This is a genomic window from Chloroflexus sp. (genome assembly GCF_056331925.1).
This window is the reverse complement of record NZ_JBWGQH010000011.1, coordinates 53,789-111,459: the sequence shown is the minus strand read 5'-3', so window position 1 is coordinate 111,459 and position 57,671 is coordinate 53,789. Positions and strand designations below refer to the sequence as shown.

The window sequence follows — 57,671 nt, the reverse complement described above, 5'->3', positions numbered from 1 at the left end:
TTATGTCTGCTTCAAAACCAACGTTTACCATTGACTTGGCACTCTTGGGTCTGTTTCGTCAAGGGTCATTACACCCCTACGAACTTTTTCAGCAGTTGCAGCAGCCTGACAGCCTTGGGAGTGTTTGGCGCCTGAAGCAGAGTCACCTTTACGCTCTGCTCGACCGGCTCGAAGCGAGGGGGTATCTTACCCATCGTCTCGAACTCCAGGGTCATCGCCCGCCGCGAAAAGTCCTCTCGCTAACTCCTGCCGGTGAAGCAGCGTTTGCTGAATGGGTAGTGACGCCGGTGTCACACGGGCGTGACATTCGGCTGGAGTTTCTGACCAAACTCTATTTCGCGCGCCGTGAGGGTTTGGCTGTGGCCGATCAATTACTCGAACGGCAAATCGTGTGTTGTCGGCGTTGGCTTAATGATCATACTCACCGATTAGAAGCCCTACCTGAGCAATCATTTGAACGACTGGTGCAGGAGTATCGTATCGGTCAAATCCGAGCGACGCTTGTATGGTTAGAGGAATGTCGTGAGACACTTGCCGTAGTTGGAGGTGATCGATGATTCGACGAATGCTGCTCATCGTGCTATTGGCGTTAACGGCTTGTAGCACATCGCAAGCGACCGGATCTACTCCCACCGAAGCGGTGGAGCTAACGGTGGCTGCTGCCGCCGATCTTACCCCGGCTTTCAAAGAGATCGGTCCGTTGTTTACCGAGCGCACCGGCATAAAAGTTATCTTTAACTTTGGCTCAACCGGACAGTTGGCGCAGCAAATTGAACGTGGAGCGCCGTTCGATGTCTTTTTCGCAGCGAATAAATCGTTTATCGAAGACCTGGCAGCGAAAGGAGCTATCGAGCCTGATACAACAACCGTGTATGCGCAAGGGCGGATCACTATTTGGACGCGCGCCGATCAACCGTTGCGGCCACAGCAGCTTAGCGATTTGCTTGACCCGGCGTATAAACGAATTGCGATTGCCAATCCTGAACATGCGCCGTATGGTCAAGCGGCACGTGAGGCACTGGAGCGAGTCGGTGTATGGGATCAACTGAAGGATCGGCTGGTATTCGGTGAAAATATTGCGCAAACCTTGACCATTGCTGATACCGGTAATGTTGAGGTAGCGATTGTTGCCCTTTCGCTAAGTGTACAGAGTTCTGGGAGGTGGGTGCTGATTCCGGCTGAACTACACCCTGATAATCCGTTGATCCAGATGGCAGCGGTGGTAAAGGGCACGAAACACGTAGATGTAGCCCGCCAATTTATGGAGTTTGTAAATAGTTCAGACGGACACGAGATTATGAAAAAGTACGGGTTTGTTTTGCCCGGTGAGATCGTGGAACTTACGAAGTGAGAGACCATGAACTGGCCGGCCTTTTGGTTGTCGTTGCAAGTTACGGCAATTGCAACCTTCTTTATCTGGTTGATCGGCTTGCCGATTGCACTGCTCTTGGCACGTACCAAATTTGTGGGGCAAACGATTTTGGAGACGTTGTTGTTACTACCGTTGGTTCTACCGCCAAGTGTGGTTGGCTATTATTTGTTACTCGTGTTAGGTAGGGGTAGCCCAATTGTAGAATGGTTTCAGATCCGACTTCTTTTTACATGGCCGGCAGCCGTTATTGCGTCGGTCGTCGTCGGCTTACCGCTGATGATCCAGAGTAGTCGAGCAGCGCTGGCAAGTATCGATCCACGCCTCGAACAGGCGGCACGAACCTTGGGCGCGAGTGAGTGGCGTATTCTGTGGCGCATTACCTTGCCATTGGCCCGGCGTGGGATTGTAGCCGGTGTTGTGTTAGGTGGAGCGCGGGCTTTAGGTGAATTTGGGGCAACCCTCATGGTGACGGGGAATATTCCCGGTCGAACTCAGACATTACCGATAGCGATCTACGATGCCGTGCAGGCCCAGCGCTATCAAGATGCGCATCTGATGGTGTTGGTCATGACGGTCATTGCATTTCTCGGTTTGTGGTTGGTGCGTTGGTTGGAAGACAACTCGGCACGACCGGCGACCGGTGTTGCTACAGTACAGGAGGAGATGGATGCAACCGCAATTGCACGTTGACATCCGGCGTCAACTAGAACATCTGAACCTGGATATGCAATTGCAGGTTGGGGCTGAGATTTTGGTGTTGTTTGGGCCTTCCGGGGCCGGTAAGACACAGACACTCCAGGCGATTGCTGGCCTGATAACACCCGATGAAGGGTTGATCAAACTCAACGAGACAATCCTGTTTCGTCGTCGGCCCGGTGAGCGGATGATTAACATCCCACCACGTCACCGACGGATTGGTTATGTCTTTCAGCAGTACGCTCTCTTCCCCCATATGACGGCATTGGAAAATGTGGCATTTCCGCTTGGTCGTAGCTCCTCTGCCCGTCAGCATGCACGCGCGCTGCTTGAAAAGATGCATTTGGCGCATGTCGCTCATCGTAAGCCGCACGAACTGTCGGGGGGGCAACAACAGCGGGTGGCAATTGCCCGCGCATTGGCGACCAACTCACCGGTGATCCTGTTCGATGAGTCGTTTTCGGCGCTCGACCAGCCGGTGCGTGATCGGTTACACGCCGATTTGCGCGCCTTGCAAGCCGAACGTGGTTTGATCGTGATCTACGTTACCCATAATCTCAACGATGCCTTTGCTGTCGGTCATCGTGTGGCGATTGTCACCGAGGGGCATGTCGAGCAGGTGGGGCCATTGACAGAGGTGTATCGCTATCCGGCAAGTGTACAGGTGGCACGGATTCTAGGCATCAGGAACCTGATTCATGCACAGGTGATTGGGAAAGAGTTGGATCGGGTCTGGCTCGATTGGCAGGGATGGCGCGTCGAAGCAAGTGGTCCGGCACAACGGGTCGCAGTCGATCAGATGGTGTACGCCTTTATCAATCCTGTCGAGATACGGTTGGTTTATCCTGATCGACCGTTACATCGCTTTACCGGTTGCAATCTGTTGCCGGCGCGCATTGTCGGCCAGCGTGCCGATCAGTATTTGCATAACCTGATCGTTGCGGTCGGGTCATCTACGCTTGAGGTGGCTCATCCATACACGGCATATGCCGGTCTTGATGCGAATGTCGGGAGTGAAGTACAGATTAGTTTTCGTCCCGAAAGTGTTGTCATCATTCCAGAGCGTCGTGCGGTTCAGCCATCCGCGTCTGAGACGGTCGGATCGGCGACTGTTGCTCACCGGTTATGATTTACGATTTGAGTCGTCCAATTCGCTCCGGTATGCCGGTTTATCCAGGTGATCCGCCGGTGCAGGTAAAGCACCTGTCGTTCCCACCATGGCAGATCAGTGAGTTGCACATGGGGAGTCATAGTGGAACCCACCTTGATGCGCCACGTCATCGGTTTGCCACCGGTGTGGGGATCGATGACATCACACCGGATCGGTTGATCGGCCCGGGGATCGTGATCGATGCCCGTGGGTATCCAGCTTATGCTGAGCTAGGGCTATCAGTGCTGGCGGGGTATGAGCTACGACCTGGCATGGCAGTGCTTTTTCGTACCGGCTGGGAGGTGTATTGGGGGAGTGACGATTATGCCCATCACCCCTATATTGGTGCTGCACTTGCCGAAGCGCTGGCCCAACAGGGGGTACGGCTTGTCGGGATTGATGCGTTCAGCGTCGATTCAACGATTGCCGGCGGTGACGCGGCCCATACGGTGTTGTTGGGCAACAATATTCTGATCGTTGAAAATCTTTGTCATCTCGCCAACCTGGAACGCGGAGTTGTATATACAGTTGCGTGCTTTCCCCTCTTGATCGTCGGTGGTGATGGTGCGCCAGCTCGGGTGCTAGCCTGGCGCGCTAACGATATTGATCCATCTTAAATAATCTGTTTGATGCGTATGTATGATACGCGGGTGAAAGCCACGGCTGATTGAATACTTAAAAACTTGTTTACGGCGCGTTCTTCTCAACCGACTATCTCAACAGGTTTCTCACCCTCAGGTTATCCTCCAGACGAGTTTTCCAACCACAATCCACCTGCCGATTGACTGTTCACTATGTTATGATGACCCTGTAATTGGGCTAGCGCTAGCATTCTGCTACGCCCAACACATTCTTTGCGCGATATATGCAAACGGTGATTGAAGAAGAACGCCAACGTTTTGACCGCCAACGTCGCCACACCTATCTGATTGCCGGGCTGCTCGGTAGTTTGATGGTCGCAATCGATATTGTCAAGCTGATCAACGATCCCGTCCTACCGTTGGCAGAAACCATCATCTATGTGACAAATGATGTTTTGCTGATTATTATTTCGCTAAGTGTGTGTTGGATGGTGATCACACGACAAGGATCGCTAGCCGCCATCGAGCGTTTCATGTTTATCGTTTTCGCCGCCGAAGCACTGCTCTTTAACGGAATTATACCGCCGCTCCTCGGTCAAACGTTGCCACTGCTTTGGGAGCAGACGGTGAATGATGATATTTGGTTTCTCTTAATGATCTGCACACTTGGGTTTCACTTTTTCCAACATCGTACCAGTGTCATTCTTGTCAGTAGTTTGTACGGCCTTGCACTTGCCATCGTTGGCGGGCAAATACTCGTTGCCGTCCTGCAAGGGAGCGACGTGACGATGGGGTTGCACGCACTACAAGTGTACGGCATGGGTGGCATCTTCTTGTGTTTCATCTACATTGTCAGTCGCTACCGATCAATCTCGCAGCGCTTGCAGATCGAGTATCAACTGATGCAGGAATGGGCCTTTGTCGATATGCTCACCGGGCTGTTTAATCGCCGTCACTGTGAACAACTGTTACAGTCCAACATTGAGCATAGCCGGCGTTATCACCAACCTTTGACGATCTGTTTGTGGGATATTGACCATTTCAAACAGGTCAACGATACATACGGTCACGGGGTAGGTGATCAGGTTTTGCGCCAAATTGCCTGTCTTGCTCAATCGTCTATTCGCTCGACCGATCTGGTTGGGCGTTGGGGGGGCGAAGAGTTTTGTTTAATCTTGCCAAATACACGTCTATCTGAAGCCGAAGTATTGGTTGATCGCTTACGTCATCTGATCAAGACGCAGGTGTGCATTGGGGAACAACCGGTAACGGCTAGTTTTGGTCTCGTCGAATACGATACAACCGATAATCTCACTAGCTTGATAAGACGGGCTGACGAAGCATTGTATGCAGCTAAGGCAGCCGGGCGGGATCGGGTTGTTGTGATGGTGTAGGATGCACAGTTACGCTCCTTGGTAATAAAAAACCGTTATAATACGCACTGTCCAAACCACGCACGAGGTTGTGTATGAGTATTGAGCAGATTGTTGCCGGCTGTGTCGTACAAATCGAGAGTATCCACACGGCACGTGAACGTACAATTGCCGCGACGCGTGTCTTAGTTCGACAGAGTGCCAATAGTATTCGTGCCGCCCACCGTGGGGATTTTGTGACGGCACGTCATCTATTGGCATTGGCGGCCGAAGTAGTAGCGGAAATCAACGACGCCACGGCCGGTGCTCCTGAGGTACGCTACGCCGGTTATACGCAAGATGCGCTGAAGGAGTATGCCGAAGCGCATTTGGTAATCGCCTTCTTGGCCGGCGAAGAGCCACCAACCGGTGAGATGATCGGCGTAGAACCGGCGGCCTATCTCAACGGTTTGGCTGAAGCAGCAAGTGAGCTTCGTCGGGCGATTCTCGATGGGCTGCGTCATGGCGAGATCGAGCGCAGCGAAGGCTTGCTCACCATTATGGACGATGTGTATAGTTCACTCCTAACGGTGGATTACCCTGAAGCGATTACCGGTGGTCTCCGTCGTTCAACCGATGCACTACGAACTGTGCTCGAACGAACACGTGGTGATGTCACGGCGGCGATTCGGCAAGAACAGTTAACTGCTGCTATGAGGGCATTGGAAGCGCGATTGAACGATAAGCTCGGTGCAGCGTAGGGTCGGTGCATTGCCGTCGCCCCTACGCTTCCGGTTTGCTCATCGGTACCTTGATCACGACGGTTGTCCCCGGTCCTTCGCCAAAACTCAGCGTTGCTCCGATTTGGCGGCAGAGTCCATGAACCAACTGCATACCGAGGCTTCCACCACCGGCATTGATCTGTGGCGGCATCCCAATGCCGTTATCGGCGACTTCCACATGTAAGACGGCATTTTCTTGGCGCACACGGAGGCTGATCGTCCCTTGGGCAGTGCCGGTTGGGAAGGCGTGTTTGACACTATTTGAGACTAGTTCAGTTACGATCAACCCAAGCGCGATTGCCTGATCGATATTGATACTAATCCCGTTAATCACCTCGCTGACCAACCGGATCGGGCTACCGCGCATACTAAGCGAGCGCCAAACACTGGTGGCAATATTTTGCAAATATTCGCCGATATCGATGTGTGCCAGGCTTTCGGAGCGATACAACTGTTCGTGGACGAGCGCTAGTGCACGGATACGATTTTGACTATCGTGAACTGCGGCGCTTACCCGTTCATCGCTAATATTTTCGGCTTGCAACCGCAAGAGGCTCGAAACGATCTGTAAATTGTTTTTGACCCGATGATGGACTTCGCGCAGCAGCAGTTCTTTTTCGGCTAACGCAGCGCGCAGTTGGGCTGCGACTGCTTGCGGGCCGGAGAGATCGGTCACTACGGCACACATATGCGCTTCTGTCTCATCTTTGAGGGCACGCAACGAAATCTGGGCCGGTCGTTGTGAACCATCAACAGCTTGGAGGGTAATCGGCCCTTTACTCGAACCGGCAGCCCCCGCCGACAATAATTCAGCGCAGAGCAATTGGTCGGACGGGGCGACAAGGTCGAGCAGTGAGCGGCCGGTCAGTTGATCTTGGGGTAGACCGACCATTTCGGCAAATTTACTGTTACAGTAGAGAATGGCACCATCGGCGAGCAGCGTCAATGCGCCTTCGTTCATCGTTTCGACCAAGACCCGGTAGGGATGTTCAGCCCCGCGGAGGGTGTAGATGAGAGGGCCACGCGGCCCATCGATGACAATTGCGTCGGCTGCTCCCGTCTGCAAGGCGCGTACCAATTCTTCAAGCTCGGCCAAACGTGCCTGCATGCGCGCTATTTCGGCTGGGCTCAACGTTGCCTCGTCTCCCATACTGACTTCCCTATCTGCACAGTGTTATTATCACCAATCGGTAACCATCGTGGTCTCGGTGCGAGCCGGCACATCATTAATCTTCATCGGTCAGAATATTCAGTGCTGCTGCCACCCGTGGCCAATCTGACGAACGTAATTCACCGATAAACGCAGTTGGTGGGCCGGGTTCAACAATCAGGAGAGTTGGTGTCGCAATGATATGATCGTCGCGTGCCCGGTCTGGTTGTTGATAGACATCAATTACTTCCAGCCGATAACGACCGGGCAAGTATCGTTCGCACAACCGCCGCACGGTTGCGATTGCGCGCGTGGAACGGCTCGTCGCACCCGCAACGTACAGACGTAAGAGTGGTACAACCGGCTGATTGGTGATGTCCATCGGCTCAACTCCCTATATGTTGCCAGGGCGTCAGATCGAGACCAACCAGCACCCGTTCAGTATTCGACAGATCGCCGATAATTTTGCGCATCGGCGGTGGCAATTTGCGGACTAACGTAGGGATCGCGAGAATATTATCACCGATTGCCCGTTCGGGTTCGTGATGGAGATCGATGATGTGCATACGGTAGCGACCCGCCAGATACTGATCGCAGATGCGCCGTAAATTGGCGATGGCAAGCAAACTTTTTGGCGTTTGTCCGGCAATATATAGCCAGAGGTCGTACTCCGGTAATTCCTCATTCATTGCTGCTCTCGTTGCGCGCGTTGCGGTATCGAGTAGTCGCTAATTGGCTCTGTTCTTGGGCTTGCATACGAGCAGTCGCGATAGCCGTATCGCTCTTCATTTCCTCATCGAGGGCTGCAAGTTCGATGTGTAGTGCTTCGATCTGGAGGGCAAGGAGGCGGCGTTGCTGCTCGTACCGTTGTTGACGCCGCAGTGCTTCATGGTGGTAGAGTTCTTGTTCATAGCGGAGACGCGCTTGTTCGGCGATGCGTGCGGCGCCGACCAGTACAGTATCTCCAGAGGTAAGAATCTCAACGAGTTTGAGCCCCTGCCGATCCATCACCAACTCACGTATCTGATTGGAATGGCGCATGCCGCGCGATTTGAGCACGAGCAGACTGCAATTACGTTCGCCGTTAGCTTCGTGATGGCGTAAAACGATCCACGTATCAACGATTGACGAGATATTGACTTCGCTTTGGGTAGGATCGGCTCCAGTGGTAGTAAGGCTTGTGGCAAGTGTCGTAACTCCCAGCGATTTTAGCCCGTCGAACAGGCGGAGAAGCATCGCGGTAATGTCGACCGGCCGGCTAATCGTGTGAAAGCCCGTGATCGGGTCGATGACAACCACACGAGCACCAGATTGCTCGACGGTGGAAAGGATTGTGATCAAGTGCGTTTCAATACCGGTCAGGGTCGGGCGACTACTCACGATCTGAAGCAAACCTCGTTCATACCATTGTTGCAGATCAACGCCGATGGAGCGCATGTTCCGCATAATCTGCTCGGCCGATTCTTCAAACCCAAAGAGGATGGCCGGCTCACCTCGAGCACAGGCAGCGTTGAGAAACAGGGCGCCAAGACTGGTTTTTCCCGAACCGGTCGGACCACTGATCAAAATCGTTGATCCACGATAATAGCCACCACCCTCCAACAGACGGTCGAGATCGGGAAAGCCGCTCGAAATGTACTCGGTCGACGCAGGATAATCGAGGGTGCATGAGGTGATCGGCAGCATGGTGATGCCATGCGGCCCAATCGTGAAAGGGTATTCATTCACGCCGTGCGCTGAACCGCGATACTTCACGATACGTGCGTAGCGGGTAAGTATGTGTTCGGTGATGCGGTAATCGAGAAGAATGACACAATCGGCGACAAACTCCTCAATGCCGTATCGACTCGGGTTGGTATCGGTGCGTTCGGCAGTAATCAGCGCAGTTAAACCACGTTGACGTAACCAACGAAACAGACGTTGCAATTCACTCCGTAGCAATGATTCATTTCTGAAGGCGCTAAATAGAGCTTCGATCGTATCGAGGGCGATACGCTTTGCGCCAATGCGGTCGATCAACAGTCCAAGCCGAATAAATAACCCCTCGAGATCATATTCACCGACTTCAGCCCATTCACTCTGGTCGAGCGGAATTTGCTCGATCAGGAGTGTACCGCGTTGTTCTAAATCGGTGACATTGAAGCCGAAACTGGCAAAATTGGTGCGGAGATCGTTCGGGCTTTCTTCAAACGAAATAAACAAGCCGGGTTCGTTGTACTGAGCTGCACCGTGGACGAGCGTCTCAAATGCAAAGAGGGTTTTGCCACAGCCGGGACCTCCACAAATCAGGGTTGGTCGACCACGGGGTAACCCCCCGTCGGTGATCTCATCGAAACCACGAATTCCGGTTGGCGCTTTGAGTACATGTGCTACGGTCATAAGCAGTTCCACCAGTTCGTATTGTTATCATGCGCCAACGATACACAACTGACGATTCCCGGGTATTATCGTTACGACGACATCGATTGGGAGGCCGATTCGAGTCTATCGGCCAGGGCATCAAAGCCCAAACTCGCCACTTCGGCCAGTGCTACTGCCAACTGATAACCACTACCGTTGCTCGGATCGGGATGGTACAAACTGAGGAGACCTATCACCTCATTGTGTTGGTGAATGGGTAAACACATGCGTTCACCAAGCAGGCCCTTCGGCAAAAAATGACAAGCATGGGTATCGCCGGCCAAGCTCAACGACCAAAACCGTTCACCCCAGCAGGTACAGCGCGGTACAGGGTGATGGACGAGAGGTTCCCCCCAATGTCCAACCGCATCCACGAGATCGGCATTAGGGTTGTAGATCAAGAGTGTACCGCGATAATTGGGTAACAACTGCGTACCGGCGGTGATAATCGCAGCGTAGAGTTCCTGGCGTGAGCGTACTTCGCGTAGGGTATGGGCCAGTGTACCAAAGGTAATAATATTTTGTTCACGCTGCTCGAGGAGCGACTGGACGTGTTGCAAACGCCGTTTTGACTCGTGTAGTTGGTTAATGGCGCGTTGTCGCTCGCTAACATCACGAAAAATAATAACGACCCCTTCATTTGTCCCGTCATCACCGGTAATTGGCGCTACGGTGTGTTCGACCAGTAAGCGCTCGCCATTGCGCGTCAAAAGGGTGGCCGGCGCCGGTAGCCCATTGACTGTATCGGTGTGGACAGTGGCACTATCGGCAGGAAGACCGGTGTTGGTGGCAACTAACGTATAGACGCGCACCAATGGCCAGCCAATCGCCTCTTCGGGGGTAACACCCAGCAAACGAGCGGCCACCGGATTGATGAACGTAATCCGACTTTGCGGATCGGTCACGATGACGCCATCGCCGATACTGGTCAACGTCGTCCGCAGATGACGTTCGCTCGCTTGCAATCGTCGTTCGAGACGATGTTTGTAAGCTGCGACTGCGATAGCAACTTCCAGCTCCCGCTCGTCGAACGGTTTCAGCAAGTACGCCCACGGCTCGGCGAGCAGTGCTTCGCGTACCGTTTGGTCATCGGCGTGGGCTGTGAGGAAGATGACCGGCACCCCCCAGCGGTTATAGATCTGGCGGGCCGCTTCAATGCCATCCATTGGCCCACTGAGTCGGATATCCATCAACACCAGATCAGGTGGTTGACGGCTTACAGCAGCTAAAGCGGCCTCGCCATTCGTCACCACATCGGTAACCGAATGCCCGATTCGCCGTAGAGTGTGACTGAGATCTTGCGCAATGATCAATTCATCTTCGACGATCAATACCCGCATGTGTTTTCTCGTGATGAAGTAATAAATGTACCTTTCTTTCCCATGCTAGTATACCGCGTTACCGATGACTTTGATAAGAAAAGATATGTTGCCAAATGTAGGTGATAATTACTAGAATAGTTAATGCAACAACTTGTGAGAGACGAACATTTCCCGGTAGCAACCAACCGGTAGCGGCAAATCCCTCACCGATCAGGGTACCGGCGGCGAGGGTAGCACAGACGATCAGAAAGCGGGCACCGGCCGGTTGGCGCCGATGATAGCGTCGTCGCCAGATAATCAACGCGCCGAGGGCCGTTATCGCTGCGTAGAGTTGGGTCGGATGGCGGTATTCACCCCACAGATTGATCGCCCATGGCAGCGTTGTCGGGAGACCGTAACCATCACCACTGGCCCATTGGGCGAGGGCATAGGTAAACATCGCGATCGCAAGACCTGGGGCAAGTGCATCAAGGGTTGACCAGAACGGCCAATGTTGCCGCCAGAGGAGCCAGCCACCGACGACCAGCGCCGTGGCGACTCCGGTGGGGAGCGAGAATGCTTGGAGATCCCGTGACAGGAAGGCCCACGGATCGGCGAGATAGCTCGTCCACGAGCCGGCGGCATACCCAAGACGTGCGCCGACTACACCGGCGAGCAAAGAGATAAACATTATCTGTTCGAGTCGGTTGCCATCCAGTTCGTGCCCATGTGCGGCTCGCCCAACCGCCTGGATCATAAACCATCCACCGAGTACCATGATCAAACCAGGCGTATAAAGGGCAACAGGTCCAATTTGCAATACAGGCAACATAGCGGTTTCCCTATTCGGCGAGGAGTGGTTCGATCACGCTGCGTAAGTGTGCTTCACTCAACGGCCCACCAAAGAACACGTGACGAATAACGCCGGCTCGGTCAATAATAAACGTTGTTGGCAACATACGAATACCGTACCGTTCGGTGGTTGTACCGTCACGGTCGAAGACGATCGGAAAACTCAGCCCTAGCTCGCGTTGCATCGCCATAACCGCCGTTTCGCTATCTTGCATGGTCTGATTGACGGCGAGCACGATCAAGCCGCGATCCTGTTCTGCCTGATAGAGACGTTCAAGCGTTGGCATTTCCGCACGGCATGGCCCGCACCAACTGGCCCAGAAATTGACAACCACAACACGGCCTCGTAGTTCGGCCAAGACAATGGTTTGATCGTTAGCCTGTGGTAACGCAATAGTCGGGGCAATAAAACCGGGGCGAGGGCTGATGGTTGGTGGTTGGATATCCGGCGGGCGACTGATGATAATCCAACTGATACCGGCTATGATCAATGTGACGAGAAACCAATCACGCTTTGGGGGAGAGTGCATAACATTCTCTATTGTATTGGTACTGAGCACAATAGTATATCCCGCAACTTGACCCAAGATCTTGCTGCAAATCTCATAACATATGGTATCATATAATGAGTCTGTGACCGGCACAGTATGTAACTCTTGTCGGTATAATCAAGTCACGCACACGTGTAGGCGTACTGCTGCCACCAACTGCGTTGCAGCGCCGCCTAGCAGGCGCACTGTGAGCACAGCTTCCCGCTCTCGTCATGTTGGTTGAGTTTGGAGGTCGGATCTGTCATCGTCCGGCAAGGTGTACCGTTTTCTAGAGCCGCAAGCCGCGATGGCAGTGAGGGGCGCGATCAAGGTTGCGAAGGATTCTGGAATAAAGTATGGAAACGCTCGAACTATCGCTGATAACACCACGAGTTACCCTCCTTGCTGCGGCTGAAAATTATGGCCGTTTTGCCATTGCACCGCTCCAGCGTGGTCATGGCACCTCGTTGGGGAATGCGCTGCGCCGTGTGTTGCTCTCATCGATTCCCGGTGCAGCCGTGACCAGGATTAAAATTACCGGAGTTATTCATGAATTTACGGCAATCCCCGGCGTTGTTGAAGATGGCACGCAGTTGGTGCTAAATGTCAAAGGCATTCGCTTACGTTCGTACAGTGATCGGGCAGTTGCATTGCAACTGGTTAAGCAAGGTCCCGGTCCGGTTTTTGCCGGCGATATTGATGCTCCCAGTACGGTTGAGATTGTTAATCCGCAACATTACCTCTGTACTATCGATGACGAACACACGACACTCGAAATGCAACTGACCGTCGAACGCGGACGTGGGGTCCAGTTGGCCGATACGGTGAGCGGAATGCCAATCGGCGAGATCGCTGTTGATGCGCTCTTTAGCCCTATTCCGCGGGTGAACTTTTTGGTCGAGGAGATAGGTGGTGATCCACTCACCGGGTATGATCGCTTGATCATTGAGATTTGGACGGATGGAACGATTAAGCCCGGTGATGCGCTGAGCCATGCTGCCCAGATTCTGGCTCAATATTTTGGCCGGATCGTCAGTTTGAACCAGCCAGAAGAACCAGAACAGCAACCTACGCTACCACCACCGATCCCCGAGGAGATTGCCAACCGCACAATTGACGAGCTTGGCCTGAGTACGCGCACCTACAATAGTTTGCGCCGAGCAGATATTCAAACGATTGGCCAGTTGCTGCGTCTTGATGATCGTGGTTTGATGAGTATTCGTAATTTGGGGGCCAAGGGAATTGAAGAGATACACCAGCGTCTGGCAGCACTTGGGTATCGTTCTGGTGAAACGACGTCCGGCCATTTACCTGATACCACCAATCAGAATGTGCCGTCAACTCATGATTCCCACCCAGAGGAGAAGTGACATACGCAATGGATGACAAACTTATGACTTCAGGAATCGCCGAAACCGCCGAGAAGGTTCGTCGTCGGCGTCGCCGGGTGAATGGTGAGGCGAGCGAATCTACGACCAATGAAACAGTGGCGGTGACCACTCTAACCACAACCACAACGGTAGTTGAAGAACCGGTGACGATGCAAGGTTCTGGTATCCTCGAAATTGTTCCTGATGGTCACGGTTTTCTCCGCAATCCTCGCCTGACACCTAGCACCGATGATGTCTACGTGGCACAGTCGCAAATTCGTCGTTTTAACCTGCGTACCGGCGATATGATCGAAGGACGGGTGCGTCCGCCGAAAGAGGTCGAGCGCTACCCGTCGCTGCTTTATGTCGAGCGGGTGAATGGCTTACCGGCGGAAGCTGCACAAAAACGGCCACTCTTCGAGCATTTGACACCGATCCATCCCAATGTGCAAATTGTGCTCTCGACCGAGCCGAATATTTTGCCTACCCGGATTGTTGATGTCATCGCGCCGATTGGGCGTGGACAGCGCGGGTTGATTGTTGCACCTCCCAAGGCCGGGAAGACGATGCTGCTGAAGGCCATTGCCAACGGTATTACGACCAATGCACCCGATATTCAGTTGATCGTGCTGCTGATCGGTGAGCGACCCGAAGAAGTGACCGATATGCGGCGGTCGGTGCAGGGCGAAGTGGTGGCCGCTACCTTTGATGAACCGGTTGAGCAGCATATTAAGGTAGCTGAATTGGTACTGGAAAAGGCAAAACGACAAGTTGAGCACGGTCGTCACGTGGTGATCTTGATGGACTCACTGACCCGCTTGACCCGTGCCTACAATATCGCGATGCCGCCTAGTGGACGAACTCTTTCCGGTGGTGTCGATCCCGCCGCCCTCTATCCGCCAAAACGCTTCTTCGGCTCGGCACGCAATATTGAAGATGGTGGTTCCCTCACCATTATTGCGACCTGTCTGGTCGATACCGGTTCGCGGATGGATGATGTGATCTACGAAGAGTTCAAAGGCACCGGTAACATGGAACTGCATCTCGACCGTAAACTGGCCGAGAAGCGCATCTTCCCCGCCGTTGATATTCAGCGCTCGGGTACGCGCCGTGAGGATCTGTTGCTCGATCCGGTGACGCTGCGCCAGAGCTGGATGTTGCGACGGATGGTCAGCATGGTTGGTGAGAATGAAGGTGCTGAGCTGATGCTGACCCGAATGGCGAAGACGAAGAGCAACGCTGAGTTTTTGGCTTCGCTCGGTAAGGTAGGTTCGTGAACCGTTTGCCCTTAACGCAATGTCTTTCATATTATGATGAGCGGCATTATTATCGCTGGTGGCCGTAGTCGTCGCTTTGGTACCGATAAGCGGCGGTTACGGTTGTGGGGCGAACAGGGTCCATGCGTGCTTGAACGAGCTGTGGCACTTTTGCAACCTCTTTGTAGCGAGGTACTTGTTGTGCTGAATGATGCGCATGCATGGCCCGATCTGCCGGCGCGGTTAGTAGCCGATGAACAACCGGGTAGCGGTGCTTTGGGGGGGGTGATCAGCGGTCTCCAAGCGATGCAGACACCGACGGCGTTGGTCATCGCCGCCGATATGCCTGTCATTGTACCGACGTTGCTGGCTGCGTTGGCGCAGTGGCCGTTCGTTGGTGATGCCCTGATCCCCTCTTCCTATCCGCATCCCGGTCAACTACAACCGCTACTGGCTGTGTATCGGCATAGTGCGCTCGCCCCATTGCGTCGAGTGTTTGCCGCCGGTGAGCGGCGTTTACAAGTCGCCGTGACGGCATTGCATTGGGTCGATCCCGGCCCTGAGTTGTGGCAAATGTATGATCCTACGGGCCGTTCATTACTCAATCTCAATACGCCGGACGATTTGAAACTCGTGCAGGCATATCTTGGCACGACCAACATTTAAATGATTTGTTAACTACTAGTCATTGTGTACACAGGTCGTATTTATGTATCGGCTCTATACTACTCACCAAGTGAGTCGCTTTACCGATGACGACCGAGTGTACCAATGCAGCACCGTTCTCCCTTCAACGAACCCATTGAGTCGTCAGCTCCTGCGTCGTTAGGGTTGGAACATCTGCGACAACAATTGCTGATAGCATATGATGGCGCATGTGCAATTAGTGGTTGTCAAGTTGATGCTGTCTTGCGTCCAGTTTTGATCGATCCCAATGGGCCGGCTGAGCCGTATAATGCGTTGTTGTTGCGGGCCGATCTCCAGCAGCTTTTTCAATCCGGTCTTCTGACCATCGATGCCATGACCCTCGAAGTGCTTGTGGCGCCGGGATTGCAGAATAGTGAATACAGAGCACTGGCAGGTAAACGTCTCCGTCAGCCGAAACGGTTGCCCCTTCGACCAAGCCGACATATGTTGGCTGCTCATCATCGCCTTTTTCAACTTGAGCGACCGTCTCTTGACTCTTGTACGGCGCGACCGCCTTCTGTACAGCGATTATTGGCCGTGCAGAGTTGGGTGAAAACGCTGGCATTTAGTCCCGATCAGCAGACCTTAGCGACCGGTTCTCTGGATGGGAAACTACGGCTTTGGCGGTGGGCTGATGGTCAATTGCAGCGCGTGCTGAGCAGTAGGATTGATGAAATCAATGCAGTGGCTTTTAGTCCTGATGGTCAACGGATTGCGGCTGCGGGTCGTCAGGATGGAGTACAGGTCTGGCGAGTAGCCGATGGAGAACCGCTCCTGTATCTCGGTAACGACCAACACCACGGAGCACTTTTTAGTGTAGCTTTTCAGCCCAATGGTGATCTGATCGCGGCTACCGGCTGGGCACCGGTTATCTGGCTGTGGAATGCGACTGATGGCAGCGTAAGAGGGGGCTTATCCGGTCACGAAGGTTTCATCTATAGTTTGGCATTCCACCCGCGCGGCGACTTGCTCTTGTCGGGAGGACAAGATCGGGTCGTTCGACTCTGGAGTTCGCCCAATCGGTCATTGATTCGGGACATGCAAGGTCACGATGACGAAATTCTCAGCGTTGCATTTAGCGCTGATGGCGAGTTAGCCGCAAGTGCAAGTGCTGATGGGGTGATTATTATCTGGCAGGTCGCTGATTGGCAACCGGTGCAGATGTTGCCTTCCTATGCTGGAGCGTGTTCGAGTCTTGCGTTTAGTCCTGATAATCGGTATTTGGCGAGTGCTCATGATGGTCGGACTGTGCTCATGTGGCAGGTAAGTAATGGAGAGCTGCGTTGGGAACTGCGAGGTCATGGCGAACGTGTGACGTGTGTGGCATTTGCACCGTGCGGCAATGTTCTGGCGAGTGGGAGTTTTGATGCGGTAGTGCGAATCTGGGCGTATACGTAATGGTGAGCGATTACCATAATGCAGTACGCGCATTTTATCGTCAGACCGATTGGATGTTTCGTGTATTGGGGATGCTGCGCGGTTCGCAGGCAATGCACGCCGGGCTATGGCAACAGGCACGTAGCCACCGCGCAGCGTTGCAGGCCATTGATGAGACGTTGCTCGCTGCGGCTCAACTGCGACCAGGTGAATGCCTTCTTGATGCCGGATGTGGCGCCGGAGCAAGTGCTAACCGGATCGCCGAACACCACGATGGGCCGGTGATCGGCCTTACGATAGTTCCAGAACAGGCAAAACGCGCGCGACGTGGTGGGTGTGCCAAGTTTATCTGTGCCGATTACGCTGCTATACCACTCCCTTCTGCCTCGTGTGATGTGGTCTGGATGCTGGAAAGTATCTGTCATGCCCCCGATAAACCGGCCTTGTTGGCCGAAGTTGCTCGGGTGCTGCGCCCCGGTGGTCGTTTGGTAATCGCGGACCGGTTTGCCGCCCGGCCCGATCTGCCTCCGGTCGAACGTGCGGCGCTACGGGGTTGGTTACGGTCATGGGCAATGCCCGATCTCGTTACGGTTGATGAGCTGATGACTCTGGCCAACGTTGCCGGGCTGCGTGTGCAGCGCTGTGATGATTTGACCATCAGCGCCGGCCCCTCTCTTCGCTTCCTCGGCCATTTTGCCCGGTTAACGCTACCGGCAGCGCTGGTACTCCATATGCTTCGGTTGCAATCCGATCTCCAGATTGCGGCGATGCGCGGCTGTATCACCCAAACGCAAACCCTCAATGCCGGACTCTGGCGTTACTATCTGCTCCTATTCACGCGATCCGAAAGCCGTATCTCCTAAGAGTATACTTTATCAAGCAGCGGTGAACGATACTCGCGGAGTGGCTTATGGAAGCTAACGGCGGAACTCAACAAACCGAGCAGTTTCGTACTCTACAAATGACGGTCTTGATGACACCTGATATGGCGAACTTCGCCGGTAATGTTCACGGTGGCCATATTTTGAAACTGCTCGATCAAGTTGCTTATGCTTGTGCCTCGCGTTATTCGGGGCGTTATGTTGTCACCGTCTCGGTCGACCAAGTCATCTTCCGGGCCCGTATTCACGTGGGCGAATTGGTGACGTTTCTGGCATCGATCAACTATACCGGTACGACCTCGATGGAGGTTGGTATTCGAGTAGTGGCCGAAAATATTACGGCGCGCACGCAGCGGCATGTCATGACCTGCTATTTTACGATGGTTGCTGTGGATGAAGAGTTTCGTCCGTGCCCTGTACCACCGGTGCGGATCGAGACAGCCGAGCAGCGTCGGCGGTGGATGGCAGCGCGTTTGCGCCGCGAATTACGCCGTGAGATCGAGCAGCGGAGTCTTGAGATTCGTCAGCATCCCGAAGATTTTTTGAACGAGCTGGATAGTGAGCCGCATTAGCACGGTGCTTTTTCATTTGCTCGCTTGTCATTAACATTGACGAGCGCGCTATCGCTTCGTATACTATGAATCATGATGCGCATACTCATTATTGAAGATGAAACTGAAATTGCTTCTTACCTACGGCGTGGTCTAAGCCTTGAAGGCTATCACGTTGATGTAGCGTTCGATGGGTTGCAAGGGTTGGAGATGGCCTCGACCGGCAATTACGATCTCGTCGTACTTGACTTAATGTTGCCGGTGATCGATGGCTTCGAGGTAGCGCGCCGTATCCGCGCCGCGTCAAATGTCCCGATCATTATGCTGACGGCTCGGGATGCTGTGCGTGATCGGGTGGCCGGCCTTGAAGCAGGTGCTGATGATTATCTGGTAAAACCGTTTGCGTTTGAAGAGTTATTGGCCCGCATCCGTGCCCAACTGCGCCGTCAACAGACGTATCAGCACCAAGAGGTGCTTCGGTTTGCGAATTTGACGCTTGATACCCGTTCACGTGAGTTGCGCGTGGGAGACCGTCGTGTTGAGCTAACGGCCAAAGAATACGACCTGCTTGAACTCTTTATGCGTCACCCCAATCAGGTGTTGACCCGTGATGTTATTTACGATCGGGTATGGAATTACGATTTTGGGGGAGAGAGCAATATCATTGAAGTGTATGTGCGCTATCTGCGCCAGAAGCTAGAAGCGAATGGCGAACCTCGTCTTATCCACACGGTGCGTAGTGTAGGCTATATTTTGCGGGAGGATGCGTAGGAAACTGTGTACGCAAAAGACGCAGAGGGTTGAACGCAAGGACGCAGAGCACGCAAAGACGCAAAAACGCATGGTCAGGGGCACGGTAGTGCGCCCCGCTTCCGATCGCCCATTCCCTTCGTTCGTGAAAGGTGACATCGCCCGTCCATCTTTCGTAGTAGTTTATCGTCCGATAGCTGCGATCAACTCCTGTACCGCACTCACGACCGGCAAACTTCCCTCCACCACCGCCTGTTCAATGGTAGGCAACCGCTCGCGTACCACCGGATGGGCAAAAAAGAGACTCCGTAATTGCTCATCGATTAGGTGATAGAGCCAGTCACGCGCCTGTTCACGGCGACGAGCGGCGAATGTACCGTTTGCCGTCATTTCGGTGCGAAAACGCTCAATCTCTTGCCAAATCGCGGCAATACCTTCACCGGTCACCGCCGAACAGGTACGTACCGGCGGTTTCCAACCCGGTGTGGCCGGAGTGAGGTAGCGAAGAGCGTGACGGTATTCGGCTTGTGCTGCTATTGCACGCGGTTTGTTGTCGCCATCGGCTTTGGTGACGACAAGCGCGTCGGCTAACTCGATCACACCCTTCTTGATCCCCTGTAACTCATCGCCGGCGCCGGCCAGCATTAACAGCAGGAAGAAATCAACCATGCCACGCACCGCCGTCTCGCTCTGACCGACACCGACCGTCTCGACCAGCACAATGTCGAAGCCGGCGGCTTCACAGAGGAGCAGCGTTTCACGTGTTTTACGGGCCACCCCTCCCAAACTCCCTCCCGATGGCGAGGGCCGGATGTAGGCGTTGGGATGGCGCGCGAGACGCTCCATGCGCGTTTTGTCGCCGAGAATACTTCCCCGCGAGATACTGCTCGATGGATCAATAGCTAATACTGCAACCCGGTGTCCTTGATCGCAGAGCATTGTGCCGAGTGCCTCGATGAACGTGCTCTTGCCAACACCGGGCACGCCGGTGATGCCCACCCGTAGGGAGCCACCGGTATAGGGCAGGAGATGGCGTAACACCTCTTGCGCTTGGGTAATGTGAGCGGGAGCATTGCTCTCGATGAGCGTGATGGTGCGAGCCAGGATCGCACGATCGCCATTACGCACACCATTGACATAATCTTCCACAGACAACTGGCGGCGACGTGGGCCGGTTGGCGGGGTAGCAGATGCCGGTGCGTTCCCGGGCAGGCCGTCGTGGCGGCTGGCGATCCCCGCTAGCACTGACAAGGCAAATGGCATCTCTTCGGCAGTTGGCTGGTTGTTGGTCATACGTATCTCAGTTTTCACCCCCGGCCTACTTCCCGTAGCAAGGGGAGTGGACTTCATGATTGATGTCGTAGTGCTACGACGCCGGTGCAGCTATGCTATCGCCGTGCAGTCGCTGTTGCAATTCGCGCAGCAACTTTTCGGCAGCCACCGGTAAAATGGTACCGGGGCCGAAAATCAGGGCTGCACCATGCGCACGTAGAAACTCATAGTCTTGTGGTGGAATAATCCCACCGATGACCACAATAATATCCTCGCGGCCTAGTTTACGCAACTCTTCCACGACTTGCGGCAAGAGAGTCTTGTGACCGCCGGCCAGTGAGCTGATCCCCACCACATGGACATCGTTTTCCACAGCTTGCCGCGCCACCTCTTCGGGGGTCTGGAAGAGTGAACCAATGTCAACATCGAAGCCAAGGTCGGCGAATGCCGTCGCTACGACTTTCGCACCCCGGTCATGTCCGTCCTGTCCAACCTTCGCGACGAGGATGCGTGGTCGCCGGCCTTCGATTGCGGCGAATGCATCGGCTAAGGCGCGCACGTGCTGGATCTGCTCACTGTCGTTATATTCACTACTATATACACCGGAGATCGAGCGAATTTCGGCTTTGAAGCGGCCAAACACCTTTTCCATTGCCATTGAAATCTCGCCGAGGGTGGCCCGCGCGCGTGCCGCTTCGATGGCCGCTTCCAGCAGGTTACCTTCGCCGGTAGCGGCGACACGGGTCAGCTCGTTAAGGGCTGCTTGTACGCGCGTCTCATCGCGCTCAGCCCGCAACTTCTGTAACCGCTCGATCTGCTTTTGGCGAACTGCTGTGTTATCGACTTCGAGAATCTCTATCGGCTCTTCGTATTCGAGACGATACTTATTGACGCCGACAATCGTCTCGCGGCCCGAATCGATATGTGCTTGCCGGCGTGCGGCTGCCTCTTCGATGCGCAGTTTGGGGAGGCCGGCCTCTATCGCTTTAGCCATACCACCCAGTTCTTCCACTTCTTGGATATGTGCCCATGCTCGACGGGCAAGTGCGTCAGTCAACCACTCAAGATAGTACGAGCCGCCCCACGGATCGACGATCTTGCAGATACCGGTCTCTTCTTGGAGGTACAACTGGGTATTGCGGGCAATCCGGGCCGAGAAGTCGGTTGGCAGGGCAATCGCCTCATCGAGCGAATTGGTATGCAATGACTGGGTATGACCAAGCGCGGCAGCCATTGCCTCGATGCATGTGCGGGCGACATTGTTGAACGGGTCTTGTTCGGTCAAGCTCCAGCCCGAGGTCTGGCAGTGGGTACGCAACGCCAGCGAGCGTGGGTCTTGCGGGTTGAATTGCTTGATAATCTTGGCCCAAAGGATGCGGGCGGCGCGCATCTTAGCGATCTCCATAAAGTAGTTCATCCCGATCGCCCAGAAGAATGAAAGGCGCGGGGCGAACGAATCGATATTCAGCCCGGCCTTTAGCCCGGCCCGCACGTACTCCAACCCATCGGCCAGCGTATAGCCTAGCTCAAGATCGGCGCTTGCACCGGCTTCTTGCATGTGGTAGCCCGAAATACTAATACTGTTGAACTTAGGCATGTGCTTGGCCGTGTACGCGAAGATGTCGGCAATGATGCGCATTGACGGCTCAGGCGGGTAGATATAAGTGTTGCGCACCATGTACTCTTTCAAGATGTCGTTCTGGATGGTGCCGGTAAGCTGTTCAGGGCGTACCCCCTGCTCTTCGGCAGCGACGATGTAGAAGGCCATAATTGGAATGACCGCCCCGTTCATCGTCATCGAGACCGACATCTGATCGAGCGGTATCCCATCGAACAGAATTTTCATGTCGAGTACCGAGTCGATGGCAACACCGGCCTTGCCAACATCGCCCACCACCCGTGGATGGTCAGAGTCGTAGCCGCGGTGGGTCGCTAGATCGAAAGCCACCGATAGTCCCTTTTGTCCGGCAGCAAGATTACGTCGGTAGAAGGCATTACTGGCTTCCGCTGTGGAAAAACCGGCATACTGGCGAATCGTCCATGGTTGGGTCACATACATTGTTGGATAGGGGCCACGCAGGTAAGGTGGGATACCGGCAGTAAAGCCGAGGTGTTCGAGTCCGGCCACATCGGCGGCTGTGTAAAGAGGGCGCACATCGATCTGTTCCATCGTGCGCCATACGAGTTCGTGCAATGGCTTACCGGCAGCCTGCTCGGCACGAGTTTGCCACTCGGCCGGTGCGGGGGTAGGCCATTCATCGCGGTATGGCAGCGTCGTGAAGTCAGGGTTTTTCACTCGGCTACTCCTTTCAAACGTTGCAGCCGGGCCAGTGTTTCATAACAGTTGGCGCGCAGATGAATAAACTCATCGATCCCGGCAGCGCGGTACATATCGATAAAATCAGTCGGATATCCGGCTAATACGATCGTTGTCTCAGGTCGTTGCGATTTGATAGCGTGGGTCAAGGCCGGAACAATATCAGGGTACGTTTCATCGGTCGAACAGATAGTCACGATCTCGGCATTGGCAGCGAGGGCTGCTGCGGCCGCTTCCTCAACAGTTGCGAAGCCATCGTTACCGATCACGGCGAATCCACCGGCAGCAAAGAAGTTGGTAGCGAAATCGGCACGTGCTTTGTGTTGGCTAATCGGCCCCATATTGGCGAGGAAAACACTTGGTCGGCGACCGGTGCGGGCAGAGTACGCATCGGCTGTAGCCCGCAGCGCCTCGAACTGTTCAGCGGCGCGGTGGGCAGGCAACGGTGTTACCTGTGGTGCAGCGCTATCGGCAGCGACCAACGCGCAGCTCATTTCGCCAAGTGTGGCACCGGCACGGGTAGCCGCCAGGGCCGCAGTCATCGTGCGTTGCTGGGCGAGTTCGATCAAGGCTGACTGGCAGACATCTTCAGCGCGTGTTTCGCGAGCATGGCGCAGATCAACAGCACGGGCGGCGTGCAATTGCACGTGATCGATCTGGCGTACCTCGGGGAGCTTCTCGTTCAGATTGGGGTACATATTGACGCCCACGATGACCTCGCGGCGATGAGCAATGGCATCGAAGCGCTCAGCACGAGTGGCGGCAATTGCTGCTTGCAGCATCCCAGCTTGCAAGGCCGCCGCCATACCACCTTGCCGCTCAATCGCTTGGAAGAACTCCCATGCCTTCGCAGCTATCTCGTCGGTCAGTTTTTCGACGGCCCACGACCCGCCGGGTGGATCGATAAGGCGGAAGAAGTTACACTCCTCTTGCAAAATCACATGCAGGTTGCGGGCAATCCGGCGCGAGAACTCGTCGGGTAAGCCCCACGCTTCATCAAAATGGCTGATATGAATACTCTGCGCGCCACCCATGACTGCTGCCATCGCCTCACCAGTTGCGCGCAGCATATTGTTGTAGACATCGTAGCGTGTCTTCGTCCATGCCGAGGTGCGGACGTGGAGATGCATACGTTGGGCGGTATCATCACCGTCGAATGCCGACACAATGCGTGTCCACAACATACGGGCAGCGCGGAGCCGGGCCACTTCGAGAAAGAATTGCGACCCGACCGAACAGGTAAACTGGATCCTGGGGGCAACTTCGTTCACACTCAGGCCGCGCTCTTGCATTGCGCGGAGATAGGCTACACCGGTTGCCAGCGCGCAGCCCAGTTCTTGAGCGGCGTGCGCACCACTGTTGTGGTAGACATGAGAAGAAACAAGGATAGTTCGCACGTGTGGGGCATATGCTATAGCCCATCTCGTCCATTCGGCCAGTAAATCGTAGCAGCGATCCAATGAACCCGGCAGCGAGCCATCGGCAGCCAACGCCCCTAAAGGATCGGCGCCTAGCCAGCCGTGTAGTTGGGAAGGATTGAGACCCTGCTCCTCGGCGGCAATCAGCAAGAGGGTTGCCACTGGCATGGCTTGTGCGCCGGTGTTGATCGCAAGCGACAACCGGCTGAGATCGAGATCGGTTAGCAAGCGGCGGGCATCGTCAAGCGTTGCCAACGACACGCCCCCCATCCCGACTTGTGTTGGTGCGGCTGAATCGGGGTCGATCCCAAGGCGGGTCGCTTGATCAAGCGGCAGATTCAGCGCCGTCAGTCCACGCGGCAGATCGGCTTGGAGCGCTTGACGAACTTCAGTTGTAGTTGGGTAAGGCAGTTCTTGCGCTACCTGCCAGCGTTCGACTAACGGCCCGAGAATGCGAGTATCTCGTACAAAAGGGGCAAAACCGGGCAATGAGTTGATATGCGGTAGATCGGCAATATCACCGGCATTATAAATCGGTTGCAGCAGAATCTGCTCGTAGGTCTTCGTAATCAAACGCTTCTCGAAAGGCGCACCTTTCAGCGTCTTCTCCGCTGCTGATCGCCACTCCTCATACGTCGCGGGAGCGAACATGTCGAACAGTGGAGTGCGCTGTACCGTCTCCTGCGTCTCTGGAGCCATAGCATACTCCTTACCGGCATTCTCACCTGCTATTGGTTAGTGTACCGGCAACGTGAGAAAAACTCAGTTGGTTAGCCTCATTTTATAGAGTATCTTATAACTGCGGTGTGTTAATATTGTATCTTAGGTGAATGAGTTACAGTACGGTAACCAAGACTATGTGGGTTATGCGCTGGAATGGCAATAGGACTGCGTGATACCGATGGGCGATGCTGGATATGGATTTATGGAGGGGCGCGGCACGCCGCGCCCCTCCAAGTTCGGGCTACAACTTCTTGACAAGCAAGCCAACGCCGCGTATAGTTCGATGACGATAGCAACCACGATCGGCAAGATAGCAACGATCGGTTTTTTATTCAGGAAGAGATACATGGGTGAAAAAGTTGTGATTGTTGAGTCGCCGGCCAAAGCACGGACGATTCAGAAATATCTAGGTAAAGGCTATAAAGTGACCTCAAGTATGGGTCACGTGCGCGATTTACCGAAAAATGGGCTGGCGATCGATATCGAGCACGATTTTGCTCCTTCTTATGAAATTGTGAAGCCCAAGGTAGTGAGTGAGCTGAACCAAGCTGTGCGCAATGCTGACGCGATCTATTTGGCAACTGACCCTGACCGTGAGGGTGAGGCGATTGCGTGGCATATTACCCAGGCGGTGAAGACGCCGAAAAAGACGCCGATATATCGCGTCGTTTTTCAAGAGATTACGCGCAATGCCGTGCAGCAGGCGTTACAGCAGCCACGTCAGATCAACCAAAATCTGGTTGACGCGCAACAGGCACGGCGCGTGCTCGACCGTTTAGTTGGTTACCAGCTTAGTCCATTGTTGTGGGATAAGGTCAAGCGCGGGCTGAGTGCCGGGCGGGTGCAATCGGTGGCGGTGCGGCTGATCGTCGAGCGCGAGCGTGAAATTGAGAACTTTAAGCCGCAAGAGTATTGGACAATCGAGGTTGATCTGCTGAAAGAGCCCGGCATCGCGCCGCGTGATCTGTTTCGAGCGACGCTCATCGAGCGCGACGGTAAGAAGCTTGAGAAATTCTCGATTGAACGCCGTGAGCAAGCTGAGACGATTGTCGCCGATCTACAAGGTGCGGCGTATACCGTCCTCAAAGTAACCCGTCGCGATAAGCGGCGATCACCACCACCACCGTTTACCACCAGCACCTTACAACAAGAGGCCGCCCGTAAGTTGGGCTTCAGCGCAAAGAAGACGATGACGCTGGCTCAGCGTCTCTACGAAGGTGTGGATGTTGGCGGCGAAGAGGGCACAGTTGGTCTGATTACCTATATGCGTACTGACAGTGTGCAGGTGGCGGCAGAAGCCCAAGCTGAGGCGCGTGAGGTGATCGATCGGCGGTTTGGGCGTGAGTATCTGCCCGACCAGCCGCCGGTCTACAAGACCAAGGCGAAAGGCGCGCAAGAGGCCCATGAGGCAATCCGGCCTACTAGCAGTGCCCGTACTCCTGAGCAGTTGAGCGAACGGCTAGAGCGCGATCTGTGGCGGCTCTACGATCTGATTTGGAAGCGATTTATCGCTTCACAGATGGCTCCGGCCATTTTCGACAGCACCACCGTTGATATTGCTGCTCAACCGAGTGTGGCTGGTGCGCCACCCTACTTATTCCGTGCTACCGGCTCGGTGCTCAAGTTCCCCGGCTTCCTTGCCGTTTACAACGTGAGCCTTGATGAGGGCGAGGAAGACGAAGACAGTGAGCGTCGCTTGCCGCCACTGGTCGAGGGCGAAAACCTCCAGTTAGTCGAGCTGTTGCCGGTGCAGCACTTCACCGAACCGCCGCCGCGCTACACCGAGGCCAGTCTGGTGAAAGAACTCGAACGTCTTGGGATTGGGCGTCCGAGTACCTACGCAACGATTCTTTCGACCATCCAGGAACGCGAGTACGTCGAGATGGTCGATAAGAAACTGATTCCGACAACGCTTGGCCGGATTGTGACCGACTTGTTGGTTGAGCATTTCGGCAACATCGTCGATTACGACTTTACGTCGTCGCTTGAACAGCAGCTTGACGATATTGCCGAAGGCTCGAAGCAGTGGGTGCCGGTACTGCGCGAGTTCTATGGCCCCTTCCGCTCGACGCTCGAGACGGCGCAACACCAGATGCGCAATGTCAAGCGCGAAGAGATTACCACCGATCTCGATTGCCCGAAGTGCGGCAAAGGGAAGCTGGTGATCAAGTTTGGCCGCAACGGCGAGTTTCTGGCCTGTTCGCGCTACAACCGGGAAGGCGAGGGTGATTCGTGCGATTTCACCAGCGATTTTCACCGTGACGAAAATGGCAATATTGTGCTCGATCAGGCCAGTGCGCCGGAGACGAGCGATGTCTTGTGCAATGTCTGCGGACGGCCAATGGTGATCAAGAAGAGCCGTTTCGGCCCCTTCCTCGGCTGTTCGGGGTATCCTGAATGTACCAATACCCGCCGGATTGGCCGCGATGGCAAACCGGTTCCACTTCCCGAACCAACTGGCGTTACCTGCCCGAAGTGCGGTGAAGGGGAGTTACTACGTCGACGTGGTAAATTTGGTCGCCCGTTCTACGGCTGCTCGCGCTACCCAAAATGCGACTACATTACAAACTCGCTTGATGAAGCCCAAGCCGGTGTGGTCGTTGAAGTGAAACCGGCTCCTCCCGCCGCCGAGAAATCGGCTGCACCGACCCGAAAATCGAGCGGCAAGACCCGCAAATCGGCGTAAGTCTACGTGATACGCAAGCTCAGAGGCGTACCATCGTGCGCCTCTGGTTGTATGATGGTAATGGGGAGAAAGCGTACACTTATCCTTCAGGCGGTTGCGAATACCCCATCTTGATCCAGCCCTTCTTAATCGCGACGATCACCGCCATCGTGCGGTCATTGACTTGGAGTTTCGACAAAATAGAGGTAATGTGATTCTTAACGGTCTGCCCGCTAATACTCAATTCATTCGCAATTTCTTTATTCGAGAGACCGCGGGCGATACAGTCAAGAATCTCAATCTCACGTGACGTGAGGGGCGCGAAGAGACTCGCGCTATCTTCCTCTTCGGTTGCAGCGAGTTCGCGGAATTGGTGTAAGACCCGGGCTGCCACGTTAGGACGGGCCAGCACTGCATCGTTGATTAAGTAGCGTCCGCGTGCAACCTCACGGATCATCTGCACTAATTCATCAGGACTAATGTCTTTTGATGTAAAAGCGGCTGCCCCCACCTTAATGGCTTGGAACAACTGATCGTCGTCTTCATAGACACTGAGCACGATAATCCCCGTCCGGGGTTCGCGACGCTTGATTACCCGTGCCACTTCCAACCCATTTAAGCCGGGTAGATTGATGTCGACGAGCACGACGTCGGGCATGAGGCGTTCGGTGAGCTTTATTGCTTCTTGACCGTTTTCGGCTTCGCCCACCACTTCTACATCAGGGGCACTCTCCAAACTCCAGCGAATCCCCTGCCGAAAGAGCGGATGGTCATCGATCACCAGGACTTTTATCATTAGCGGCGCTGTCACGCTAATCTCCCTTACCTTCGTCTTCCCTATGTTGTTGCTGCATATAAACCGCTTATTTCTTTAAACGGTCTTTTTTGCAGCAGTTTGCAGTTTGTTTCACCCCAATTGCGACAAGCACTGCATCACCTGTGAACGATGGGTTATCCCGCCGGCAATGGCATTGTCACGAGGACCTCGGTGCTGGCGCCGCGTCGGGTGGTGACTGTCAGCTCGGCCCCGATCAACTCAGCTCGTTCGCGCATACTGGTTAGTCCCCAGCTTTCGCGCCCGGCGCGCCGCACGACTTCGCGCAGATCAAATCCCGGTCCTTCATCCCGGATCGCGAGATACAACCGCCCTCCACGTCTTGCCAGGGTAATATGAACCGGTGCGCCGCGGGCATGTTTGCGTGTGTTCTGCAATGCCTCTTGTACGATACGGTAGAGCACAATTTCGGTCTCAGCAGGTAGGCGAGGGATGTGATCGGCTTCAAAGACGACCGGGTTACTCACCGTGTCACGGTAACGGCGAATATAGTCATGGAGGGCCGGTACAAGGCCCTGTTCTTCGAGCTTGCCCGGACGGAGGTCGGCGATGAAGCTGCGCACGTCGCGCAAGCCTTCACGCACGCTATCACCCAACTGGCTCAAGATCGAGCCGAGGCGCTCGAAGTTCTGCTCTTTGAGTAAGTTTTGACAGACTTCAACACCCATCAGCGCATTGGCCAGCACTTGTGCCGGTCCATCATGCACTTCACGCGCCAACCGAATCCGTTCTTCCTCACGGCCTTTGATCACCTGCGCGCGGAGGGCTTGGACCCAAGGATCGGCGGCGATGCCTTCAGCGTTGTGCGTAAGTGTGGTGCTGCTCATCTCGATCTGACGGATGAGCTGATCGAGCTGACGTAATGAGCGACGCAGTTCGGTTTCTGCCTCAACGGCCGCGGCATGTTCGGCACGTAACTGCTTCACGCGGGCAGCCGCCGTGACGGTTGAGAGACCGTGTTCACGAGCAAATTGTTCTTGAATAACAGCTTCGTCAAGTTGGTGTGATAACTGACGCACACGTTGAGAAATGCCCTCTTGTTGGCGCAGAGCGGCTTGATAGAGTTCTCGTAATCCGGCAAGTTGGGTGGCAACAATGGCGGTAGCACGCTCGAGAAGGGCGGCTGGCTCCATACCTTACCTTAAAATGCACCTCGGTAATCAAATCTTGTTGATGGTGTAAGTATAGCACGCGGCCGGTCGGTAATGAAGAGTGGAGATCGAGGAGAGCGTGCGTTTTAAGAAGCTCACGCCGCTCTCCGGGCGGTTCACCGCTCAGTGTGGATCCCTAGCACTTCCTGGTAAAACGCTAGCTCACGTTCGAGAGCTGTGATAATGTTCTCGGCCTTGCGAAAACCGTGCTGTTCGCCGGCAAAGGGCACGTATTCGGTCCGAATACCGCGTGAGCGAAGCGCTTCGTACATACGCTCCGATTGATCTGGCGGCACCACTTTGTCTTCTAGCCCCTGGAAGAAGATAACCGGGCTGTTGATCCGATCGGCATGGTAGAGCGGTGAACGTGCCTGATAGAGGTCAGCTCGTGCGGGGTACGGGCCGATCAGACGGTCGAGATACCGTGACTCGAATTTGTGGGTGTCACGCGCTAGGGCTGCGAGATCGGCAACACCAAAATGACTGGCGCCGGCGCGGAAGGTATTGTAGAAGGCTAATGCGGCTAATGTTGTGAATCCGCCAGCACTGCCGCCGGTAATCAAGAGCCGGTTGGGATCGGCTCTGCTCTCAGCGGCAAGAAACTGGGCACCGGCAACACAATCTTCTACATCAACCACACCCCACTGTCCGTCGAGCAGTTCACGATAAGTACGACCAAAACCGGTACTACCGCCGTAGTTCACATCGAGAACACCGATCCCCCGACTCGTCCAGTATTGGATCGAGAGGCGTAAGGTGGGATAGGTGGCAGCGGTTGGCCCACCGTGGATCATTACCAGCAATGGGGGCAGTTCACCGTCAGGTGCGCTGAAATCGGGGTTGTGGGGTGGATAGAAAATGCCGTGCGCAATCCGCCCACCGGTACTCGGAAAGCTGATCACCTCTGGCTGTGAGATGTACGATAGATCGACCGGCACATCGCCACTGCTGCGGATCGGTGTCAGCGATCGATCGGCGAGGTTGAGCAAGAAGAGCGTTGCCGGCATCGTCGGCGAACTGCCGACAAAGACGATCCGTTCGTCGTCACCGTTGACGATATTGATCACCGAAACCGGTAACTCGATGGGTTCGGCGTGATCCGGCTGCCCGATCACGCACATGTGCCAGCGACTCTCGCGGCTGAAGGTCGCTACGATGCGTCCGTCGGGAAGTGGAACATACGTGCGCATACCCAGTTGCCAGAGTGGTTGACCAAACTCGGCATCAAGCGAGTAGAGTGGGGTAGTGTTGCCATCGAGGTCGAGGCGGTAGAGGTTCCACCAGCCGGTACGTTCGGCGACGACCAGTAATGCGCCATCGGGCGTCCATTCTGGCTGGAAGCACGAGTCACCGGGGCCACCGGCTAAACGGCGGGCGGCACCTAACCTGCCATCGGTCAGCACCGGCGCTACCCATAACTCAGCAGCGTCCCACGGCATATTGGGATGATCCCACGCTAACCAGGCCAGCCACGCACCGTTGGGGCTGAGGCGTGGTGCAGCCACAAAATCACGTCCATTCAGTAATGGAGTGACTGTCCCATCGGCCAGACTGATAGCGACGAGCATGTTGAGCGGTTCGCCATTGCGCCGGTGGTCTTCGCCAACGGCGATCAACCGGTTACGTTGGCGATCAACTATCGGCTCGGCAAACCGCAGCCCGGGCGGTGTGCCAAGCGGAACCGGTGCGGCGCCGGGGTGTTGGCGGTAAAGCGTCTGATCGCTGAACTCCACGAAGAAGATCTCACCTTGATCAACGACATAACTCCGACCACCGTATTCGTGTACTAACGTGCGTATATTCATCCCGGTCGGCGTCACATCGTCAATCGTGCCGGCAACAGTGCGTCGAACGAGCACATTACGACCACCCTCTTGTGGTCGGCCTTCGATCCAGTAGAGGTCAGAACCATCAATGTGCGGCCAACTGAGGCTCACCTGTTTGGTGACGAGCATCGCGGCGGTGATCGGCGAGCGCCAACTGCCGTAGGGTGCGATCTGAGGCATAGGTGATTCCTTATCTTCAGCACAATTCACGCTACATATGGGCGGTTTGCAAATGTGTCTTGTTGACCATCATAGCATACGCTGCGGTACCACACTATCGTGTGGACGCGGCAAGTCTGGACGTTGTCGGAGCCAAGACAGTGCGATGATTGCATAGACCATCCACAACAGCCAGACGGGGAATACCGGTACGGTGAGCGCAGCCCATGCCGGTTGGGATAAGATCATCGCCACGTTGGTGATCCAACTCAGCGGTAACCATGCGATTGGTGATAGCCATTGCCCGAAGGGAAGCCAGACCAGCCCACCGATCAATGCGCATGCGCTCAGGAGCATCGCCACCGGCACGAGTGGTACGATTAGAATATTGGCAAGGGGTGCTATCAGTGAGAGGTTGCCGAAATGGTACAGCATCAGTGGCAGGGTCAACACTTGTGCAGCGAGGGTTGCCGTCAGGGCCTCGCGCACCGCTGCCGTCACCGGATGGTTCGGCCACCGTTCACAAGCGAGCCAGCGCTCCATCGGTTTGCCGAACGCGAAGAGGCTAGCAGTTGCCAGGGCTGAGAGTTGAAAACCGAGATCCCACAGCGTCTGTGGATTGATTAAGGTCAGTAACCAACAGGCTGCGAGCAGCAGACGCCACGGTTCACTCTGTCGTTCGACCGTGCGGGCCAGTAAAGCAAGACTCGCCATCATCGCGGCTCGAACGACCGCAGCCGAGGCACCGGTGAAACCGGCGTAGATCCACATCACCGCCAAACTGAGCCAAAATGCGGGCCACGAACGCAAGCGGATCAACGATGCAAGCCCGGTCAGCATTGCGGCAACAATACTAAAATTCCAACCTGAAACTACGAGAATGTGGGAGGTACCGGTCGTGGCGAATGCCAGACGGGCCGTTTCGGGCAAACCGGCCTGAATACCGAGTAAAATACCGATCGCCAGCGCCGCTTGTGGCTCGGGAAAGAGGCGTAACACCACGCGTCGGCAATGTTCGCGAAATTGGCTGATGTGGGACAATCCCCATGCAGGTGCGGGGTTAGCGAGTTTTTTGACCGATGTCGGATGCTTGATCAGGACCATGATGCCACGGCGGGCGAGGTATGCGCGGTAATCAAAATCAGTTGGGTGTTGGGGTGGTTTGGGCTGGGTAAGGCGTCCACTCACCATTAACCGATCGCCGGGATAGTAAGGAGGATAGGGGGGGAGGCGCACGAGGATGTGCCCCTCTGCCAGATTCATCTGACCGGGTGGGCCGGCTTGGCTGGCAACAAGGACTACCTGTTGGCCGAGATCGTCGCGGCGTGGTTCCTCAGCTACCTGCCCGACCAGGGTAATTTCGGTATCGGCCCAACGTTCAACGTGCTGTGGTCCCAACCACGGCTGTGCAATGTGATAGCGGAGGCCACCCACGGCAAAACACAATACCGCAAGCGACAACCAGCGATGCCGGCTGCGATCAATGGGAACAGCAGACAATGCCACAACCGCAGCCAGCATGAGCCACTGCGGGGAAACGTCGGTACTCCCTGCTACTGCAATGCCGGCCAACCAGCCTAGCGTCAGATGGATTAGATTCATGTCCTTTGCCTGTCGTCAACAACACGGTATCATGAAGAATACCGTTTGAGACGAGGAAAGGACTCATGGTCGACACCAATTACCGTTCGGTCTCAACAGCTTGCTGGGCAGCTAAATCGGCCGCCAACCCGTCGCGCAATTTGAGCAATAGCCGGGTTAGTTGCTCTTGTTCTTCAGGGTCGAGCAGATTCATCCGACGTTCGACTGCGGCATTATGCATCGCTAGCGCCTCAGCACGCACGGCCGCACCGCGTGGTGTTAAAATGAGACGCTGTGCCCGCCGGTCGTCGGGATCGGGGTTGCGACGTACTAACCCGTCACGCTCGAGCCGGTCGACTAACCGGGTAATCGTGCTCTTCACGCAGAGCAACTTTGCGCCGACATCGGTAAGCCGCTGACCCTGCTCAAGATCGAGTTGCAAGAGCAGATTAAATTCGAGCGGAGTCAGGTTGGTATGCGCTAACGCGCGCCGATCACCATCATCGAGCAGGACGTACACATCGTGGATGAGCTGGTGCGGCAGATGAGAACGAGCATCGTGCTGTTTCATAATAGTAAACCTGCACATGTGCAATCATTTTCTTTGCAAGCAGTATACCGCTCTTAGCAGGGGGTGACAAGTGATGAAATGATCGTTGAAAAGTGAATATGCAGCAAGTAAGGTTGTGAAGCGAGTTCAGATGTTATGCAGAATTTACAAGGAGGAATGCATGACGGAACGTGAGCTGGCTTCTCATACGACGGTATCGTCCACGCCATCAACCACATCACGGATACTCCACCACTTCGCCCATGATTACGCCGTACAATTACTGAATACCGCCGGCATTACGATCAACGGTTCACAGCCATGGGACATTCGTGTTCACGACGAGCGGCTCTATCTCCGTTGCCTTTTGCACGGCTCGCTCGGTTTGGGCGAAGCGTACATGGATGGGTGGTGGGATTGCGACGCCATCGACGAGTTCATTTGTCGCTTGCTCCAGATTCAGGCACCGGTGCAGGTAGGTTGGCTCGTCAACCTCCCGCTCTGGATCGATAGTCGGTGGCGTAACCGGCAACGCGGTAAGGGTGCGTTTGTCATCGGTCAACGCCACTACGATGTCGGCAACGATCTCTATGCTGCAATGCTCGACCGCCGCATGATCTACAGTTGTGCCTATTGGGACGGCGGTGCGCGTACCCTCGATGAGGCGCAGGAGGCGAAGCTCGATCTGATCGCCCGGAAACTCGATCTCCAACCCGGGATGCGTGTGCTCGACATTGGGTGTGGTTGGGGTGGCACAGCTCAGTATCTGGCCGAACGCTACGGTGTCCACGTTGTGGGTATTACCGTATCGAAGGAGCAGGCCGAACTGGCGCGTGACCGTTGCCGTGGTTTACCGGTCGCCATCCGGCTTGAAGATTACCGCCAGACGACCGGTGTCTTTGACCGCATCATCTCGGTCGGTATGTTCGAGCATGTAGGTTATCGCAACTACCGTACCTTTATGAGAACGGCTCGCCGCCTGCTCGCCGATGATGGTCTCTTGCTCCTCCACACGATTGGTTCAAATGTCGCTTACCAGGGTCGCGATGCGTGGATCGAACGGTACATCTTCCCCAATTCAATGTTGCCGTCGCCCCGTTTGCTAACTGCAGCATTTGAGGGGTTGTTTGTACTCGAAGATTGGCATAACTTTGGTGTCAACTACGTTGCAACTCTCAAAGCGTGGCATACCAATTTCGAGCAGGCATGGCCACGCTTGGCGCAGCGGTATGGCGAGCGCTTCTACCGTATGTGGCGTTTGTATTTACTCATGAGTGCAGGGAGCTTCATGGCCCGAGCCAGCCAACTGTGGCAATTGGTGTTGTCACCGCGGGGTGTACGCGGCGGCTATCGCTCGGTTCGATAGTGATGGCGCAGCGGCATCGCGCAGCAGTGCCGCTGTGCCGGGTGGCTATACCTGCAATCGTCGTTCCATGAAGACGGTTTCGGCAATCGGTGTTGGATAATAGGGAGGACAGCGGGTAAACCCGAGCGCTTCGTACAGCCGAATCGCACTGTGCATAGAAGGCAGGGTATCGAGGCGCATCAGCTCGTAGCCGATGGCTATCGCTTCGGCAACGATCTTGCTGACCAACAAGCGGCCCAGTCCAAACCGACGAAACGGTGGTCGCACGTAGAGCCGCTTCATTTCGCAGATCGTTGCCGAAAGCGGACGTAAGGCAACACAACCGGCGGCGCTACCTTCAGCCAGTGCGAGGAGTAGGCGACCTTGTGGTGGTGCATATGCGCCCGGAAGCGTGGCTAATTCGGCCTCGAACCCCTGATACCCGAGATCAATCGGGAGGCTAGCTGCGTATTCACGGAAGAGTGCTCGGATGAGATCCAGATGGTCGGTAGCATTTGCCTGCCCGTCAATCCAATGTAGCAAAAAACCTCTTGACATACTCGCCTCGATGTGATATATTACTACACGCGACGCGGCGTGGAGCAGTGGCAGCTCGTCGGGCTCATAACCCGAAGGTCGCAGGTTCGAATCCTGCCGCCGCTACCAACATGATACAACGCCGGAGCATAACGCTCCGGCGTTTTGTTGTGTTCCGAAGTATCCCGATAGCACCTTGACTACCGGTACGGACAGATCGCGTGGTCACAGGTCAACGGCGCGCAACACCGTATGAACGGCGTTGTCATCGGGGAGGCATAACGCCATCTTGTCATACCGCAATGTGAGCACGTTTCATAGTACCCTATTTGACCAAACGACTCAATGATGGCCGATCATTAGCTCTCCACATCGATACACGATAGAGACGCTCAGCCGTGCGGTCGTGCAAAGGGCCATCACCATCGCACTGCAACGCCGTAGTTGTGCCAACCGGCAAGGTATTGCTTACAAGACCGCAGGCGGATACGGCACCGGCAATGGTGGTGCTCGGTGTGGATGGTGTTGTGCAGTGGGTGAATCAACGGTTTGCCCGAACCACCATGTTGGCATGGCAAGTGCAGGCGCTCTTGCCTGACGAGAGCGCTCGTGCGCCGGCACTTGTATGCCAATCTTCCCCGAGTGATGTGGGGTTTGTCGGAGGGATTCTGCGGGGGCCGGCTGCAATGCCGGTATCGTCGTGCGCACGTGCAGACAAACAGGCCTCTCTAGCAACAATAACACTAGCGAGGCCTGCGGCAATGATCAAGCCGGCCTGGCATGAAGTGTCAGAAATCTAGATGCTAATCCGCTGCCACAGCCGTTGGCGCCTCAACCGGTGGGTTGAGGGCAATGACCGTGGGTGTGCTATTGAGCTTCCGGCCCAGGGCATGCACGGCCTCGGCGATGATGGTGACGCAGCGATCGGCCTCTTCGCGGGTGAGAATCAACGGTGGGGCCAGTTGGATGACCGGTTCGAGCCGGTCATCGGCCCGGCAGATCAAGCCGCGCTGCTTCAATTGTTCGCTCAACCAGCTCATCAACCGCTCTTCAGCAATGGACTCGCGGGTGGTCCGGTCACGCACCAGCTCAATCGCCATAAACATGCCCATCCCGCGCACATCGCCGACATTGGGGTGCTGACCAATCGCTGCCTCTAGTTCACGCATAAGGTACGTCCCCATCTCACGGCTGCGCTCAAGCAGGTGTTCACGTTCGATAATGTCGAGATTTGCGAGCGCGGCAGCGCAGCTCGCCACGTGTCCACCGAAGGTAATACCGTGCATGAACTTGTCGGCGTCATTCTCGGAAACAAACATGTCGGCAATGGTGTCACGCACAATTGCCGCACCGAGCGGTGCATAGCCACTGGTAATCCCTTTGGCGCAGGTAATGATGTCGGGGTGAACCGCCATCGCCGTGGAACCGAACCAGTCACCTACCCGCCCAAAACCGCAGATGACTTCATCGACAATCATCACAATCCCGTAGTGATCGCAGATTTGGCGGATACGTTGGAGGTAGCCGGGCGGCGAGACGATCGCACCGCCGCTATTCTGGACTGGTTCCATGATGATGGCGGCAATTGTCTCCGGCCCCTCAAACTCAATCAGGCGCTCGACCTCATCAGCGCAGACGCCACGGCAGCCACTGTGTAAAGCACAGTAATCGCAGCGGTAGCGATAGGGGAGCGGTACGTGGCGCGCTCCCGGAACCAGTGGGCCGAACCCGTTGCGGATCGAGGTCACACCATTAACCGACAGGGCACCCATCGAGGTACCGTGATAACTAATCCGGCGGGCAATGATCTTGGTACGGTCGGCAAATCCACGGCGGCGTTGATAGGCTTTTGCCAGCTTCAGGGCAGTTTCAACCGCATCTGAGCCACCGGTGGTCAAGAAGACCCGTGAGCGAGGGCCGGTCGGACTAAGAGCGGCTAGCCGTGCCGATAGATCGATTTGGGGGAGGCTGGGGAAGCTAAAGGGGCTAACGTATGCAATCTCGCTCAGTTGCGCACTGATCGCCTCAATGATTTCGCGGCGACCATAACCAACATTGACTGTGAAAAGACCGGACAAACCATCAATATACTCGTGACCGTCTTGATCCCACACGCGCGAACCTTCACCGCGCACGAGCACAGTGGGTCGCGCGCCGGTACTGGAGAAATGGCCCATTTGGAAGAAGTGTAACCACACATTGTCGCTGAGGGCCTGTAATCGATTGTTCGTCAAGGTACTCATATAGCCTCACTAACTACGTCCGCTACCGTGGTCTCCGGCGCGCAATGCGCGACTGCTACGCCGCAGTAGGCAATTAGGGGAAACCACATCGTAGGCACTCGCCCCGACGCTGGCGCGGACACGGACACCAGGGCAACACACCGAACATCAACCTCGGTGCAACTGAGATGTGCGCGGCCCTGACTCACGCACACCGCATTGGTATCAATCTGCCAATGGTTTTCCTTTCTAGCCGGTATACACCGGCGCTAGCAACAACAACGCAGCGCGTACACCAAACCATCCGGGTGTAGCAGACGCTACCCGTGATCGGAATGGTTCGTGTCGCGCGGTTAATTATCGACGAGACGTAGCACCCGGAAGGCTTCGGCGTAGGCAACGCCAATCTGCGCGCCGTTTTCGGCATCCCACTTGCGCACCCAATCGGCGACTTCGGGGCCGAGTTGCGATCGATGACAGAGCAAGCTCTCGATCTTTTGCTCGATCCGGTCACTAATGTCTAGATAAAGATCGGGTGCTGGTGGGAACATCAGGTAGAGTTCGCGCACTTTGTGCGGCTCGTAGCCTTCGGCGAGCAGTTCTGGAAAGATGGGGCGCGTTTCGGCGCTGGGAAAGACGGCATAGATCGCTGCTTCGCCAGCCGCACGATGGTCAGGGTGATTAATGTAGCTCTTGCCGGCAAAGACCAGCGTTGGGTCCTGGCAGAGGACACGGAATGGACGTACCTCACGGATGAGGCGCGTCAGTTCGCGTCGTAATTCGAGGGTGGGTTGTAACACGCCATCACGATAGCCAAGGAAGCGCACATCATGCACACCCAAAACAGCAGCGGCGGCCCGCTGTTCTTTCTGCCGACGTTGGACTAAAGCGGTGAGATCGGCTCCCGGTTCGTTTGACCCGGCCGATCCGTCGGTAACGATGCAATAGGTAATCGGATGCCCGGCTGCTGCCCAACCGGCAATCGTGCCGGCAGCGGCGAACTCTATATCGTCAGCGTGAGCGGCTATCACTACGATGGGTTCGGGTGGGACATGCATACAACCTCCTTATCCTAGTCTACACGAATTGAAGGGGTTTTGTCTAGAGGGTTGTAACGAAGGATGTCGTACCATCAGATGGTCGTTGGTGCTTATTCCTACAACCAGATCACTGCTAAAGCAAAAGTTGTAATCTCACCGGTAGTTGCAGTACAATTAAAGGCAGAGCTTTCCCAATTCGCTCAAAACGTGAGGAGTCAATATGCAACGACGGGGCTGGAATCCGGCAACGTGGGTTAGTTTGGTCCCTAATGGTTTGGGTCAGGTGAAGCCCAACCATTATTGGGAAATCGTGCGCACTATTTGGGAAAATCGCGATAACTTAGGTACAGCATGGCGCATTTTGCACAAGGGTGTATGCGATGGTTGTGCTCTCGGTACAACCGGCCTGCGCGATTTTACTATGAAGGGTGTTCACCTCTGCACAGTACGGCTGAATCTGTTGCGGCTCAATACAATGCCGCCACTCGATATTCGCCGTCTCGCCGATGTAGCCTCCCTGCAATCACTCAACGGGCGTGAGTTGCGGGCGTTGGGTCGTCTCCCTTATCCGCTGATCCGGCGTCGCGGTGAAGCCGGTTTCCGCCGCCTAACGTGGGATGAAGCCTTAAACGAGATTGCCACCCGTATTCGCGCTGTCGATCCGCGTCGGATCGCATTCTATCTAACCTCGCGCGGGATTACCAACGAGACGTACTATGTGGCGCAGAAAGTAGCGCGTTTTCTGGGTACGAACAACGTCGATAACGCGGCTCGTCTGTGTCACGCGCCGAGTACCACCGCGATGAAACAGACGCTCGGCGTCGCCGCTTCGACCTGTAGTTATCGCGATTGGATCGGGACCGACGTGTTGGTGTTTATCGGGAGCGATGCTCCCAACAACCAACCGGTGACGACGAAATATCTCTATTACGCGAAGCAGCACGGGACCCGCATTGTGGTGATTAACCCCTATCGCGAGCCGGGCCTTGAGCGCTATTGGGTACCGAGTGTGTTTGAAAGCGCTTTGTTTGGTACGCGGCTTGCCGACCGCTTTTTTCAGATCCAGATCGGTGGGGACATAGCGTTTCTCAACGGTACGCTGAAACACCTGATCGAACGCGGTTGGCTCGACCGTGCCTTTATCGATGCACATACCCGTGGGTTCGACGAGATGCAGGCGACGTTGGCAACCCAATCGTGGACGGAACTAGAACAGGCGAGCGGTTCGACCCGTGCCGAGATGCTGGCGTTTGCCGAACTATTGGCCCACGCGAAGAGTGCCGTCTTTGTATGGAGTATGGGGATTACCCAGCACGAGTACGGCGTTGAGAATGTCAAAGCGATCATTAATGTAGCGCTGGCACGCGGCTTTATCGGTCGTGAGTATTGTGGTGTCATGCCGATTCGTGGCCATAGTGGCGTGCAGGGTGGTGGTGAGATGGGCTGTACCGCGACCACATTTCCCGGCGGTAAGCCGGTGAATGCCGAGCATGCCCGTTGGCTGAGCGAGCAGTGGGGTTTTGCCGTACCCGATTGGAAAGGGCTAAGCTGTGGCGAGATGATCGATGCCGCTTACGATGGGCAACTTGAGGTATTTTATGCCGTCGGTGGCAACTTTCTCGATACAATGCCAGATCCGGCCTATATCCGTACTGCGTTGAGCCGTCCGGCCCTGCGTGTTCATCAGGATATTGTGCTTTCGAGCCAGATGCTGGTCGATCCCACCGATACAGTCATCTTGCTCCCGGCGGCGACGCGCTACGAGCAACGCGATGGCGGTACCGAGACAAGCACCGAGCGTGAGATTATCTTCTCCCCATATATCACCCCGCCACCGGCTGAGGCGCGCAGTGAGTGGGAGATTCTGATGCATGTCGCCGAACGCACCTATCCTGAACGGTCACGACTGATCCGTTTTGGCGATGGTCAGCAGATTCGTGATGAGATTGCGCGGATTGTTCCTGAGTACGACGGTATTCAGCATCTGCGCAAAGCCGGCGATCATGTGCAATGGGGAGGTCGTATTCTCTGTCGCGATGGTGTTTTTGCGACCCGCGATGGGAGAGCGCAGTTTACCCCACTCACGCCACCGGATACAAATCTCCCGCCAGGTATGTTCGTGCTCAAGACGCGACGTGGGAAGCAATTCAATTCGCTGATTCATGATGAACGCGATCCACTCAACGGGGCACACCGCGATGATGTGCTGATCAATCCAGACGATGCGGCTCGGTTGGGAGTACGGGAAGGTGAGTGGGTTGTGCTGCGCTCAGCAGTAGGTGAACTCCGGGCACGGATCAAGTTTGCTCCATTGAAGTCGGGGAACGTGCAGGTCCATTGGCCGGAAGGAAATGTCTTGATCGATGCACATCGGCGCGATCCGGGGTCAGGTGTTCCGGCGTACAAAGCCATCGTGAGTATTCATCCGGTCGAGGTGCCGGTGATGGTTGAATGACGCAACGGGTTGAGGCGCGTGGTTGGGCCTCGTACCACCAAGTGAGGAACTTGCATGGCTCGGCATAGGGAGCGATGCCCGCCCGGCGGCGCGTGGTTGGGTCTTGTACCACCAAGTGAGGAACCGATGATCTCCCGAGCAACCGTTCGTCGGCATACCGTAGTCAAGGTGCGCGAGGGGTATTGCCGGCGCGAAAAAGATGCGGTCGTCGTCGAAGAGCCGCTGGAGATACGGCTCGCCATACCGAGTACTCAGCAGACAGTGCAGCTCGCCACCCTAATGCGCACCCCTGATGCCGATGTGGAGTTGGCTACCGGGTTTCTATTCGGTGAGGGTATTATTCGTGATCGCTACGACATTACGACCATTCGCTACTGTGTTGATGCGGAACTCGATGACGAGGTGCGCTTCAACACACTCATGGTCAATCTGCACGCCGACCGTGATCTTGATCTTGAGGCGCATCGTCGCTTCTTCTTCGCCTCTTCTTCGTGCGGTGTTTGTGGTAAAGCCTCGCTCGAGTCGCTTCATCTCCGGGGCTGTACACCGCTGATCGACGATCCGACGGTGCGGGTCACGTGTACCGTTTTGGCTGGGCTCGATGACACGCTGCGGCAAGCGCAACGACTCTTCGCGCGTACCGGTGGTCTGCATGCTGCCGCCCTCTTCACTACAAGTGGACAATTGCTTACCCTGTATGAAGACATCGGTCGGCACAATGCCGTTGATAAGCTGATCGGTGCTCACGTCCTCAACGGCACTCTGGCTCACTTGCGCCAATCGATGCTGGTCGTCAGTGGGCGGGCGAGCTTTGAGATTGTGCAAAAAGCATTAATGGCCCGCATTCCGATTGTGGTCGCTGTCGGCGCACCGTCAACATTAGCGGTGACGTTGGCTCAGCACTTTCATATGACCCTCATTGGTTTTCTCCGAGGTGCGGTGTGTAATATCTATACCGGTGTCGAACGGGTGGTACGCGTAGACGATCATTAATAAGGTGATGAATGTGATCCACGCGCAACCTACATAGAGATACTCAATGCAAATTTGGACTAAGAACGATCATCAATAAGGTGATGAATGTGATCCACGCGCAACCCTACGTGAACGCAGTTCGTACCGGTGTGGGTTATAGGCAACGCCCATGTAGTCTGTACCCAAGACCTGCATTCATTCAGGTGACCGCCCGAGCGATCCAACGTGTGGTATCACTCAGGCGGGCCTATCCGACGTGCAATCGTTACGCAATCGTGCGCGCCATCCGCCGCCGCACCGCGTAGAAAATGGCGAGGAAGTTATAGACCATGTGGAAGAGATACGTAAACGGCAAGAGGACAAACAACGCTAACCCTAGCAGTGCATGGAAGTAAACAATACCGGGAACGAGATGCAAACGGGCGAGAAGTTCTGTCCAGATAATACAGAAGATAATGGTGCGCACAACGAGCCGATCCCACGGTAACCGACCGGGTGTACGGATGCCTTTGGCCGCGTGGTCAATGTCACCAACGACGGCGCCGCTCCATCGGCGCAGCAGCACCGTCATGAGATGCACATTACCGAGGACTGCAAAGCCGACGGCGATCCACGTGATACCGATAAACACGGGAGCAAACTGACCGAACAGAAATCGCGCCTGCAACATTTCGCCGTTGCCGAAGATGATGGCAAGCAGATTGGCCGGTGAGTAATTAAAGCTCTCTTCGAGATGCAAAGCCACATCCGGTACCGGTCGCCCGAGCACGATTACTGCAAAAACGATGAGCGCCGAAATGCTATACCCGATCACCTCGGTGATAATCGCCACGTGATACAATAGATAGCCACGGCCCCACGTCGGGTTTGACCGGCGATAAAAATGCTTAAACGGTCCAAATAGCACCGCATTCAAGGCCGCCAAGACGCCCATGCGTTGCGGCATCGGTACGAACGTTGGCGACACGCCCCGCGGATGGCGTTTCGTCAGCAGCGCGACGCCGAACCGACCTAACCGTAAGCCCACCCCGACCACAAAGATCGTCAGCGCCACCGGCGCAATGATATTCAACAATTCGATCATCACTCACCTCCTGCGTACTATCGTCTGACTAACCTACCGACAGCATTCCGGATCGAGCGACATCGCAAACTCCCGCCACGATCGGAGGAGATCGTAGACCTGTGGATGATCTTTGCTAAATCGCTTCACAATATCGTCTTTCTCCAGCCACTCAAGCAACCCCGGAAAATCGGGTTGCTGCATCAGTGTCGCAATCTGGCCCTCGATACTATGTGCGATAAAGAACTCATGGTCACGATGTCGCAGCTCAGCAGGGACGCGCATACGATCGAGTTCACCGCGTTTTGCCAGCGCCGGCTCCATTGCGGCATACACGACCTCGAACAGCACCAGCGCCATCCGCTCGCCGGTGGGCGAGAGATTGTACGTCTGGCAGGTATCTTCCAGCGATAACGTACAAACCACACACGGTGAGGTGACATAATCTGCACCGGTAGCGCGAATTTGGTTTGCCTTCAGCACCGAGATCTTGCGCCGTAGATTCGTGTTTTCCGGCAACCGCATGCCACCAGCCCCACCGTTGCAGCAGTAGTTGTGCTCGCGGTTTGGCGTCATCTCGATGAAATTATCGGTGACTAGATGCAACAGCTCGCGGAACAGATCACCCAACCCAGAGAGGCGCGTTGCGTAGCATGGATCGTGCAAGGTTACCTTCAACTGGGTCTTTTCAACCGGTAACCGTCCTTCCCGGATGAGATCAAGCATCAGAGAATCAACACTGATAATCGGGTAGCGGAAGGGGCGACCAAGCGTTTCAGTTGCCTCGGCGTATAGGGTGCGCGTATCGCAGCCACATTCCACCAGCAGGATCGCTTTCACACCTAACCGATCGGCTTCCTCCTCCCAGTCCAACAACATTTGCTTCGACAGGTTGTGATGAACAGCAATATGATCAATTTCAGTACCGGTATCGATAACATAAGGTGAGATGGTATAACTGACACCAGCAGCATTGAGAATTTTAATGAGTTTGATACCGTAATCGGGGATTTTCGTATTTCCGGCAGCCGGACAAACAAAGAGCAGTTCGGCGCCGGACACATTGACCGGCACCTCTAGCCCTTCACTGCGCAAGAACAAACCGACTCGACCGAGCACCTGTGCCGCCGTCAGGCCAAAGCTGTGACGGTGACGGTCGGTGTTCTCGATAATTGACCGAATCGTTGGATTGGCGAGGCTTAGACCCGAATCGGCATACGCAGCACGGGCTAGACGCACCATGCGGCGAATACTGATACCGGATGGACAAGCCAACGTACAGCGTCCACAAGCCGTACAGGCCCAGAAATACTGCATATTCTCTTTCAAATCGGCAACGGTGGGTGTCGTCACGAGTCCGAGTACACCCCCGATCCGACCTTCGACCGTCAGATAGCGCTGATAAATCTGGCGGAGCAAACCGGTCTTGTGGGTTGGATGGAGCTTTTCGTCACCGGTCACGAGATACCACGCGCACGCCTCCCCGCACATCTTGCAGTTCATGCATGCTTCGAGGTTCACCACGTCTTCGGCGGTCATGTTGCGCCGCAGCGAGTCGACAAACAGTTGCATTTCTGCTTCCATGCTTGCACTCCTTTCTTACTCTTGTTGACTATCTCACTGCTCAATTCATTACTCTCGGTATCGCAAAGGCGGGCCTGCCGATCTGCACTATTAGATGGTGAGATACGGGTAGACACTACGCATACAGTACGATTGTGTCGTCATCGAGAGGCAACCGCTGTCTGCGTGATCTTTGCCTCGATACGGGGAGAGCAATGCAAGCTCAATACTAACAAGATATCCGTGAGCATTGAGTGAAAATATTACCACCGAGAATTGTTATATGATCTGTTTTGTATAAATTGTGACATTTTTTGCAGAAAATATGTGATAAAATTCACGGATAAATTGTGACGGTAATTACGAAAAAAGAGTGCAAAATTCGTACTTTTGCATCGAAAGATACGAAGATGGTTCTCTAAACATACGGTTATGCACGAACCACGATCTCACAGCACAAGAGGGGCAGAGCCGTTATTCGTGGCTCTGCCCCTCCCGTCTACACACTGTGCGTGGCGTTATTCGTTGCCTCCCCCAAGTTCGGCGGTGGCCGTGAGGGCAGAGGTCCCATCCGGTCCTTGCGCTTCCAACTCAACCTGATCGGTGCCAAAGCGGGCGATAAGGCGGAACGGGGCAAGATCGAACAGTGGTGCTTGACTACGGAACCGGAAGCTGCTGATCGGGCGGGTGGTATGGTGGCGGGCAAGCTCCATCAGCAGCACTGCGACAAGAGGGCCATGCACGACCAAACCGGGGTAGCCTTCTTCCTGCTGGGCATACGGACGGTCGTAGTGGATGCGGTGTGCATTAAACGTCAATGCCGAGAACCGGAAGAGTAAGCGCGGATCGGGGGTAACGATGCGGGTAATAGCATCGGTGACCGGTGGCAGCTCAACCGGCACCGGTGCTGGAACCGGTGCACCCGGTTCGCGATAGACGATATCCTGCTCTTCTTCGATACAGAGGTTCTCGCCTTGGTAGATTTGATAACCGACGGTCACAAAGGCAAGCGGGCCGGTACGACCGGTCTTTTGGGTGATATTGCGAATTACGCCCTCACGACGGGCCGGCTGCCCGATCAGCAACGGCCGGTGAAAGCGGATTCTTGCCCCCGCAAACATACGGCGCGGATACGGGATTGGTGGAATAAAACCACCACGTTGGGGGTGGCCGTCACTGCCGAGTTGTGATTGTGGTGCGCGGGGAAGAAAGTAGAACCAATGCCACAGGGGAGGTAAGGGTGCTCCTACGGTAAGTGTTGCTGAGGGTGGCTCGAGTGTAGCTGCCGCAGCTAATGCCTGTGCGAGGCAAATCTCATCCTCGACCAACTCCGTTTGTCCGATCCACGCCGTCCAGTCCGCTTCGCTCATAGTCGTTCGCTCCTTGCTATGCTACGGTTGCTTTCTCCAATCGGCTTTGTTGTCTATTATGCTCTCGTCTATAGTCTAACGATCCAGCTATAAGGATTTACTTATATCAACTCACAGTTAAAAGTTATCAACAGGCAATTGCACAATCGAGTACTCTATGCTATTGTAAAACTACACGAGATTTTTATCCCTACCCTTCTTGTCTTTTTGTGCAAAGCTCATGGCCATGGTGGCCCGTATAGAGCCTTGACGTGCTCTATGCGATAGTTCGTTTTGTGTATTTTTGAGGAGCGGTAAACGATGGCAAAAGGCTCACGCCCGACAAAAACGACTCAAGCAACGACTGAAACGACGGAGATGACGGAGACCGAAATGCCGGTGGTAGTGACAGCAGACCTCGAATCTGCACCAGGAGCTGATCCGACTCCGCCTGCTGCGGAGCCGCAACCTGAACCGGCAGTGGTACGTGATCGACTACCGCTCAGCGGCATTCGTGTGATCGATGTCGGTAATTTCTTGGCCGGTCCCTATGCAGCTTCAATTTTAGGGGAATTTGGCGCCGAGGTGTTGAAGGTTGAACATCCTCTTGGGGGCGACCCGATGCGCCGATTCGGTACGGCTACTACACGCCATGACGCTACGCTAGCGTGGCTGAGTGAAGCACGGAACCGCAAGTCGGTAACCATCGATTTGCGGCAGCGGGAAGGTGTGGACCTCTTTCTGAAGCTGGTAGCGAAATCTGATATTTTGGTCGAGAATTTTCGGCCCGGTACGATGGAGGAGTGGGGGTTATCGTGGCCGACGTTGCAGTCTGTCAACCCCGGCTTGATTATGCTACGTGTGTCAGGGTACGGCCAAACCGGTCCGTACCGCCGTCGATCCGGTTTTGCCCACATTGCCCATGCCTTTAGCGGTCTATCGTACCTTGCCGGTTTTCCCGGTGAAACACCGGTTTTGCCCGGTACGGCACCGCTCGGTGATTATATCGCCAGTCTCTTCGGCGCGATTGGGATCTTGATCGCACTCCGCCATCGTGAGAAAACCGGGCGTGGCCAGTTGATCGATGTCGGGATTTATGAGGCAGTCTTTCGTATTCTTGATGAAATTGCCCCGGCTTATGGTCTGTTTGGCAAGATTCGCGAACGTGAAGGTGCGGGAAGCTTTATTGCCGTGCCCCATGGTCATTTTCGTACTAAAGACGGGAAATGGGTGGCGATTGCCTGTACCACCGATAAAATGTTTGAGCGGTTGGCCGAGGCGATGGAACGCCCTGAATTGGCTTCGCCTGAGTTGTACGGCGATCAACGGAAGCGCTTGGCAGCCCGCGATGTCGTGAATCAGATTACCATCGATTGGGTTGGTTCCCTCACGCGCGATGAGGTGATGCGCCGCTGTTTGGAAAAAGAGGTACCGGTTGGACCGCTCAACAGTATTGCCGATATGTTCAACGATGAACATTTTCGTGCGCGGGGTAATCTGGCACGGATCGAAGCCGAAGGTGTCGGTGAAGTGGTAGTTCCCAATGTGATCCCGACGCTGTCTGAAACACCGGGTCGGATTACCAATCTTGGGCCGCCGCTGGGTAATGCGACGTATGAGGTGCTGCGCGAGTTGCTCGATATTTCTGCTGAAGAGATCAAGCATTTGCGTAGCCGCAAAATTATCTAGGGCGTACCGATAGAATGTAAACCGGCAAAGGTGAAGAGGTGTACCTGTTCTCCGTTGCAAACCCGCATATAGAACGAGGTATAGGTGATGACTGAAACCGATACGACGTTGCCTTTAGCAGGCCTCCGCGTCATCGATGCTGCAACCGTGATTGCAGCACCCTTCTGCGCGACGCTGCTCGGTGAGTTTGGGGCCGATGTGTTGAAAGTTGAACATCCGATTGGTGGTGATGCGCTACGTCGCTTTGGTACCCCGACTACACGCGGTGATACGTTAACGTGGTTGAGCGAGTCGCGTAATAAGCGTTCGGTAACGCTGAATCTGCAACATCCTGAAGGGGCGCGGGTCTTTAAAGAACTGGTTGCGCAAGCGGATGTGCTCTGCGAGAATTTTCGTACCGGAACACTCGAAAAGTGGGGATTAGGCTGGGATGTGCTCAGCAAGATTAACCCACGCCTGATTATGCTCCGTGTGACCGGGTACGGCCAAACCGGTCCCTATCGTGACCGTCCCGGCTTTGCCCGCATCGCCCACGCCGTCGGTGGGATCGCGTATCTGGCCGGTATGCCGAAGGGGACGCCGGTCACGCCCGGTTCAACCACTCTCGCCGATTACATGACCGGTCTATACGGCTGTATCGGGGTTCTGCTCGCTTTGCGCTACCGCGAACAGACCGGTCGCGGTCAATATGTCGATGCTGCGCTCTACGAGTCGGTCTTCCGCTGTAGTGATGAATTGGTTCCCGCGTATGGGATGTACGGTAAGGTGCGTGAGCGGCACGGCTCGCATTACAACGAGTTTGCCTGTCCCCACGGTCACTTCCAGACCAAAGACGGGAAATGGGTGGCGATCTCGTGCGCGACAGACAAGCTTTTTGCCCGTCTTGCTAACGCGATGGGTCGCCCTGAGTTGGCCTCGTCGAGTGTGTATGGCGATCAGAAAGTCCGTCTTGCCCACGCCAGTGATGTTAACGAGATCGTGCGTGATTGGTGTAGCTCGTTGACCCGCGCCGAAGTCCTCGAACGGTGCTATGCAACTGCCACGCCGGCAGCGCCGCTCAACGATATTGCTGATTTCTTCGGTGATCGCCATGTTCATGCCCGGCGCAATTTGGTCGCCATCGATGCCGAGGATCTTGGTGAAACACTGATTATGCCCAATATCGTGCCGAGACTCTCGGAAACCCCCGGCAAGATTCGCTCGCTTGGTCCCAAACTCGGTGAACATACGGAGGAGGTGTTGAAAGAGTGGCTGGGGATGAATGACGATCAGATCGGTGAGTTGCGCGCCAAGCGAGTGATCTAGGCAGAGGTTTTAGCACTGTGACGGTTCCGTGTGATCGTCACAGTCTGATACGGCAAGAGGAGTCCATGAACGGCATTCTCAGTGGTATGCGTGTCGTCGAAGGCTCAGCCTTTGTTGCTGCACCGCTCGGCGGGATGACGTTGGCTCAGTTGGGTGCCGATGTGATTCGCTTTGATCCCATCGGTGGTGGTCTCGATTACAAGCGCTGGCCGGTTACCCTTGATGGAAAGCATAGCTTGTTTTGGGCCGGTCTCAACAAAGGCAAACGCTCTATCGCGGTCGATATTCGCCATCCGCGTGGTCAAGAGCTACTGACCCAATTGATCTGCGCTCCCGGTGATAACGCCGGTCTCTTTATTACCAACTTTCCCGCCCGTGGTTGGTTGAGCTACGATGCCCTCAGGCGCCATCGCGCCGATTTGGTTATGGTGAATCTGGTTGGCCGACGGGATGGTGGGTCGGAGGTTGACTATACCGTTAATCCGCAACTTGGCCTGCCATTTATGACCGGCCCCGTTACCTCGCCTGATGTCGTCAATCATGTGTTACCGGCGTGGGATCTCATCACTGGCCACATGATTGCACTCGGCTTGTTGGCTGCCGAACGTCATCGCCGGCTGACTGGTGAAGGGCAATTGGTCAAGCTGGCTCTCAAAGATGTCGGGCTAGCGATGATCGGTCATCTTGGTATGATTGCCGAGGTGATGGTGAATGACACCGACCGGCCCAAACAGGGGAATTATCTCTACGGTGCGTTTGGGCGCGATTTCGAGACACTCGACGGGAAGCGGGTGATGGTTGTCGGTTTGACCGATTTGCAATGGAAGGCGTTGGGGAAGGCGACCGGCCTGAGCGATGCATTCAACGCTCTCGGCGAGCGATTGGGGCTCAACATGGATGAAGAGGGCGATCGGTTCCGCGCTCGCCGTGAGATTGCTGCACTGCTTGAACCATGGTTTCACGCACGCACGCTCGCCGAAGTACGTAAGGTGTTCGAGCAACACCGTGTGACATGGGCGCCATACCGGACGGTGCGTGAAGCGATTGCTCAAGACCCAGATTGCTCCACCGATAACCCTATGTTTGCTATGGTCGAGCAACCGGGGATCGGTTCATATCTGATGGCCGGATCACCGCTTGATTTTAGCCAAGTGCCACGCTTACCCGTGCGGCCGGCACCCCGGCTCGGTGAACATACCGACGAGATTTTATTGGAGGTGCTTGGATTGAGTGAAGGTGAAGTAGGTCGGTTACACGATGAAGGGATTGTCGCCGGACCGGAGGTTTTGGAATAACGCAGAGACGCGATGCGTGCAGCAGTCGCAATGAGGAAACGGTGCAGCGATAGTGCTGTTGATTCTTTGCATCTTTGCGTTGAGCGTTGCATCTGAATTTAGGAGGCAATGATGCGTAAACTACCGCACAATTTCTACAAACCATTGGCCATCGGTGCTCCTGAACCAATCCGTGAATTGCCGGTACGCCCGGAGCGGGTTGTTCATTTCTTCCCACCCCACGTTGAAAAGATTCGTGCCCGTATTCCCGAAGTTGCCAAGCAAGTTGATGTCTTGTGTGGCAACCTCGAAGATGCTATTCCGGTTGATGCGAAAGAGGCTGCCCGCGCCGGCTTCATCGAGGTTGTGCGCAACACCGATTTCGGCGATACGGCAGTCTGGGTGCGGGTAAATGCCCTCAACAGCCCATGGGTGCTCGATGATATTGCCGAAATTGTGGCGAATGTCGGTAATAAACTCGATGTCATCATGATCCCGAAAGTTGAAGGGCCGTGGGATATCCACTTTGTCGATCAATATCTTGCGCTGCTGGAGGCTAAACATCAGATTCGCAAACCTATTCTCATCCACGCCCTTCTCGAGACGGCGCAAGGGATGGTCAATCTCGAAGCGATTGCCGGAGCTAGTCCGCGTATGCACGGCTTCAGCCTCGGTCCGGCCGATCTAGCCGCCTCGCGTGGGATGAAGACGACGCGGGTTGGCGGCGGCCATCCGTTCTACGGTGTCTTGGCCGATCCACAAGAAGGCCAGACTGAACGGCCCTTCTTCCAGCAAGACCTCTGGCATTACACTATCGCCCGCATGGTCGATGTTGCCGTTGCCAACGGGCTACGTGCCTTCTACGGCCCCTTCGGCGATATTAAGGATGAAGCCGCCTGTGAAGCCCAATTCCGCAACGCCTTCTTGCTCGGCTGTACCGGTGCGTGGTCGTTGGCGCCAAATCAAATCCCAATTGCCAAGCGCGTCTTTAGCCCTGATGTGAACGAGGTGCTTTTCGCCAAACGCATTCTTGAGGCAATGCCCGATGGTTCTGGGGTGGCAATGATCGACGGCAAGATGCAAGATGATGCTACATGGAAACAGGCCAAGGTGATTGTTGACCTTGCCCGCATGATCGCCAAGAAAGACCCCGAATTGGCCAAAGCCTACGGGTTTACGGAATCATTGTAATCATTGGAGCGACGCACGCCGTGCGTCGCCCACACGGCGTGCGTCGCCCACACGGCGTGCGTCGCCCACACGGCGTGCGTCGCCCACACGGCGTGCGTCGCCCACACGGTGGTGCGTCGCCCACACGGTGGTGCGTCGCCCACACGGTGGTGCGTCACCCACACGGTGGTGCGTCGCCCTAATCGCATTGCCATCTATAAAAGGAGAACCGAATGATCAACAAAACCAATCCCGGCAATTTCTTCGAGGATTTTCGGTTAGGTCAAGAGATTGTCCATGCCACCCCCCGTACCGTCACTGAAGGAGATGTTGCCCTCTATACCTCGCTCTACGGTTCACGTTTTGCCGTAACATCATCGACTCCGTTTGCCCAGAATCTCGGCCTAGACCGCGCCCCCCTCGATAGCATGCTCGTCTTTCACATTGTCTTCGGTAAGACGGTGCCCGATATTTCCCTCAACGCTATCGCCAATCTCGGCTACGCCGGTGGACGGTTTGGCGCGGTGGTTTATCCCGGCGACACCCTTTCAACCACCTCAAAAGTGATCGGGTTACGTCAGAACAAAGATGGTAAAACCGGTGTTGTCTATGTCCACTCGGTAGGAGTCAATCAGCGCGGCGAGATGGTCTTAGAATATATTCGCTGGGTGATGGTGCGCAAACGTGATCTAAATGCACCGGCGCCAGAACCGGTGGTACCGTCGTTGCCCGATGCCGTTCCGGTGGTCGAGTTGCATGTGCCTTACCAAATTGCCCCCGGCCAGTACGATCTTGTGCGTGCCGGCAGCTCATATGTATGGGAAGATTATGAGGTCGGGGAGAAGATTGATCATATCGACGGGGTCACTATCGAGGAAGCCGAGCATATGCAGGCTACGAGGCTGTATCAGAATACGGCTCGCGTTCACTTCAACCTCCACGTTGAGCGTGAGGGTCGGTTTGGTCGGCGGATTGTCTACGGCGGTCATATCATCAGCCTCGCCCGTTCGCTCTCGTTCAACGGCCTCGCCAATGCGTTCAGCATTGCTGCTATCAATGGCGGTCGTCACACAAACCCCAGCTTTGCCGGTGATACTATCTACGCTTGGTCGGAGATTCTCGACAAAATGGAAATTCCGGGGCGTGATGATGTCGGTGCTTTGCGGGTACGCACCGTTGCCACCAAGGATCGACCGTGCCACGATTTTCCCTACCGTGACGCCGATGGTAATTACGATCCGGCGGTAGTGCTCGATTTTGATTATACTGTGCTGATGCCGCGCCGGATGGCGGCGACCACAACATCTGGGTAGGAAGAAGGCAGGCGCTGAGCGCGCACAGGCACGCCTTCAATCCTCACCTATATTTTGCGCACTCTGCGCCTTTGCATAATCTTTTGTCGGAAGCAACGTAGTAGGGTACGCACCTGCTGCTGTTCAACCGGATCAGATGCGTGTCCGGCATATGCAGCGCGGTGATACGCAAGCGTCAGTGCGCGTAATTCTTCACCGGCTTCGGCTAACTGCGGGACCGTATGCTCGGCAAACTCTGCCGGTGTTTGTGCTGGTTGGCGTGAGTAACCTCGATTGGCAGCGTAGCGCAAAGCCGCGTGGTAGCAGGTGATCGCAATATCAACCGGTGGGCGGATCGGGTCTGGTGGCGCAGTGGGCCGTCGCCCAAACGATAGTCGCCAGCGCCGATCTCGGTGCCGTTGTTTTATCTGTTGCCGCGCAGCGGTTATCCACTCGTACAAGTGTGGCCATCCCTGCTTCACCCACTGTTGACGGCGCAAGATCGTCCAAAACGCCAAACCGGTCAGTAGCGCGATACACATCCAAAAGATTAACCCCGGCCATACTGGTGGTGTACTCTCGACAGATGATGGCAGGATTGGTGGTACGATTGGCGTCACCGCATTTGCCGATGTATTCATGAGCGAACTCAAGATCATCAGTAACATCAACGGCAGCAGTGCCACAAGACTCAGCATCCCGATAAACAGGAATGAAAGGATCATCGCACACAAGAGAACAATTCCACCGATCAATAGAAGTGTCTCTTGCCAGTCATCTGGAACGAGGGGTGCTACCTGCACTGGAAGAGCGAGTGCTAAGACAAGCACCAATCCAATAGTACTTATACTCAGCCATTGCCAACTTCGATTAACCTCAGGCGCAATATCGGCTTCATCGCTCTGCCAATCGGCCAACAAAGCTCGGCGCTGGGCCAGCGTAATCAGGCTTAGGCCACCGGCAAGGTAGAGCGCCATCCAACCGGTTGCACTGAGTGGGAGCGTGTGTTGGCGATATTGCACACCCAGCGTAACGATCATCAGTAGCCCACCCCAACCGACTGCCCGACTCAGGGCAGAGACAGCTACTTGGCGGCGGGCGATGGCGTCACTGCGGTAAAAAAGCATATCAAGACTCTGCAATGGTGTCTTGAGCGGAGCGTTTGGCGTAAGTGCGGCAATTGCAGCGATACCACTGCGGCTCAGGACTGCCACAGTCAGTAGCGTGAGCAAGCAAAACAGAAACGGAGCATCGAACGCGGCGAGCGGGTCGGTAATCCACGTCATCATCGCGGCCCAACCGTTGCTTCCCTGTCCCAGGGTCGCAACGATCCGGGCTAGCGCTATCAGTCCAAACACCTCAACGGCCAGATACCGCACCGCCCCACCCTGTGTTTCGTGAAGTCCGGCAACCATCCGCGAACGCAACGCGATTGCTTCTAGACCAACCAACAAACTTGCGCCGCTCAGCCACACCATGTGCCAATCGGTAGCGGCAGTCACCGTATCACCGATCAACGTGACGAGGAGGGTAATAAGGCCTGTAATCAGAATGGTCGGCGTAACAAGCGAGGGTTGATTCATGGTATCGTTAGGATACACACTCACGGATCACGTTCATTTTACCCGATCCCATTCTCATCTGCGTATCAGTTACAATAGACCACTATATGCTATACTACCGTCGGCGCTCATCAAGGCGCATATTCATAATCGTTCCAACGCCGACAGGTGTTTCACGTCAGCTATGATACGTTCGCGTCGTCTATCGTCATACCATCGTAATGGCCGCAACGGTCGTCGCCATATCCCACCACGTCTAGTGCGTGGTCGTCCTACACCGCAGCTACCCTTGGGTCGCTGGCTCATGAACGCGCTCTTAGCCGTATTCGGGCTGATTGCCGTTGTGCTCATCGCACTCACCGGCTTCGCCTACAATGCCTACATCCAAGTCGCCGAGAGCCTTCGTCCACGCTTGGCCTTACTCGATAATCGGGCCTTGTTTGAAAACTCCCGCATGTTCGACCGCAACGGCGAATTGCTCTACGAATTCTTTGATACCGGTAAACGCACGAAAGTCTCGATTGACGAGATTAGCCCTCTCTTAATACAGGCAACTATCGCTATCGAAGATAAAACCTTTTACACCAATCCCGGTATCGATCTGGCCGGTATCATCCGCACGCTGGTCGATAGCTTACGATTGGGCGAAGAGGTGGGTGGAGCTTCAACCATCACCCAGCAGGTGATTAAAAATAGTGTGCTGACGCCGGAAGAGCGATTACCGGAGCGCCGCTACGAACGAAAACTCAAAGAGATTATTCTGGCCCAAGAGCTTGATCGCATCTATACCAAAGATCAGATTCTCGAGCTGTATCTCAACGAGAATTTCTACGGCAATCTTGCCTATGGGATTCAGGCAGCCAGCGAAGTTTATTTTGGTGTCAGTGCTGCCGAACTTGATCTGAACCAAGCATCGTTGCTGGCCGGTCTACCGCAGTTACCCTCTGTCTACAATCCGATAAACTATCTCGAACGTGACGAGCAAGGTGGCTATTTGCCGCCGGTCTTTGTTGATGATGACTGGCTCGACCCGAATGCACGTTTACCGTCCGGTACACCACTTCCTCGCATCCGCCAAGCTGCCGTCTTACGTCGAATGGTTGAAGACGGCTACATTACCGAAACACAGGCGCGACGTGCGCTGGCGACACCGCTACGCTTTGCTCCACAAGAGGCCCCGCTCAACGCGCCGCACTTTGTCTTTTATGTGCGTGATCTGCTCTTGCAGCGCTATGGACCGCAAATTGTGTACGGTGGTGGCTTACGGATCACGACCACCCTCGATCTTCAACTGCAACGGATGGCGCAAGCCACGGCCTTCGAGCGGATCGCCGAACTGGAGTCGCGGAACATCCATAACGCAGCAGTAGTGATCATGCAACCCAACACCGGCCAGATTCTGGCGATGGTCGGGAGTATCGACTACAACGCGGTGAAACCGACCAAGACCCCCGGCGAGTCGGGGAATGTCCTCGATGGGCAAGTGAACGTCGCGACTCGTGAACGGCAACCCGGTTCGGCGCTCAAGCCGTTTACCTATCTGGCGGCGATGGAACAGGGCATGACACCGGAGACGGTATTGTGGGACGTTCCAACCGAGTTTCCGACCGGTACCGGTGATTGGTATGCTCCGCAGAATTACAACGGTCAATGGAACGGGCCGGTGCGTATCCGTACCGCGCTGGCAAACTCGCTCAATATGCCAGCGGTCAAGGCGCTAAAGTTTGCCGGCATCGATTACACCATCCGGCTGCTAGAACGGGTCGGTATCCGTACCGGTCTCAAGCGTGGTGCCGGTTTTTATGGGTTGTCCCTCACGTTGGGCGGTGGCGAGGTGTCGCCATTGGAACTAACCACCGCGTACAATACGTTGGCCAGCGGTGGGCGCTACTTCCCTCCGGTTGCCATTCTCGAAATTACCGATTCGCAGGGGCGTACCCTCGAACGCTTCTCGCCGCCGGCCGGCGAACCGGTGGTCGATCCGGCACTGGTCGCGATTATCTCAGATATGCTTAGCGATGACCGTGCCCGCCAAGCAATTTGGGGCCTCAACAGCCCGTTGCGTCTCAGTCTGCCTGCGGCGGTCAAGACCGGCACGACCAACGATTGGCGAGATGCATGGGCAGTCGGTTATACGCCGTTTGTGACGGTTGGCGTGTGGACGGGAAATAACAATAACGAACCGACGGCGCGGGTGGAGAGTCTGACCGGTGGTGGGATCATCTGGCGCAACGTGATGGAGAATATCTTCCGCCTCATTGCTGAAGATGAACGTTATCGTATCCTTTTTGCCGCGCCGTTTCCTGATGGGGAAATTCAGACGGAGTTTATCTTGCCAGAAGAGGTCGTGCGCCGCCCTATCTGTGAATTGCCCGGCCCCTTTGGTGGCTACCGCGAGGAGGTGTTTACCCAAAAGATGCTGAAGCAATTGGAGGAAGCGGCCTTGTTAAGTCCGACGCCAACCGCTAATCTCACCAACTTGATCGCGGGTGATGTTCTCTGTTCAGCATACGACAAAGTGACCGTTGTCCGAATTCCTACCCCGGAAGAGTGGACGAGTAGCGGCGAGTTGCGGCCTAACCCGCCACCGGCTCCACCTACCGATCCCAAGGCGGCGCCGCCCCCGCAGGATCTCAGTGCATTGACCGATGGCGCTTACTGCCGGCCTGCCCCAGAAGCGAGCTATCCATCTGAGCTGGTGCGTGAGATTTACCTGTGGAAACTGCCACCACCTGATCCCGATGAGAAGGTTGAGTACAAATGGCGTGGTGGTGATGCCACGGTGCCGCTTAAGTACGAAGATCTCCCCGTATGTACCGAGGAGATGTTCAAACCGCCGGTGCCGGTACCACCGGTTGAAGGTGCAATCTTGATGCCCGATCTACGCCGCTTGGGTGAAAATCAGGCCAAAGAGGTGCTGGCCTTGTTGGGTATCGATCCGGGTCGCATCTACGTCGATTATCAGGGTCCCGATCGGGCCGGCGAGGATTATTACCGGTACGGGCCGTATGTGGTGCTCAGTTCATTGCCGGCAGCAGGTGAATGGATCTTGCCTGACACGACTATCGTGCTCGGCATTCGCGCGCCTGATCCCGAACCGGCGCCGCAACCTAACACTGAAACAAACCCGGAACTGCCGCCACCGACACCGGATTCGTAGTACAAGGTACGAGGCCATACCGGAGACGCACTGCCGTGCGTCTCCACATAATGAGATGCACTGCCGTGCGTCTCCACATAATGAGATGCACTGCCGTGCGTCTCCACATAATGAGATGCACTGCCGTGCGTCTCC

47 protein-coding genes and 1 tRNA gene are annotated in these 57,671 nt (G+C 55.3%); 26 read left to right on the top strand and 22 right to left on the bottom strand.

What is annotated here, in order from left to right; genetic code table 11:
- Positions 1–2 precede the first annotated feature (2 nt).
- The 7 genes from AC01ZF_RS07800 (at position 3) to AC01ZF_RS07770 (ending at position 5,912) form a co-directional block, all read left to right on the top strand.
- Positions 3–557 (top strand): PadR family transcriptional regulator, encoded by a 555-nt coding sequence (locus AC01ZF_RS07800; RefSeq protein ID WP_424676956.1) that lies wholly within the window; start codon positions 3–5, stop codon positions 555–557.
- Positions 554–1,351, top strand: coding sequence for a molybdate ABC transporter substrate-binding protein (gene modA, locus AC01ZF_RS07795; RefSeq protein ID WP_428112017.1), 798 nt, complete (start codon positions 554–556; stop codon positions 1,349–1,351). Before AC01ZF_RS07800 ends, modA begins: the two co-directional genes overlap by 4 nt.
- Before the next feature lie 6 nt (positions 1,352–1,357).
- Positions 1,358–2,062, top strand: coding sequence for a molybdate ABC transporter permease subunit (gene modB / locus AC01ZF_RS07790; protein ID WP_424676958.1), 705 nt, complete (start codon positions 1,358–1,360; stop codon positions 2,060–2,062).
- Entirely contained in the window at positions 2,040–3,197 is a 1,158-nt protein-coding gene (locus AC01ZF_RS07785; protein ID WP_424676959.1) for an ABC transporter ATP-binding protein, read from the top strand. The genes modB and AC01ZF_RS07785 overlap by 23 nt, the downstream gene beginning before the upstream one ends.
- Positions 3,198–3,205: 8 nt before the next feature.
- Entirely contained in the window at positions 3,206–3,835 is a 630-nt protein-coding gene (locus tag AC01ZF_RS07780) for a cyclase family protein (protein ID WP_424676960.1), read from the top strand.
- A 248-nt stretch (positions 3,836–4,083) separates the two neighbouring features.
- Complete coding sequence (locus tag AC01ZF_RS07775; RefSeq protein WP_424676961.1) at positions 4,084–5,193, top strand: GGDEF domain-containing protein; 1,110 nt, start codon at positions 4,084–4,086, stop codon at positions 5,191–5,193.
- Between the two features lie 74 nt (positions 5,194–5,267).
- On the top strand, positions 5,268–5,912 hold the full coding sequence (locus AC01ZF_RS07770) for a translin family protein (protein ID WP_424676962.1): 645 nt from the start codon (positions 5,268–5,270) through the stop codon (positions 5,910–5,912).
- A gap of 22 nt (positions 5,913–5,934) precedes the next feature.
- Here the strand turns inward: AC01ZF_RS07770 and AC01ZF_RS07765 are convergent, their stop codons facing one another.
- The 7 genes from AC01ZF_RS07765 to AC01ZF_RS07735 all read right to left on the bottom strand — a co-directional run bounded on the left by AC01ZF_RS07765 (position 5,935) and on the right by AC01ZF_RS07735 (position 12,166).
- Complete coding sequence (locus tag AC01ZF_RS07765; protein WP_424676963.1) at positions 5,935–7,083, bottom strand: histidine kinase dimerization/phosphoacceptor domain -containing protein; 1,149 nt, start codon at positions 7,081–7,083, stop codon at positions 5,935–5,937.
- A gap of 76 nt (positions 7,084–7,159) precedes the next feature.
- Positions 7,160–7,465, bottom strand: coding sequence for a circadian clock KaiB family protein (locus AC01ZF_RS07760; RefSeq protein ID WP_424676964.1), 306 nt, complete (start codon positions 7,463–7,465; stop codon positions 7,160–7,162).
- A gap of 4 nt (positions 7,466–7,469) precedes the next feature.
- Entirely contained in the window at positions 7,470–7,772 is a 303-nt protein-coding gene (locus AC01ZF_RS07755; protein WP_424676965.1) for a circadian clock KaiB family protein, read from the bottom strand.
- Complete coding sequence (kaiC, locus tag AC01ZF_RS07750) at positions 7,765–9,462, bottom strand: circadian clock protein KaiC (RefSeq protein WP_424676966.1); 1,698 nt, start codon at positions 9,460–9,462, stop codon at positions 7,765–7,767. The genes AC01ZF_RS07755 and kaiC overlap by 8 nt, the downstream gene beginning before the upstream one ends.
- A 71-nt stretch (positions 9,463–9,533) precedes the next feature.
- Entirely contained in the window at positions 9,534–10,823 is a 1,290-nt protein-coding gene (locus AC01ZF_RS07745; RefSeq protein WP_424676967.1) for a response regulator, read from the bottom strand.
- 58 nt (positions 10,824–10,881) lie between these two features.
- A complete protein-coding gene (locus tag AC01ZF_RS07740) occupies positions 10,882–11,616 on the bottom strand; it encodes a prolipoprotein diacylglyceryl transferase (RefSeq protein WP_424676968.1) in 735 nt (244 codons plus the stop codon).
- 10 nt (positions 11,617–11,626) lie between these two features.
- A complete protein-coding gene (locus AC01ZF_RS07735; RefSeq protein ID WP_424676969.1) occupies positions 11,627–12,166 on the bottom strand; it encodes a peroxiredoxin family protein in 540 nt (179 codons plus the stop codon).
- Positions 12,167–12,522: 356 nt separating this feature from the next.
- Between AC01ZF_RS07735 and AC01ZF_RS07730 the strand changes: the two genes are divergently transcribed.
- The 7 genes from AC01ZF_RS07730 to AC01ZF_RS07700 all read left to right on the top strand — a co-directional run bounded on the left by AC01ZF_RS07730 (position 12,523) and on the right by AC01ZF_RS07700 (position 19,059).
- Entirely contained in the window at positions 12,523–13,536 is a 1,014-nt protein-coding gene (locus AC01ZF_RS07730) for a DNA-directed RNA polymerase subunit alpha (RefSeq protein ID WP_428112004.1), read from the top strand.
- 23 nt (positions 13,537–13,559) lie between these two features.
- The gene (gene rho, locus AC01ZF_RS07725) at positions 13,560–14,813 is read left to right on the top strand and encodes a transcription termination factor Rho (RefSeq protein ID WP_424676971.1); all 1,254 of its coding nucleotides are present in this window, start codon (positions 13,560–13,562) and stop codon (positions 14,811–14,813) included.
- 33 nt (positions 14,814–14,846) lie between these two features.
- Positions 14,847–15,458, top strand: a complete 612-nt coding sequence (locus AC01ZF_RS07720) for a molybdenum cofactor guanylyltransferase (protein WP_424676972.1) — start codon at positions 14,847–14,849, stop codon at positions 15,456–15,458.
- Between the two features lie 105 nt (positions 15,459–15,563).
- Positions 15,564–16,877: a WD40 repeat domain-containing protein gene (locus tag AC01ZF_RS07715; protein WP_424676973.1), complete on the top strand. Its 1,314-nt coding sequence runs from the start codon at positions 15,564–15,566 to the stop codon at positions 16,875–16,877.
- Positions 16,877–17,719, top strand: coding sequence for a class I SAM-dependent methyltransferase (locus AC01ZF_RS07710; protein ID WP_424676974.1), 843 nt, complete (start codon positions 16,877–16,879; stop codon positions 17,717–17,719). Before AC01ZF_RS07715 ends, AC01ZF_RS07710 begins: the two co-directional genes overlap by 1 nt.
- 47 nt (positions 17,720–17,766) lie before the next feature.
- On the top strand, positions 17,767–18,309 hold the full coding sequence (locus AC01ZF_RS07705; protein WP_012616623.1) for an acyl-CoA thioesterase: 543 nt from the start codon (positions 17,767–17,769) through the stop codon (positions 18,307–18,309).
- A 72-nt stretch (positions 18,310–18,381) separates the two neighbouring features.
- Positions 18,382–19,059 (top strand): response regulator transcription factor, encoded by a 678-nt coding sequence (locus AC01ZF_RS07700; protein WP_424676976.1) that lies wholly within the window; start codon positions 18,382–18,384, stop codon positions 19,057–19,059.
- Positions 19,060–19,221: 162 nt separating this feature from the next.
- On the opposite strand, the gene meaB is transcribed toward AC01ZF_RS07700, so the two are convergent.
- The 3 genes from meaB to AC01ZF_RS07685 all read right to left on the bottom strand — a co-directional run bounded on the left by meaB (position 19,222) and on the right by AC01ZF_RS07685 (position 24,744).
- On the bottom strand, positions 19,222–20,331 hold the full coding sequence (meaB, locus tag AC01ZF_RS07695) for a methylmalonyl Co-A mutase-associated GTPase MeaB (protein ID WP_428111996.1): 1,110 nt from the start codon (positions 20,329–20,331) through the stop codon (positions 19,222–19,224).
- Between the two features lie 73 nt (positions 20,332–20,404).
- Positions 20,405–22,606: a methylmalonyl-CoA mutase gene (gene scpA, locus AC01ZF_RS07690; protein ID WP_424677287.1), complete on the bottom strand. Its 2,202-nt coding sequence runs from the start codon at positions 22,604–22,606 to the stop codon at positions 20,405–20,407.
- Positions 22,603–24,744 (bottom strand): methylmalonyl-CoA mutase family protein, encoded by a 2,142-nt coding sequence (locus AC01ZF_RS07685; protein ID WP_424677288.1) that lies wholly within the window; start codon positions 24,742–24,744, stop codon positions 22,603–22,605. The genes scpA and AC01ZF_RS07685 overlap by 4 nt, the downstream gene beginning before the upstream one ends.
- A gap of 370 nt (positions 24,745–25,114) precedes the next feature.
- Here AC01ZF_RS07685 and topA point away from each other — a divergent pair, with 370 nt between their 5' ends.
- Positions 25,115–27,454 (top strand): type I DNA topoisomerase, encoded by a 2,340-nt coding sequence (gene topA / locus AC01ZF_RS07680; protein ID WP_424677289.1) that lies wholly within the window; start codon positions 25,115–25,117, stop codon positions 27,452–27,454.
- Between the two features lie 79 nt (positions 27,455–27,533).
- Here the strand turns inward: topA and AC01ZF_RS07675 are convergent, their stop codons facing one another.
- From AC01ZF_RS07675 to AC01ZF_RS07655, 5 genes are all read right to left on the bottom strand, one after another.
- A complete protein-coding gene (locus AC01ZF_RS07675) occupies positions 27,534–28,244 on the bottom strand; it encodes a response regulator (RefSeq protein WP_424677290.1) in 711 nt (236 codons plus the stop codon).
- A 140-nt stretch (positions 28,245–28,384) separates the two neighbouring features.
- Positions 28,385–29,401 (bottom strand): sensor histidine kinase, encoded by a 1,017-nt coding sequence (locus tag AC01ZF_RS07670; protein ID WP_476575260.1) that lies wholly within the window; start codon positions 29,399–29,401, stop codon positions 28,385–28,387.
- Between the two features lie 134 nt (positions 29,402–29,535).
- A complete protein-coding gene (locus AC01ZF_RS07665; protein WP_424677292.1) occupies positions 29,536–31,425 on the bottom strand; it encodes a S9 family peptidase in 1,890 nt (629 codons plus the stop codon).
- Between the two features lie 69 nt (positions 31,426–31,494).
- Positions 31,495–33,006 (bottom strand): ComEC/Rec2 family competence protein, encoded by a 1,512-nt coding sequence (locus AC01ZF_RS07660; protein WP_424677293.1) that lies wholly within the window; start codon positions 33,004–33,006, stop codon positions 31,495–31,497.
- A gap of 79 nt (positions 33,007–33,085) precedes the next feature.
- Complete coding sequence (locus AC01ZF_RS07655; protein ID WP_424677294.1) at positions 33,086–33,556, bottom strand: MarR family winged helix-turn-helix transcriptional regulator; 471 nt, start codon at positions 33,554–33,556, stop codon at positions 33,086–33,088.
- A 160-nt stretch (positions 33,557–33,716) separates the two neighbouring features.
- Here AC01ZF_RS07655 and cfa point away from each other — a divergent pair, with 160 nt between their 5' ends.
- On the top strand, positions 33,717–34,901 hold the full coding sequence (cfa, locus tag AC01ZF_RS07650; protein ID WP_424677295.1) for a cyclopropane fatty acyl phospholipid synthase: 1,185 nt from the start codon (positions 33,717–33,719) through the stop codon (positions 34,899–34,901).
- Between the two features lie 45 nt (positions 34,902–34,946).
- On the opposite strand, the gene AC01ZF_RS07645 is transcribed toward cfa, so the two are convergent.
- Positions 34,947–35,438 (bottom strand): GNAT family N-acetyltransferase, encoded by a 492-nt coding sequence (locus tag AC01ZF_RS07645; protein ID WP_424677296.1) that lies wholly within the window; start codon positions 35,436–35,438, stop codon positions 34,947–34,949.
- 33 nt (positions 35,439–35,471) lie between these two features.
- On the opposite strand from AC01ZF_RS07645, the gene AC01ZF_RS07640 reads away from it, so the two are divergent.
- Positions 35,472–35,546: transfer RNA gene (locus AC01ZF_RS07640), tRNA-Met, on the top strand.
- A gap of 674 nt (positions 35,547–36,220) precedes the next feature.
- On the opposite strand, the gene AC01ZF_RS07635 is transcribed toward AC01ZF_RS07640, so the two are convergent.
- Both AC01ZF_RS07635 and AC01ZF_RS07630 read right to left on the bottom strand, forming a co-directional pair.
- Positions 36,221–37,660, bottom strand: coding sequence for an aminotransferase family protein (locus AC01ZF_RS07635; protein WP_476575259.1), 1,440 nt, complete (start codon positions 37,658–37,660; stop codon positions 36,221–36,223).
- A 332-nt stretch (positions 37,661–37,992) separates the two neighbouring features.
- On the bottom strand, positions 37,993–38,697 hold the full coding sequence (locus tag AC01ZF_RS07630; protein ID WP_424677262.1) for a PIG-L deacetylase family protein: 705 nt from the start codon (positions 38,695–38,697) through the stop codon (positions 37,993–37,995).
- Positions 38,698–38,899: 202 nt separating this feature from the next.
- Here AC01ZF_RS07630 and AC01ZF_RS07625 point away from each other — a divergent pair, with 202 nt between their 5' ends.
- Positions 38,900–41,134 carry an FdhF/YdeP family oxidoreductase gene (locus AC01ZF_RS07625; protein WP_428111987.1) on the top strand — a complete coding sequence of 745 codons (2,235 nt, stop codon included), beginning with the start codon at positions 38,900–38,902 and terminating at the stop codon, positions 41,132–41,134.
- Between the two features lie 54 nt (positions 41,135–41,188).
- The gene (gene fdhD, locus AC01ZF_RS07620; RefSeq protein WP_476575258.1) at positions 41,189–42,127 is read left to right on the top strand and encodes a formate dehydrogenase accessory sulfurtransferase FdhD; all 939 of its coding nucleotides are present in this window, start codon (positions 41,189–41,191) and stop codon (positions 42,125–42,127) included.
- A 247-nt stretch (positions 42,128–42,374) separates the two neighbouring features.
- On the opposite strand, the gene AC01ZF_RS07615 is transcribed toward fdhD, so the two are convergent.
- The 3 genes from AC01ZF_RS07615 to AC01ZF_RS07605 all read right to left on the bottom strand — a co-directional run bounded on the left by AC01ZF_RS07615 (position 42,375) and on the right by AC01ZF_RS07605 (position 46,105).
- Positions 42,375–43,193, bottom strand: coding sequence for a hypothetical protein (locus AC01ZF_RS07615; protein ID WP_424677264.1), 819 nt, complete (start codon positions 43,191–43,193; stop codon positions 42,375–42,377).
- A gap of 33 nt (positions 43,194–43,226) precedes the next feature.
- Positions 43,227–44,756 carry a (Fe-S)-binding protein gene (locus AC01ZF_RS07610; RefSeq protein WP_424677265.1) on the bottom strand — a complete coding sequence of 510 codons (1,530 nt, stop codon included), beginning with the start codon at positions 44,754–44,756 and terminating at the stop codon, positions 43,227–43,229.
- 497 nt (positions 44,757–45,253) lie between these two features.
- The gene (locus AC01ZF_RS07605; RefSeq protein WP_424677266.1) at positions 45,254–46,105 is read right to left on the bottom strand and encodes an HTD2 family dehydratase; all 852 of its coding nucleotides are present in this window, start codon (positions 46,103–46,105) and stop codon (positions 45,254–45,256) included.
- 300 nt (positions 46,106–46,405) lie between these two features.
- Here AC01ZF_RS07605 and AC01ZF_RS07600 point away from each other — a divergent pair, with 300 nt between their 5' ends.
- The 6 genes from AC01ZF_RS07600 (at position 46,406) to AC01ZF_RS07575 (ending at position 52,835) form a co-directional block, all read left to right on the top strand.
- Complete coding sequence (locus AC01ZF_RS07600; protein ID WP_428111982.1) at positions 46,406–47,773, top strand: CaiB/BaiF CoA transferase family protein; 1,368 nt, start codon at positions 46,406–46,408, stop codon at positions 47,771–47,773.
- 87 nt (positions 47,774–47,860) lie between these two features.
- Entirely contained in the window at positions 47,861–49,078 is a 1,218-nt protein-coding gene (locus AC01ZF_RS07595) for a CaiB/BaiF CoA transferase family protein (RefSeq protein ID WP_424677268.1), read from the top strand.
- 65 nt (positions 49,079–49,143) lie between these two features.
- Positions 49,144–50,373, top strand: a complete 1,230-nt coding sequence (locus AC01ZF_RS07590) for a 2-methylfumaryl-CoA isomerase (RefSeq protein WP_424677269.1) — start codon at positions 49,144–49,146, stop codon at positions 50,371–50,373.
- A 108-nt stretch (positions 50,374–50,481) separates the two neighbouring features.
- Positions 50,482–51,543, top strand: coding sequence for an HpcH/HpaI aldolase/citrate lyase family protein (locus tag AC01ZF_RS07585; RefSeq protein WP_476575257.1), 1,062 nt, complete (start codon positions 50,482–50,484; stop codon positions 51,541–51,543).
- A 20-nt stretch (positions 51,544–51,563) separates the two neighbouring features.
- A complete protein-coding gene (locus tag AC01ZF_RS07580) occupies positions 51,564–51,725 on the top strand; it encodes a hypothetical protein (protein WP_476575256.1) in 162 nt (53 codons plus the stop codon).
- A 30-nt stretch (positions 51,726–51,755) separates the two neighbouring features.
- Positions 51,756–52,835, top strand: a complete 1,080-nt coding sequence (locus AC01ZF_RS07575; RefSeq protein WP_424676697.1) for a MaoC family dehydratase — start codon at positions 51,756–51,758, stop codon at positions 52,833–52,835.
- Positions 52,836–52,882: 47 nt separating this feature from the next.
- Here AC01ZF_RS07575 and AC01ZF_RS07570 read toward each other — a convergent pair whose 3' ends face one another.
- Positions 52,883–54,397: a DUF4129 domain-containing protein gene (locus AC01ZF_RS07570; RefSeq protein ID WP_424676698.1), complete on the bottom strand. Its 1,515-nt coding sequence runs from the start codon at positions 54,395–54,397 to the stop codon at positions 52,883–52,885.
- A 163-nt stretch (positions 54,398–54,560) separates the two neighbouring features.
- On the opposite strand from AC01ZF_RS07570, the gene AC01ZF_RS07565 reads away from it, so the two are divergent.
- A complete protein-coding gene (locus AC01ZF_RS07565; RefSeq protein ID WP_476575255.1) occupies positions 54,561–57,536 on the top strand; it encodes a transglycosylase domain-containing protein in 2,976 nt (991 codons plus the stop codon).
- Positions 57,537–57,671 lie beyond the last annotated feature (135 nt).

Bases quoted from the DNA above. Each gene is read 5' to 3' on its own strand.
- AC01ZF_RS07745 (WP_424676967.1), bottom strand. From the start codon at position 10,823: ATGCGGGTATTGATCGTCGAAGATGAATTGATCATTGCGCAAGATCTC.
- AC01ZF_RS07685 (WP_424677288.1), bottom strand. From the start codon at position 24,744: ATGGCTCCAGAGACGCAGGAGACGGTACAGCGCACTCCACTGTTCGAC.
- AC01ZF_RS07740 (WP_424676968.1), bottom strand. From the start codon at position 11,616: ATGTTGCCTGTATTGCAAATTGGACCTGTTGCCCTTTATACGCCTGGT.
- AC01ZF_RS07625 (WP_428111987.1), top strand. From the start codon at position 38,900: ATGCAACGACGGGGCTGGAATCCGGCAACGTGGGTTAGTTTGGTCCCT.
- AC01ZF_RS07760 (WP_424676964.1), bottom strand. From the start codon at position 7,465: ATGGACATCACCAATCAGCCGGTTGTACCACTCTTACGTCTGTACGTT.
- AC01ZF_RS07720 (WP_424676972.1), top strand. From the start codon at position 14,847: ATGATGAGCGGCATTATTATCGCTGGTGGCCGTAGTCGTCGCTTTGGT.
- rho (WP_424676971.1), top strand. From the start codon at position 13,560: ATGACTTCAGGAATCGCCGAAACCGCCGAGAAGGTTCGTCGTCGGCGT.
- kaiC (WP_424676966.1), bottom strand. From the start codon at position 9,462: ATGACCGTAGCACATGTACTCAAAGCGCCAACCGGAATTCGTGGTTTC.
- AC01ZF_RS07570 (WP_424676698.1), bottom strand. From the start codon at position 54,397: ATGAATCAACCCTCGCTTGTTACGCCGACCATTCTGATTACAGGCCTT.
- AC01ZF_RS07735 (WP_424676969.1), bottom strand. From the start codon at position 12,166: ATGCACTCTCCCCCAAAGCGTGATTGGTTTCTCGTCACATTGATCATA.
- meaB (WP_428111996.1), bottom strand. From the start codon at position 20,331: ATGACCAACAACCAGCCAACTGCCGAAGAGATGCCATTTGCCTTGTCA.
- AC01ZF_RS07610 (WP_424677265.1), bottom strand. From the start codon at position 44,756: ATGGAAGCAGAAATGCAACTGTTTGTCGACTCGCTGCGGCGCAACATG.
- AC01ZF_RS07575 (WP_424676697.1), top strand. From the start codon at position 51,756: ATGATCAACAAAACCAATCCCGGCAATTTCTTCGAGGATTTTCGGTTA.
- AC01ZF_RS07645 (WP_424677296.1), bottom strand. From the start codon at position 35,438: ATGTCAAGAGGTTTTTTGCTACATTGGATTGACGGGCAGGCAAATGCT.
- modB (WP_424676958.1), top strand. From the start codon at position 1,358: ATGAACTGGCCGGCCTTTTGGTTGTCGTTGCAAGTTACGGCAATTGCA.
- topA (WP_424677289.1), top strand. From the start codon at position 25,115: ATGGGTGAAAAAGTTGTGATTGTTGAGTCGCCGGCCAAAGCACGGACG.
- AC01ZF_RS07755 (WP_424676965.1), bottom strand. From the start codon at position 7,772: ATGAATGAGGAATTACCGGAGTACGACCTCTGGCTATATATTGCCGGA.
- AC01ZF_RS07710 (WP_424676974.1), top strand. From the start codon at position 16,877: ATGGTGAGCGATTACCATAATGCAGTACGCGCATTTTATCGTCAGACC.
- AC01ZF_RS07765 (WP_424676963.1), bottom strand. From the start codon at position 7,083: ATGGGAGACGAGGCAACGTTGAGCCCAGCCGAAATAGCGCGCATGCAG.
- AC01ZF_RS07565 (WP_476575255.1), top strand. From the start codon at position 54,561: ATGATACGTTCGCGTCGTCTATCGTCATACCATCGTAATGGCCGCAAC.
- AC01ZF_RS07605 (WP_424677266.1), bottom strand. From the start codon at position 46,105: ATGAGCGAAGCGGACTGGACGGCGTGGATCGGACAAACGGAGTTGGTC.
- AC01ZF_RS07775 (WP_424676961.1), top strand. From the start codon at position 4,084: ATGCAAACGGTGATTGAAGAAGAACGCCAACGTTTTGACCGCCAACGT.
- fdhD (WP_476575258.1), top strand. From the start codon at position 41,189: ATGGCTCGGCATAGGGAGCGATGCCCGCCCGGCGGCGCGTGGTTGGGT.
- AC01ZF_RS07585 (WP_476575257.1), top strand. From the start codon at position 50,482: ATGATGCGTAAACTACCGCACAATTTCTACAAACCATTGGCCATCGGT.
- AC01ZF_RS07600 (WP_428111982.1), top strand. From the start codon at position 46,406: ATGGCAAAAGGCTCACGCCCGACAAAAACGACTCAAGCAACGACTGAA.
- AC01ZF_RS07635 (WP_476575259.1), bottom strand. From the start codon at position 37,660: ATGAGTACCTTGACGAACAATCGATTACAGGCCCTCAGCGACAATGTG.
- AC01ZF_RS07705 (WP_012616623.1), top strand. From the start codon at position 17,767: ATGGAAGCTAACGGCGGAACTCAACAAACCGAGCAGTTTCGTACTCTA.
- AC01ZF_RS07615 (WP_424677264.1), bottom strand. From the start codon at position 43,193: ATGATCGAATTGTTGAATATCATTGCGCCGGTGGCGCTGACGATCTTT.
- AC01ZF_RS07670 (WP_476575260.1), bottom strand. From the start codon at position 29,401: ATGGAGCCAGCCGCCCTTCTCGAGCGTGCTACCGCCATTGTTGCCACC.
- AC01ZF_RS07590 (WP_424677269.1), top strand. From the start codon at position 49,144: ATGAACGGCATTCTCAGTGGTATGCGTGTCGTCGAAGGCTCAGCCTTT.
- AC01ZF_RS07665 (WP_424677292.1), bottom strand. From the start codon at position 31,425: ATGCCTCAGATCGCACCCTACGGCAGTTGGCGCTCGCCGATCACCGCC.
- AC01ZF_RS07595 (WP_424677268.1), top strand. From the start codon at position 47,861: ATGACTGAAACCGATACGACGTTGCCTTTAGCAGGCCTCCGCGTCATC.
- cfa (WP_424677295.1), top strand. From the start codon at position 33,717: ATGACGGAACGTGAGCTGGCTTCTCATACGACGGTATCGTCCACGCCA.
- AC01ZF_RS07700 (WP_424676976.1), top strand. From the start codon at position 18,382: ATGATGCGCATACTCATTATTGAAGATGAAACTGAAATTGCTTCTTAC.
- AC01ZF_RS07630 (WP_424677262.1), bottom strand. From the start codon at position 38,697: ATGCATGTCCCACCCGAACCCATCGTAGTGATAGCCGCTCACGCTGAC.
- modA (WP_428112017.1), top strand. From the start codon at position 554: ATGATTCGACGAATGCTGCTCATCGTGCTATTGGCGTTAACGGCTTGT.
- AC01ZF_RS07730 (WP_428112004.1), top strand. From the start codon at position 12,523: ATGGAAACGCTCGAACTATCGCTGATAACACCACGAGTTACCCTCCTT.
- AC01ZF_RS07715 (WP_424676973.1), top strand. From the start codon at position 15,564: ATGCAGCACCGTTCTCCCTTCAACGAACCCATTGAGTCGTCAGCTCCT.
- AC01ZF_RS07655 (WP_424677294.1), bottom strand. From the start codon at position 33,556: ATGAAACAGCACGATGCTCGTTCTCATCTGCCGCACCAGCTCATCCAC.
- AC01ZF_RS07660 (WP_424677293.1), bottom strand. From the start codon at position 33,006: ATGAATCTAATCCATCTGACGCTAGGCTGGTTGGCCGGCATTGCAGTA.
- AC01ZF_RS07770 (WP_424676962.1), top strand. From the start codon at position 5,268: ATGAGTATTGAGCAGATTGTTGCCGGCTGTGTCGTACAAATCGAGAGT.
- AC01ZF_RS07800 (WP_424676956.1), top strand. From the start codon at position 3: ATGTCTGCTTCAAAACCAACGTTTACCATTGACTTGGCACTCTTGGGT.
- AC01ZF_RS07785 (WP_424676959.1), top strand. From the start codon at position 2,040: ATGCAACCGCAATTGCACGTTGACATCCGGCGTCAACTAGAACATCTG.